Source organism: uncultured Lactobacillus sp. (assembly GCF_947367125.1).
Classification (GTDB): domain Bacteria; phylum Bacillota; class Bacilli; order Lactobacillales; family Lactobacillaceae; genus Lactobacillus.
In genome coordinates this window covers 1-54033 of record NZ_CANBCQ010000010.1, presented here as the reverse complement: position 1 = coordinate 54033, position 54033 = coordinate 1, and the positions used below count along the sequence as shown (strand labels likewise).

General features: G+C 36.4%; 59 protein-coding genes, 1 other RNA gene, 1 riboswitch and 1 other annotated feature. Of the genes, 9 read left to right on the top strand and 51 right to left on the bottom strand.

The genetic code is table 11. The features are described from left to right. Nucleotides 1-697 (top strand): transposase (locus Q0Y84_RS04315; RefSeq protein ID WP_297951294.1); only part of this gene is annotated, 697 nt, incomplete at its 5' end. A gap of 19 nt (nucleotides 698-716) precedes the next feature. Here the strand turns inward: Q0Y84_RS04315 and Q0Y84_RS04310 are convergent. The 6 genes from Q0Y84_RS04310 to Q0Y84_RS04285 form a co-directional block, all read right to left on the bottom strand. Further along, complete coding sequence (locus Q0Y84_RS04310; protein ID WP_297951293.1) at nucleotides 717-1463, bottom strand: hypothetical protein; 747 nt, start codon at nucleotides 1461-1463, stop codon at nucleotides 717-719. Next, nucleotides 1460-1918, bottom strand: a complete 459-nt coding sequence (locus tag Q0Y84_RS04305; protein ID WP_297951292.1) for a LytTR family DNA-binding domain-containing protein — start codon at nucleotides 1916-1918, stop codon at nucleotides 1460-1462. The genes Q0Y84_RS04310 and Q0Y84_RS04305 overlap by 4 nt, the downstream gene beginning before the upstream one ends. A 185-nt stretch (nucleotides 1919-2103) precedes the next feature. Next, a complete protein-coding gene (locus Q0Y84_RS04300) occupies nucleotides 2104-3678 on the bottom strand; it encodes an ABC transporter ATP-binding protein (RefSeq protein ID WP_297951291.1) in 1575 nt (524 codons plus the stop codon). After that, entirely contained in the window at nucleotides 3668-5956 is a 2289-nt protein-coding gene (locus Q0Y84_RS04295; protein ID WP_297951290.1) for a ThiF family adenylyltransferase, read from the bottom strand. The genes Q0Y84_RS04300 and Q0Y84_RS04295 overlap by 11 nt, the downstream gene beginning before the upstream one ends. A gap of 313 nt (nucleotides 5957-6269) precedes the next feature. Next, a complete protein-coding gene (locus Q0Y84_RS04290; RefSeq protein ID WP_297951288.1) occupies nucleotides 6270-7091 on the bottom strand; it encodes a helix-turn-helix transcriptional regulator in 822 nt (273 codons plus the stop codon). 91 nt (nucleotides 7092-7182) lie between these two features. Next, nucleotides 7183-7827: a redox-sensing transcriptional repressor Rex gene (locus Q0Y84_RS04285; RefSeq protein WP_144856821.1), complete on the bottom strand. Its 645-nt coding sequence runs from the start codon at nucleotides 7825-7827 to the stop codon at nucleotides 7183-7185. Nucleotides 7828-8003: 176 nt separating this feature from the next. On the opposite strand from Q0Y84_RS04285, the gene Q0Y84_RS04280 reads away from it, so the two are divergent. The 4 genes from Q0Y84_RS04280 to Q0Y84_RS04265 all read left to right on the top strand — a co-directional run bounded on the left by Q0Y84_RS04280 (nucleotide 8004) and on the right by Q0Y84_RS04265 (nucleotide 14492). Continuing rightward, the gene (locus Q0Y84_RS04280; RefSeq protein WP_297951285.1) at nucleotides 8004-9923 is read left to right on the top strand and encodes an ABC-F family ATP-binding cassette domain-containing protein; all 1920 of its coding nucleotides are present in this window, start codon (nucleotides 8004-8006) and stop codon (nucleotides 9921-9923) included. A gap of 225 nt (nucleotides 9924-10148) precedes the next feature. Then, nucleotides 10149-11858, top strand: a complete 1710-nt coding sequence (gene oxc / locus Q0Y84_RS04275) for an oxalyl-CoA decarboxylase (protein WP_297951284.1) — start codon at nucleotides 10149-10151, stop codon at nucleotides 11856-11858. A gap of 2 nt (nucleotides 11859-11860) precedes the next feature. Then, a complete protein-coding gene (frc, locus tag Q0Y84_RS04270) occupies nucleotides 11861-13195 on the top strand; it encodes a formyl-CoA transferase (RefSeq protein WP_297951282.1) in 1335 nt (444 codons plus the stop codon). Nucleotides 13196-13304: 109 nt separating this feature from the next. Continuing rightward, nucleotides 13305-14492 carry a CoA transferase gene (locus Q0Y84_RS04265; protein WP_297951280.1) on the top strand — a complete coding sequence of 396 codons (1188 nt, stop codon included), beginning with the start codon at nucleotides 13305-13307 and terminating at the stop codon, nucleotides 14490-14492. Between the two features lie 56 nt (nucleotides 14493-14548). On the opposite strand, the gene tsaD is transcribed toward Q0Y84_RS04265, so the two are convergent. The 35 genes from tsaD to rpmG form a co-directional block, all read right to left on the bottom strand. After that, the gene (gene tsaD, locus Q0Y84_RS04260; protein ID WP_297951278.1) at nucleotides 14549-15598 is read right to left on the bottom strand and encodes a tRNA (adenosine(37)-N6)-threonylcarbamoyltransferase complex transferase subunit TsaD; all 1050 of its coding nucleotides are present in this window, start codon (nucleotides 15596-15598) and stop codon (nucleotides 14549-14551) included. Continuing rightward, a complete protein-coding gene (gene rimI, locus Q0Y84_RS04255) occupies nucleotides 15595-16167 on the bottom strand; it encodes a ribosomal protein S18-alanine N-acetyltransferase (protein ID WP_297951276.1) in 573 nt (190 codons plus the stop codon). Before rimI ends, tsaD begins: the two co-directional genes overlap by 4 nt. Continuing rightward, nucleotides 16151-16885 (bottom strand): tRNA (adenosine(37)-N6)-threonylcarbamoyltransferase complex dimerization subunit type 1 TsaB, encoded by a 735-nt coding sequence (gene tsaB, locus Q0Y84_RS04250; protein WP_297951274.1) that lies wholly within the window; start codon nucleotides 16883-16885, stop codon nucleotides 16151-16153. Before tsaB ends, rimI begins: the two co-directional genes overlap by 17 nt. 26 nt (nucleotides 16886-16911) lie before the next feature. Further along, nucleotides 16912-17430, bottom strand: a complete 519-nt coding sequence (locus Q0Y84_RS04245) for a folate family ECF transporter S component (RefSeq protein ID WP_297951272.1) — start codon at nucleotides 17428-17430, stop codon at nucleotides 16912-16914. 48 nt (nucleotides 17431-17478) lie between these two features. Next, nucleotides 17479-18213, bottom strand: coding sequence for an acyl-ACP thioesterase domain-containing protein (locus tag Q0Y84_RS04240; RefSeq protein ID WP_297951270.1), 735 nt, complete (start codon nucleotides 18211-18213; stop codon nucleotides 17479-17481). 2 nt (nucleotides 18214-18215) lie between these two features. Further along, nucleotides 18216-19067, bottom strand: a complete 852-nt coding sequence (gene rsmI, locus Q0Y84_RS04235) for a 16S rRNA (cytidine(1402)-2'-O)-methyltransferase (RefSeq protein WP_297951268.1) — start codon at nucleotides 19065-19067, stop codon at nucleotides 18216-18218. Continuing rightward, on the bottom strand, nucleotides 19067-19417 hold the full coding sequence (yabA, locus tag Q0Y84_RS04230; protein WP_297951265.1) for a DNA replication initiation control protein YabA: 351 nt from the start codon (nucleotides 19415-19417) through the stop codon (nucleotides 19067-19069). The genes rsmI and yabA overlap by 1 nt, the downstream gene beginning before the upstream one ends. 9 nt (nucleotides 19418-19426) lie before the next feature. Then, complete coding sequence (locus tag Q0Y84_RS04225; protein WP_297951263.1) at nucleotides 19427-20290, bottom strand: DNA polymerase III subunit delta; 864 nt, start codon at nucleotides 20288-20290, stop codon at nucleotides 19427-19429. Next, a complete protein-coding gene (locus tag Q0Y84_RS04220) occupies nucleotides 20290-20610 on the bottom strand; it encodes a cyclic-di-AMP receptor (protein ID WP_297951261.1) in 321 nt (106 codons plus the stop codon). The genes Q0Y84_RS04225 and Q0Y84_RS04220 overlap by 1 nt, the downstream gene beginning before the upstream one ends. A gap of 12 nt (nucleotides 20611-20622) precedes the next feature. Further along, nucleotides 20623-21261, bottom strand: coding sequence for a dTMP kinase (tmk, locus tag Q0Y84_RS04215; protein ID WP_297951259.1), 639 nt, complete (start codon nucleotides 21259-21261; stop codon nucleotides 20623-20625). 103 nt (nucleotides 21262-21364) lie between these two features. After that, a complete protein-coding gene (locus tag Q0Y84_RS04210) occupies nucleotides 21365-21604 on the bottom strand; it encodes a YaaL family protein (protein ID WP_297951257.1) in 240 nt (79 codons plus the stop codon). Further along, a complete protein-coding gene (recR, locus tag Q0Y84_RS04205; protein WP_297951255.1) occupies nucleotides 21604-22203 on the bottom strand; it encodes a recombination mediator RecR in 600 nt (199 codons plus the stop codon). The genes Q0Y84_RS04210 and recR overlap by 1 nt, the downstream gene beginning before the upstream one ends. After that, nucleotides 22204-22533: a YbaB/EbfC family nucleoid-associated protein gene (locus tag Q0Y84_RS04200; protein WP_297951253.1), complete on the bottom strand. Its 330-nt coding sequence runs from the start codon at nucleotides 22531-22533 to the stop codon at nucleotides 22204-22206. A gap of 17 nt (nucleotides 22534-22550) precedes the next feature. Continuing rightward, nucleotides 22551-23381: an SP_1767 family glycosyltransferase gene (locus Q0Y84_RS04195; protein ID WP_297951251.1), complete on the bottom strand. Its 831-nt coding sequence runs from the start codon at nucleotides 23379-23381 to the stop codon at nucleotides 22551-22553. Nucleotides 23382-23386: 5 nt separating this feature from the next. Continuing rightward, complete coding sequence (gene dnaX / locus Q0Y84_RS04190) at nucleotides 23387-25195, bottom strand: DNA polymerase III subunit gamma/tau (protein WP_297951249.1); 1809 nt, start codon at nucleotides 25193-25195, stop codon at nucleotides 23387-23389. A 54-nt stretch (nucleotides 25196-25249) separates the two neighbouring features. Next, an RNA gene (gene ffs, locus Q0Y84_RS04185) (signal recognition particle sRNA small type) lies at nucleotides 25250-25345 on the bottom strand. Between the two features lie 45 nt (nucleotides 25346-25390). Then, nucleotides 25391-25900, bottom strand: a complete 510-nt coding sequence (gene tadA, locus Q0Y84_RS04180) for a tRNA adenosine(34) deaminase TadA (RefSeq protein WP_297951296.1) — start codon at nucleotides 25898-25900, stop codon at nucleotides 25391-25393. Nucleotides 25901-25981: 81 nt separating this feature from the next. Further along, nucleotides 25982-26164 (bottom strand): hypothetical protein, encoded by a 183-nt coding sequence (locus tag Q0Y84_RS04175; RefSeq protein WP_297951247.1) that lies wholly within the window; start codon nucleotides 26162-26164, stop codon nucleotides 25982-25984. Between the two features lie 127 nt (nucleotides 26165-26291). After that, the gene (locus Q0Y84_RS04170; protein WP_297951245.1) at nucleotides 26292-26912 is read right to left on the bottom strand and encodes a methyltransferase; all 621 of its coding nucleotides are present in this window, start codon (nucleotides 26910-26912) and stop codon (nucleotides 26292-26294) included. Between the two features lie 6 nt (nucleotides 26913-26918). Continuing rightward, entirely contained in the window at nucleotides 26919-27761 is an 843-nt protein-coding gene (locus tag Q0Y84_RS04165; RefSeq protein ID WP_297951295.1) for an ion channel, read from the bottom strand. Between the two features lie 73 nt (nucleotides 27762-27834). Beyond that, nucleotides 27835-28197 carry a 50S ribosomal protein L7/L12 gene (gene rplL, locus Q0Y84_RS04160; protein ID WP_297951242.1) on the bottom strand — a complete coding sequence of 121 codons (363 nt, stop codon included), beginning with the start codon at nucleotides 28195-28197 and terminating at the stop codon, nucleotides 27835-27837. A gap of 50 nt (nucleotides 28198-28247) precedes the next feature. Then, a complete protein-coding gene (rplJ, locus tag Q0Y84_RS04155) occupies nucleotides 28248-28760 on the bottom strand; it encodes a 50S ribosomal protein L10 (RefSeq protein ID WP_195922335.1) in 513 nt (170 codons plus the stop codon). 41 nt (nucleotides 28761-28801) lie between these two features. Further along, nucleotides 28802-28924, bottom strand: a sequence feature (ribosomal protein L10 leader region). Nucleotides 28925-29024: 100 nt separating this feature from the next. Continuing rightward, nucleotides 29025-30428, bottom strand: a complete 1404-nt coding sequence (locus tag Q0Y84_RS04150; protein ID WP_297951236.1) for an ISLre2 family transposase — start codon at nucleotides 30426-30428, stop codon at nucleotides 29025-29027. A gap of 237 nt (nucleotides 30429-30665) precedes the next feature. Next, nucleotides 30666-31850 (bottom strand): AEC family transporter, encoded by a 1185-nt coding sequence (locus Q0Y84_RS04145; protein WP_297951234.1) that lies wholly within the window; start codon nucleotides 31848-31850, stop codon nucleotides 30666-30668. Nucleotides 31851-32001: 151 nt separating this feature from the next. Continuing rightward, nucleotides 32002-32679, bottom strand: coding sequence for a phosphate signaling complex protein PhoU (gene phoU, locus Q0Y84_RS04140; RefSeq protein ID WP_297951232.1), 678 nt, complete (start codon nucleotides 32677-32679; stop codon nucleotides 32002-32004). A gap of 18 nt (nucleotides 32680-32697) precedes the next feature. Further along, nucleotides 32698-33453 (bottom strand): phosphate ABC transporter ATP-binding protein PstB, encoded by a 756-nt coding sequence (gene pstB, locus Q0Y84_RS04135; protein ID WP_297951231.1) that lies wholly within the window; start codon nucleotides 33451-33453, stop codon nucleotides 32698-32700. Between the two features lies 1 nt (nucleotide 33454). Further along, nucleotides 33455-34249 carry a phosphate ABC transporter ATP-binding protein PstB gene (gene pstB, locus Q0Y84_RS04130; protein WP_297951230.1) on the bottom strand — a complete coding sequence of 265 codons (795 nt, stop codon included), beginning with the start codon at nucleotides 34247-34249 and terminating at the stop codon, nucleotides 33455-33457. A gap of 8 nt (nucleotides 34250-34257) precedes the next feature. After that, nucleotides 34258-35145, bottom strand: coding sequence for a phosphate ABC transporter permease PstA (gene pstA / locus Q0Y84_RS04125; RefSeq protein ID WP_297951228.1), 888 nt, complete (start codon nucleotides 35143-35145; stop codon nucleotides 34258-34260). Next, nucleotides 35146-36141: a phosphate ABC transporter permease subunit PstC gene (gene pstC, locus Q0Y84_RS04120; protein WP_297951226.1), complete on the bottom strand. Its 996-nt coding sequence runs from the start codon at nucleotides 36139-36141 to the stop codon at nucleotides 35146-35148. It lies immediately after the preceding gene. Between the two features lie 3 nt (nucleotides 36142-36144). Further along, nucleotides 36145-37011 (bottom strand): phosphate ABC transporter substrate-binding protein, encoded by an 867-nt coding sequence (locus tag Q0Y84_RS04115; RefSeq protein ID WP_297951224.1) that lies wholly within the window; start codon nucleotides 37009-37011, stop codon nucleotides 36145-36147. 126 nt (nucleotides 37012-37137) lie between these two features. Further along, nucleotides 37138-37830 carry a 50S ribosomal protein L1 gene (gene rplA / locus Q0Y84_RS04110; protein ID WP_297951222.1) on the bottom strand — a complete coding sequence of 231 codons (693 nt, stop codon included), beginning with the start codon at nucleotides 37828-37830 and terminating at the stop codon, nucleotides 37138-37140. A gap of 77 nt (nucleotides 37831-37907) precedes the next feature. Then, nucleotides 37908-38333 (bottom strand): 50S ribosomal protein L11, encoded by a 426-nt coding sequence (gene rplK / locus Q0Y84_RS04105; RefSeq protein WP_004045505.1) that lies wholly within the window; start codon nucleotides 38331-38333, stop codon nucleotides 37908-37910. Between the two features lie 130 nt (nucleotides 38334-38463). After that, a complete protein-coding gene (gene nusG / locus Q0Y84_RS04100) occupies nucleotides 38464-39021 on the bottom strand; it encodes a transcription termination/antitermination protein NusG (RefSeq protein ID WP_297951216.1) in 558 nt (185 codons plus the stop codon). 104 nt (nucleotides 39022-39125) lie between these two features. Continuing rightward, nucleotides 39126-39296 (bottom strand): preprotein translocase subunit SecE, encoded by a 171-nt coding sequence (secE, locus tag Q0Y84_RS04095; RefSeq protein WP_297951214.1) that lies wholly within the window; start codon nucleotides 39294-39296, stop codon nucleotides 39126-39128. A 9-nt stretch (nucleotides 39297-39305) separates the two neighbouring features. Beyond that, complete coding sequence (rpmG, locus tag Q0Y84_RS04090; protein ID WP_005720427.1) at nucleotides 39306-39455, bottom strand: 50S ribosomal protein L33; 150 nt, start codon at nucleotides 39453-39455, stop codon at nucleotides 39306-39308. Between the two features lie 185 nt (nucleotides 39456-39640). Between rpmG and Q0Y84_RS04085 the strand changes: the two genes are divergently transcribed. Further along, on the top strand, nucleotides 39641-41386 hold the full coding sequence (locus tag Q0Y84_RS04085; protein WP_297951204.1) for a 1-deoxy-D-xylulose-5-phosphate synthase: 1746 nt from the start codon (nucleotides 39641-39643) through the stop codon (nucleotides 41384-41386). A gap of 44 nt (nucleotides 41387-41430) precedes the next feature. On the opposite strand, the gene Q0Y84_RS04080 is transcribed toward Q0Y84_RS04085, so the two are convergent. From Q0Y84_RS04080 to Q0Y84_RS04035, 10 genes are all read right to left on the bottom strand, one after another. Next, nucleotides 41431-42945 (bottom strand): gluconokinase, encoded by a 1515-nt coding sequence (locus Q0Y84_RS04080; protein WP_297951202.1) that lies wholly within the window; start codon nucleotides 42943-42945, stop codon nucleotides 41431-41433. After that, nucleotides 42945-43556, bottom strand: coding sequence for a hypothetical protein (locus tag Q0Y84_RS04075; protein ID WP_297951200.1), 612 nt, complete (start codon nucleotides 43554-43556; stop codon nucleotides 42945-42947). Before Q0Y84_RS04075 ends, Q0Y84_RS04080 begins: the two co-directional genes overlap by 1 nt. Nucleotides 43557-43703: 147 nt before the next feature. Continuing rightward, a complete protein-coding gene (locus Q0Y84_RS04070; RefSeq protein ID WP_003549087.1) occupies nucleotides 43704-43922 on the bottom strand; it encodes a hypothetical protein in 219 nt (72 codons plus the stop codon). A gap of 74 nt (nucleotides 43923-43996) precedes the next feature. Beyond that, nucleotides 43997-44539 (bottom strand): sigma-70 family RNA polymerase sigma factor, encoded by a 543-nt coding sequence (locus Q0Y84_RS04065; RefSeq protein ID WP_297951181.1) that lies wholly within the window; start codon nucleotides 44537-44539, stop codon nucleotides 43997-43999. Between the two features lie 130 nt (nucleotides 44540-44669). Then, on the bottom strand, nucleotides 44670-45425 hold the full coding sequence (gene rlmB, locus Q0Y84_RS04060) for a 23S rRNA (guanosine(2251)-2'-O)-methyltransferase RlmB (RefSeq protein WP_297951179.1): 756 nt from the start codon (nucleotides 45423-45425) through the stop codon (nucleotides 44670-44672). After that, on the bottom strand, nucleotides 45412-45855 hold the full coding sequence (locus Q0Y84_RS04055; protein ID WP_297951177.1) for a ribonuclease III domain-containing protein: 444 nt from the start codon (nucleotides 45853-45855) through the stop codon (nucleotides 45412-45414). The genes rlmB and Q0Y84_RS04055 overlap by 14 nt, the downstream gene beginning before the upstream one ends. Continuing rightward, nucleotides 45848-47281: a cysteine--tRNA ligase gene (gene cysS, locus Q0Y84_RS04050; protein ID WP_297951175.1), complete on the bottom strand. Its 1434-nt coding sequence runs from the start codon at nucleotides 47279-47281 to the stop codon at nucleotides 45848-45850. The genes Q0Y84_RS04055 and cysS overlap by 8 nt, the downstream gene beginning before the upstream one ends. A 90-nt stretch (nucleotides 47282-47371) precedes the next feature. After that, entirely contained in the window at nucleotides 47372-48871 is a 1500-nt protein-coding gene (gltX, locus tag Q0Y84_RS04045; RefSeq protein WP_297951173.1) for a glutamate--tRNA ligase, read from the bottom strand. Nucleotides 48872-48947: 76 nt separating this feature from the next. Further along, on the bottom strand, nucleotides 48948-50324 hold the full coding sequence (gene radA, locus Q0Y84_RS04040) for a DNA repair protein RadA (RefSeq protein WP_297951171.1): 1377 nt from the start codon (nucleotides 50322-50324) through the stop codon (nucleotides 48948-48950). Beyond that, entirely contained in the window at nucleotides 50324-50875 is a 552-nt protein-coding gene (locus Q0Y84_RS04035; RefSeq protein WP_297951169.1) for a dUTP diphosphatase, read from the bottom strand. Before Q0Y84_RS04035 ends, radA begins: the two co-directional genes overlap by 1 nt. A 134-nt stretch (nucleotides 50876-51009) precedes the next feature. Here Q0Y84_RS04035 and Q0Y84_RS04030 point away from each other — a divergent pair, with 134 nt between their 5' ends. The 3 genes from Q0Y84_RS04030 to Q0Y84_RS04020 all read left to right on the top strand — a co-directional run bounded on the left by Q0Y84_RS04030 (nucleotide 51010) and on the right by Q0Y84_RS04020 (nucleotide 53306). Further along, entirely contained in the window at nucleotides 51010-51315 is a 306-nt protein-coding gene (locus tag Q0Y84_RS04030; RefSeq protein ID WP_297951167.1) for a hypothetical protein, read from the top strand. 77 nt (nucleotides 51316-51392) lie between these two features. Further along, nucleotides 51393-52742, top strand: coding sequence for an aminopeptidase C (gene pepC, locus Q0Y84_RS04025; RefSeq protein ID WP_297951165.1), 1350 nt, complete (start codon nucleotides 51393-51395; stop codon nucleotides 52740-52742). 159 nt (nucleotides 52743-52901) lie between these two features. After that, the gene (locus tag Q0Y84_RS04020; protein ID WP_005726798.1) at nucleotides 52902-53306 is read left to right on the top strand and encodes a hypothetical protein; all 405 of its coding nucleotides are present in this window, start codon (nucleotides 52902-52904) and stop codon (nucleotides 53304-53306) included. A gap of 220 nt (nucleotides 53307-53526) precedes the next feature. After that, a riboswitch (M-box (ykoK) riboswitch) is annotated at nucleotides 53527-53694 on the bottom strand. Nucleotides 53695-54033: the final 339 nt, after the last annotated feature.

Genomic DNA, 54033 nt, shown 5'->3' with positions numbered 1-54033 from the left:
GACCGTGTTGGATAAATTCGATAAGATCGTAGCTGATGCTGGCTATGGCAGCGAATATAATTACTCAATGCTGGAAGAAAAATATCCAGACCAGAAGTATTTTATTCCCTACACCATGTATGAAAAGGAACAAAGTAGAAAGTACAAAAACGATCCGTCCAAGCTGAGCAACTGGTACTACAATGAAAAAGACGATTATTACATTGACCATCTTGGCGTTAGATTCAACTTCAAATATTATAGCCAGCGCAAGGATCGCTCGACAGGTCAGGTGCGCGATTTTAAGGTCTATGAAGCAGACGAGTTTCAGCTTACGCCAGAACTGGAACAATTAGCCAAGACGGCTAGCGGACGCCAGCGTCAAGTACGCTATAACCCAAACTGGCAATATTTAAAAGAAAAAGCAAAAGAAGTTCTTCAAAGCGAAGAAGGCAAACACATCTACGGTATGAGAAAATATGATGTGGAGCCAGTTTTTGGACATTTGAAGAACGTATTTGGCATGCGCAGAACACATCTAAGAGGCAAAAAGAAAGTTGAAACCGATATCGGAATAGCCTTCATGATGATGAATATAAGCAAATATTGGAACAGAAGATGGTCAAAAGACCATTTTTATTTAGTTTTAAAAGAAAAAAGGACGATCAAAACTCACTTAAGAATTTTGATCGTCCTATTATTATGGTCTAGGAGCTAGTTTTTTCCCAGACACTTTTTTATACATATTCAATTTTAATATCACTCATACTAGAATGACCTTGAATAATCAAAGTTGGCCCGCCACCATTTGAGGTGCCACCAATTTCTAAGTCACCGGCCATAAAACCCGAAGTCATATTACTCTCAACTTCCCATGATAGTGGTAGATATAACGTTAAATCTGTCATAGTTAAATTTAAATTTAGGGTAACATTATTGCCTGCAGCTTGTGCGTCATCTAGATATAAATTAACATCGCTCATCTTAGCGTTAACATCAATTGTCTCAAGTTCCTTTGAGTGAATATAACGCGAAGTATCTGACATTGTTTGATCAACTACTACATGTGCACCTTGTTCTTTAGTTACTGTGTCAGTAAAGATATGATCTGTAATAGCTTCTCTTTTGTCCCTAAAGTTCTTAATCTTTTTATTTGCATATACCACCGTATGAAATCGATTGTGAAAAATAATCCCCAATCCAATTGAAATTAAAACTGCAGCCAATAAGATAGTCCACGGTACTAACTTAGTAATATGAAGAGGTTGAGCGAAAATCATCAAGATAAAAGCTATCGAAAAGACGCTTTCAGTGATACGCCGATTAATCAAACCATCTAGTAAACTAATTGTAAAAATCACGCTACCAATTGCAGCCCAGAAGCCTAAACGATATGTCCAAATGCCCATCTGGTTTAATACTACAAACAATGCACAAGCAATAAAAAAGATGCCCCAAAAAGCGCGGTAGAGTCCCTTCTTCATCCCAAATTCCTTCTTTCTTCTAAACGATTCCGCAAATCACGATAATAATGTCTTGATACATATACCGTCTTATATGATTCTTCAAATTTAATTTGACAGTTTGAAATTGAGCGCGTTACTGAATATACCTTATCTAAATTTAAAATAGTTGACTTAGCCACACGCATAAAGTTGCCACCCAATAAGTCTTCTAGTTCATACAGTTTATATTTCACCTGATAGGCATTTCTTTTAGTATGAGCCATCACGACCTTGCTATCAGTCTCAAAGAAAAGGATGTCACTTAAATTCAAATAATAAGATACATTTTCCTTTTCAGCCTCAATCTGCTCTAGGTTTGACTGCCTTTCTTGCAACAGTTGATACAGCTGCTTTACTTCTGGCGTCAAATTCGGAGCATTAATAATTAATTCTGCTTCTTTTTGGCTAGGATCAATGTTTAATTTGACTTTCAAGCTCATCCCTCCTTTCAACTTATTTACATTAAACTAGGAATCGTATAAAAAAACTAGCGCTTTAAACTAAGTGGTCATTTTTGATGTCTAAGTGGTAAAAAAGCTACCCTACTTTCATCATTAGGGTAGCCTTGAATCTTAATTTTCATTATTTTTTTATTTCTCTCGTTGCACGATAGAAGTAATTAATTAAGCTTATCCAGTTTCACTACTTTATCGAACTGGTTCTTCTCATTATCAGATATCTTATGTGCAACCTCAATAATAGTTTTATCTTTAACACTAATCAATGCGTTATGAATTTCTTGAGAAAGCTTATCATCCAGTGATGAAGTTGCTTCATCTGCAATAATAATTGATCTATCAAAGTATACCGCTCTAGCAATTTCAATTCTTTGTTTCTGACCTCCAGATAACTTATCTCCATCTTGCCCTATAACGTAATCTAATCCCTTTTTTTGAATAAGTATATTGAGTCCTGAAACATTAATTGCCTTTTTTAATAGTTGCTCTGAAATTTTATTTCCTAGAGTTATATTATACAGAATTGTATCATTTAATAATTTAGGCTGTTGATTAATATAACTAAAATACAAATAAATTTTACTTTTCTTTTTTTTAATATCATTTCCATTTAATAAATATTTACCCTCTTTAATGGGAATTAAACCTAATAAAGTTTCTAATAAAGTAGTTTTACCCCAACCTGAGGGGGCCATTAATAGAACTTTTTCGCCTTGTCTAATATTCAAACTTAGATTATCAATAATTGTATGGTTCCCTAGCTCAACAAATATATTTTGTAATGATAGCTCCGCAAAATCACCGAATGGTAAGTTATTATTTTCATTTATTACAACATTTAATTTGGTAAATTTATTCCACATTGGCTTGGTTGCCTTAATATTATTTAACGAATAGAAAATTGAAATTGTTGGATTTACAAAACTATTAGATAAGGTACTAATCATCATTAATGTTCCTAAGGTAACACTATTTTCTTTTACTAAAAACACGCCAACTGCAGTAGGAATCAGCATACTAAAAGCATAAGCCAGTAATTCTACTGTTTCATTTGAAAAACCACGCAGACAGTTCAACCTAAATAATGATTTTTCCATTTGAAGAGCTGAAGCTCTAAACCTCTTCCAAATATTCTGTCGTGAATTATATAACCGAGCCGTTTCAGAAATATTTTGTGTTTCTTTCACAATTTCTGTGTAATTACTGTTTTTTTGTTCCCATCTTCTTGAACTTTTTTCAATTGAGATACCAAATAAATGCTGTGAAATTCCTGGAATGAAAGACGCAAAAAGAAATATAATAGTTAGCAAAATAGAATTGTATAATGCAAAAATTAATGCTAAAGTTAACTGAATAATATTCGTAATAATTTCCAATTCTGCAGCAATTTTATTTATCTCAATTTGCTTAAGATCATTTGTTAAAAATGAAGTATCAACCTCTTTTGCAACAACTGGATTGAAAATTAAACATAATGCTGCTCTAGATTTTATCTTCATGTTTATTTCCAATATCAACTTGGAATATACTTTTTCATACAAGAGATCGAATAGTAGAAAGAAGAATAATCCAAATGTGCTTAAAAGAACGATATTTAGTAAACCACTACTTTTACTTATAGCAAAATTAATTAGTAATTTTACTACCCAAGCAATGAAAAGCGTTTGACATGACCGAATTATTGCAAGAAAAATAAACATCAATGTGGTTATTGGTTTAGCTATTTTAATTGCCATTATCTACACCATAGTTCCTTAAAAAAGAGAGTAATGCTTTTCCACCCTTTTTAATTGCCCCTTGCACCGTTTCTCCATATACCTTACTTAATATCGTACTATATTCTAAATCATTCGATTGACTCAAATAATTTATAAACTTTTCATATAATAATGGCTTTTCTAGAAACTTTTGAACTAAAAAGAAAGCTATTAAGTACATTTCTGGATAGAGATACAATTTTCTCTCCGAAAAAAGAATTCCAAAATTTGTAACAATATTTAGGTTAGTTACATCAAAATTAGTAAACTTAATATTAGGATTTAACCTATGTGTGATGTTTCGTCTAGTAGAAATTATATTAGGCCAATCTAAGGTATTTTTGCTTGCAAAAATACCTTCTTCATATAAATCAATCGAATATGGATTAGAAATCTGTCTATATAAATATTCTAATGAATCTCTATAACTAATCTTTTTTTTCCAATTTTTACTACTATATAAAATGAGTATCTCATTTATAAAAGAAAAAAGTTCCTTTGTATAAGACGAAAGATTATCGACTATTTTTTTATCTGATACAAAGGAAGAAAAATAATTTAAGCCAATTTCATGTGCCATATTAAGAAGCCCTGAAATATCATTTTTAAAAGAAATAACTGTATTCATATCAAATTGCCTTTGATTTAATATAGTAAAAGAATTTTTATTATTTCTTGAAATATCAATAAAATTATGATCAAACAAATATTTAATATGTTGTGTCATTTCGTAACCTGGTAAAAAATTATCAAGACGGCAAATTTTTTCTATTTGATCATTTAATGACATTTTATAATTATACTTATAATTTAGATTATACTTAATAAAATCTACCTGATTGTTTTCAAAATACAATTCGTTTAAATTGATTACAATTGGATCAATGATTTTTTCAATAGAGTTAGAAATAGACTTTCTGTATTTTATTGCAATTCTTTTCTGCTTTTCTTTTAAAACATTTAGTGCATTACTTTTTACCTTATATAACTTTTGATAAAACTCTTTATACTTTTTAAAAGGCACCTGATTCTCTGCTAATATCTTATAATAAAATTCTTGTATAGAATACATCGTATCTTGGTATGAAATAGTAAGGTGGGCCAACATTTTTTCATATTGTCTTTCTTCAGTATTTTCTACAAAGCTATTTTTCTTTTTAAATTTTCTTAACAATGTACTTATCTCAAATTTATACTGATTTTGTGATGTTCTCAAATAGTCACTATATAATTCACCAATATAAGGACTTAAAATATATTTATCAAAGAATTTAGAAGTAGTATTTCTTTCTATTTTATAATAATTCAGTACATTATTATCTATTAAACTCTGCTTATTAGAAAACAAATTATACTCTAAATAATCCCAACCATAATCAGCAGAAGGAACTATACTTTGTAGCCACAATCTTATTAATAAAATGGCAGCCATATCTCCTAAATACCCTACACCGGAATTTTCTTTTATCACATCATATTGATCACTCTCAGTAATAAGATTTTTAATAGACCTAATCGAAAGTAATTGTGCTGTAACACTTTCTCGTTTATATCCTGCAATATATGGAACAATATTTTTTTCATGGCAGTAATCAAAAATATCTCTTAAAATATCTGAATTAGCATTATCAAAAGCACAAAATACAGCATTCAATTTCTTGTCAATTATTTTTGAAAATAAATTATCCTTGTCTAAATATTTATCACAAGTTACTACGTTGATGTTTTCACAAATGGCGGGAAGCTTTTCTTTTAAAACATTAACCTTAGCTTTGCCAATATCTACTAGTGAATAAAGCCTTTGATGACTAATATTCTTTTTTTCAACTTTATCACCATCTATTAATACAAAGTTTTTTATTCCTAATTGAATAAAGTACTGTAGCAATGAAGTACCAAGTGTCCCTAATCCTATAATTGCAATAGTATAATTTTCAAATTTATCTTGTATAGAATATCTATCAGGTAGCGGTGAAATATTATTAAAGAAATTTAATGCTCTAATGTTCTTTTCCTTTTGAATATCATAGTCTAAATAAAGTAAATCTTGTTGTGCCAAAAATTGATTATATGATTTTGAAATCAAATCTGTCATCTGATTTTTGTCATTAACAGATATATCCGTTAAATATTTAAAAGCTTTTTTATAATTATCTACCCGGATAGTTAAAAGATCACTGTCAATACCTGGGGCATTAACATAAATTCTATCTTTCTTATTTCCTAAAAATCCCAGATTAGCCTTTAATTTCTTCATTATTTTCTCCATTATAAGTAAAAAAAGACTGATAATATATCTCAATGTCATTAAATTAAGACATTTAACATATTTTATCAGCCTTTTGTAAATCACAGTCTAGCAAGCTGTAGTACAATTACAAGTATTTGGCTTATCGTATGGACCAAATTCAACTTCTTCAAGTCTCACTTTTTTCACCTTCTTTTTTTATAAAAAATTAATTTACGATAACAGGTAATTCCCAAATCAAATTTATCATCTCTCTTTTTTTACGATAATTTAATTATCGCTTGAGCAATTAAATTTATCACAAATGTTTCGTATTACTAAACTATATTTTCCATGAACTTACTAAATTCTTATATCCATAAGAGATCAACTGCTTTTTTATTATTTTGGCTTCATTCTTTTCATCCCTAAATAAGTGAAAATAAAACTCTTCCACAATATGATAAAAAAGAAAATGATAACTACAAGCTAAATTGCTTAAAAACTTTAGACAAGCACTAATATTCTTACCCTTGACCTTAGAATAAAAGCAATAATATAAATAATTATTACAAATAATAGCAATCCGTTCGATCATTCTTTCTGAATAGTTTCTGTTTTTAGAATAATGCCTAAGTAACTGTTTAACGATGTTATCCAATTGCTCTATCTTAAAGATGGGCATACAATTAGCAAGTAGACGTAAAGCATCTACATTTTCAAACCAATTATCGTACTTTGAAAACTGCAAAACGATTTGCTTTTTAAAATCAGAACACAACAAACTTAGTTGTCCACTAAAAATAGCTACAGAAATAATAGCTCTATATTTAAAAATGGTTTGACCCTTTAATTGCAAAATATCATGTAATTTTTCTTGTATTTTATCAGTATCAGATTCATTAAAAGCCCCCATAACCTCTTGATTTAGCTTTATTGCTTTTTTATCTTCAACTGACCTATATTCATCCTTTATTTGATCTAGAAAATTATCAATATCAATATTATGAGCAAACAGAATTTCAAATAAACTATCAGCGGAAATTCCTTCTAAATTTCGCTCGACTTTTGAATAATGACTTTTTTTAATAATTCCTTGAATCATTTCGTCTTGGGTCAATCCCATGCGTAATCTCTCTTTTTTTAAAGCGGACCCTATTTTCATTGTAAATTCACCTCATATTTTCGTTATAAAAAAATCATTCAAATACGGTCCAACCATAAATGAATGATTTCAAAGATAATTTATACCTTTGTTAATTTTCATTATTTTGTTTTTCAGAATTCAAAAAGTAAATCAATGTTTGTAATTCTGTAGCCAAATCAACGTTCTGCACTCGTACATCGGCAGGCGCAGACAATCTAATTGGCGTAAAGTTCATAATTCCCTTAACGCCAGCATCAACCATTTCATCGGTTGTCTTTTGAGCGGCTGTTGAAGGCACAGTTAAAATCGCAATTGAAATCTGTTGGTCACTCAATTGTTGCTTCAAGTCACTCATATCATAAACAGGGACACCACTTAAAATGCGACCAGTAATTTCCTTATTAATATCAAAAGCACAGGAAATTCGAATATTATTGCTGCGTTTAAAGTTGTAGTTAAGCAAAGCTCGACCTAAGTTACCTACCCCAATCAAAGCTACATTAGTTAATGTATCCTGATTCAAGATCTTTTTAAAGAAAGTAAGTAAATTCTTAACGTCATAACCATAGCCACGCTTACCTAGTGCACCAAAGTAGGAAAAATCTCTTCTAATTGAAGCACTATCTACTTGAACTGCTTCTGATAATTCAGTTGAAGAAACTTTATCCTTGCCTTCTTCATTCAAAATAATCAAATAGCGATAGTATAATGGTAATCTTTTTGCCGTTGCCTTTGGAATTTTAATTTTTTCCATAATAGGAACCTCCAAGCGTTTAAATGTTTGTGAATGTGCAATCAAGCACTTCTATCATACCTGCTATTATAGTACTTATGCAAGTGCCTTTTTCACAAATAACTATTTTTTCACATATTCAACTTAAAAACAAACAACTTGCCTGATATGGTAAAATATGGCTTAGGTGAAAAATTATGATTATTGCACAAGGACACAATTTAGAACAACAATTTGGGGCTAACACATTATTTAAGAATGTTACTTTTTCAATCGATTCAAATGCACGAATCGGATTAGTTGGTCCTAACGGGGTGGGTAAAACCACTCTGTTGAAGATAATGACTGGTGAGCAAGAACCAACTCACGGTGAATTTACCGTCAACAAAGGCATTGATGTTGGTTATATCGCTCAGGAAAATGCATTAGATGAAGATAAGACTATTTGGGATGAAATGGAGACTGTTTTCGCTCCTTTAATAAAGGAAGGAAAAAGCTTAGTCCAATTACAAGAAAAAATTGCAGATCATCCTGAAGATCAAGAGCTATTAAAGCAATATGATCAAAAGCAATTCAACTTTGAGCAAAAAGGCGGTTATACTTATCAATCTGATATTAAGAGCGTCTTAAATGGCTTTAAGTTTCCTGAAAATACTTGGCAAAAAAAGATTGGTAGTTTATCTGGTGGTGAAAAAACACGACTAGCTTTTGTCAAATTGCTTTTACGTAAACCTGCCCTGCTGTTATTGGACGAACCGACTAACTACTTAGACTTAGATACCTTGGATTGGTTAGAAGGATTTTTAAAGAATTACAGTGGCGCAATCATCGTAGTTTCCCATGATCAATACTTTTTAGATCATTTAGCAACCCAAATCTTTGAACTAGAATTTGGTAAATTAACCGCTTTTAAAGGCAACTATTCCGCCTACGTTATGCAGCGTGAACAACGGGACAAAGACCAAGAAGCAGCCTATGAAAAGCAACAAGTTGAAATTAAAAAGGATGAGGAATTCATCCAGAAAAACCTGGTTCGGGCTACGACCACTAAACGTGCGCAAAGTCGTCGTAAAAAACTTGAAAAAATTGATCGGATTACCCCGCCTAAACATAAAAATAAGGTAAGAATTCATTTTTCAAGCGATCATCCATCAGGCAAGGAAGTATTAATCTTCAATGATTTAACAATTGGCTACTCTGATAAAACCATGGTTAAAGATATTTCTTTCCAGATTAACAAGGGTGACCGCGTCGCAATCATCGGACCTAATGGGATTGGTAAGTCAACTTTACTCAAAACCATTATGAAACAGTTGCCCCCTAAGAGCGGTTCAATCAAATATGGCGCTTCCCTTGAGATCGGCTATTATGACCAAGAATTACAAGGACTAGACCCATCTAAAACCGTCTTAGATACTGTTTGGGACCGTCATAAGACGATGCCTGAGCGTGATGTTCGTTCCATTTTGGCTAGTTTCCTATTCACGGCCAAGGATATTGATAAAACTGTCGGACAATTATCTGGTGGTCAAAAGGCAAGATTAACATTAACTGTTTTATCACTTGAACACGATAATTTCTTATTAATGGATGAACCGACTAACCACTTAGATATCGAGGCTAAGGAGGTACTTGAAAGAGCCTTAAAAGATTTCGATGGTACTCTGCTCTTTGTTTCCCACGACCGTTACTTCATTAACCAATTAGCTAATAAGATTGTTTCTGTTCGCGATGGCAAAGCTAAGATTTACGAAGGTAATTACTCATATTACCTTGATGAAAAAGCCAAGCAAGCTACCATAACTGAAAATAACACTTCCTCTGAAAATGTTGAACCCGTCAAGCAAGTTAGCCAACAAAAACTTTCTTATCAAGAGCAAAAACAACGTGATTCGCAAAAGAGAAAATTGCAGCGTGCAATTGATAATGCCGAAAAACAAATTGAACAATTAGAAGAACAAGAACAACAAATCCAAACCGAAATGGCTAACCCTGAGATCGCTTCTAACTTTGATAAATTAGGACCATTACAAGAGCAACTTTCTGAAGTTCAAAAGCAATTGGATGAAGCAAATTCTGCCTGGGAAAAAGCAATCGAAGAAATGGATAATTTTTAAATAACGATAAAAGCAAGTTTCTTTAATATTTGAAACCTGCTTTTTATTTTGCACTGAATACTCAAAATAGTGTTTGTTTTTATTTATATACGTGTCCTAAAAATAACACATTTTATTAGTACAAGTTAGTATAATATGCTTGTATACACAAGTGAAGTGGTGTATCTTAATCATGAAATGCATAAACATAAGCATTTGGGGATTTTTTGAAAGAAGGTTTTTTTCGTGACACAAGATGTATCACTTACTGGTGCTGCACTTTTAATCGATGCTTTACAAGCAAACGGTTTAAACAACATGTATGGTGTTGTCGGCATCCCAGTTACTGACTTTGCCCGTTTAGCTGAATTAAAGGGTATGAAGTTTTATGGATTTAGAAGAGAAGATGCTGCTGTCAATGCTGCCGCTGCTGCTGGCTTTCTTACTGGTAAGCCTGGTGTAGCATTAACTGTTTCTGCTCCTGGTTTCTTAAATGGTTTAACTGCTTTAGCAGAAGCTACTAAGAACTGCTTCCCAATGATTATGATCTCAGGTTCATCAGATCGTCATATCATCGACCTCGACCGTGGAGACTATGAAGGACTTGATCAATACAATGTTGCTAAGCCTTTATGTAAGGCAGCTTACCGTGTTGACCGTGCTGAAGACATGGGATTAGCAGTTGCTCGTGCCGTTAGAACTGCAATGAGCGGTCGTCCTGGTGGTGTTTACCTTGACCTCCCTGCTGCAACAGTTGCTGACACAGTTGCCCAAAAGTCAGACGCTCATATTTATGAAGTAGTTGATCCAGCTCCAAAGCAATTGCCATCAGATGACGCAATTGACCGTGCTGTTGAATTATTAAAGAATGCTAAGCACCCTGCTATTATCCTTGGTAAAGGTTCAGCTTATGCTAGAAGTGAAGCAGAAGTTAGAGAACTAGTTACTAAGACTGGTATTCCGTTCTTGCCAATGTCAATGGCTAAAGGTGTTGTTCCAGATGATTCACCATCATCAGCTGCTTCAGCTCGTTCATTCACTTTAGGCCAAGCCGATGTAGTCTTATTAATCGGTGCTCGTCTTAACTGGATGCTTTCAAACGGTGAAGCTCCATTGTTTAGCGAAGACGCTAAGTTTGTTCAAGTTGATATTGATGCTACTGAATTTGACTCAAACAGAAAGATCGATGCCCCATTACAAGGTGACATTACCTCTGTTTTGCAAAAATTAAACGCAGCCCTTGAAAAAGCTAACGTTAAGGCTCCTCAAGACTGGCTTGATTCAATTAAGAACGCTTGTGAAGCTAACAATGAAAAATTTGCTAAGAGAATCGCTGCTTCAGAAGCTAAGCCAACTTTAGGCTTCTACAGTGCAATTGAACCAATCAATGACTTAATGCAAAAGCACCCAGATACTTACATTGTAAGTGAAGGTGCCAACACCTTGGACATTGGTCGTAACTTAATTGGCATGCAAAAACCTCGTCACCGTCTTGACACCGGTACTTGGGGCGTAATGGGTGTTGGCTTAGGTTATGCTATTGCCGCAGCTGTTGAAACTGGTAAGAAAGTCATCTCACTTCATGGTGATTCAGCCTTTGGTTTTGACGGTATGGAAATGGAAACTATCTGCCGTTACCACTTACCTGTTACTGTTGTCATCGTTAACAACGGTGGTATCTACAATGGTGACCGTAACCCAGTTAAGGACCAATTAGGACCTACTGTTTTAAGCCACAACGCTCACTATGCTGAAATCGCTAAGGCCTTTGGCGGTGACAGCTACCGTGTAAATAACTACGCTGAAATGAAGGACGCCCTTGAAAAAGCTTATGAATCAGGCAACCCTTCAATTATTGATGCTCAAATTCCTGAATCAATGGGTAAGGAATCTGGTCACATTGGTAACTTAAACCCAGAATTAGACTTAGATCAACTTAAAGATAAGGACAATTAATCATGGCTGAAGAAAATAATTACGCACCTTTAAAAGGTATTAAAGTTGTTGACTGGACTCAAGTCCAATCAGGTCCATCATGTACTCAACTTTTAGCATGGCTCGGTGCTGAAGTTATTAAGATTGAACGTACTAACACTGGTGACCCTACTAGAAATGAATTGCTTGATATTCAAGACTCATGGAGCCTTTACTACCTGCAATTGAACGCCAACAAGAAGTCTTTGACTTTGAACATCAAGACTGATGAAGGTAAGAAGATTATGTACGACTTGGCTAAGAAGGCTGATGTCTTTGTTGAAAACATTGCACCAGGTTCAGCTGATCGTAACGGTTTTGGCTGGGAAAAGCTTCACGCTTTGAACCCAAGATTGATTTACGCATCATTAAAGGGCTTCAACGAAGGTTCACGTTTTGAAGACGTTAAGGCCTTTGAACCAGTTGCTCAATCTGCTGGTGGTGCTGCTTCTGCTACTGGTTGGAACCATGGTGAAAACAATGTTCCTACTCAATCAGCAGCTGCTTTGGGTGACTCAAACTCAGGGATGCACCTTGCTATTGGTATTTTAGCTGCCCTTCTTCAACGTGAACACACTGGTGAAGGTACTTTTGTTTACCAATCAATGCAAGACGCTGTTTTGAACCTTTGCCGGATCAAGTTGCGTGATCAAATTATGTTAGACAACTTGGGTGCTCTTCCTCACTACGCTGTTTACCCTAACTGGAAATGGGGCAAGGCTATTCCTCGTGCTGAGAACACTGAAGGTGGTCAAGTTATCGGTTGGACTTACAAGGCTAAAGGCTGGGAAACCGATCCTAATGCTTATGTTTACATCGTTATTCAAAACAGTGACAAGAGCTGGGCAGCAATTGCCAACACTATGGGCCACCCAGAATGGATTACTGATCCTCGCTTTGATGGCTGGCAAAACCGTCAATTACACAAGGAAGAAATTTATCCATTAATCGAAAGCTACACCAAACAATACGACAAGTATGAATTAACCAAGACTTTAGGTGCTGCTGGTGTTCCTGTAGGTCCTGTTCTTGACTGGCACGAAATTGAAAATGACCCAGACTTGAACAAGGATGGTACTATTGTAACCATTGACCAAGGTGGTAACCGTGGTAAGTTCAAGACCATCGGTTTACCATTCTCACTTGCAAACTACAAGCCTGACTACAAGCGTGCTCCAGACCTTGGTGAAAACAACAAGGAAATCTTGACTTCACTTGGTTATGATGCTGATCAAATTGAAAAATTAACTGAAGAAGGCGTAATTTCTAAGAAACAAGGTCCTAAGAACCCACGTGTTCAAGTAATCAAAGGTGAATAATTAATTTTATTAACCGATCAAAAAGTCGTTCCAAGCGAACGGCTTTTTCTTTAGCTAAAATACTACTAAAATAAAATTAAGACTTAATTTATTAGAAAGTGTACTCAAGATGACAGAACCTAATTACGCAGATTTAGAAAATAAAAATTCGCATTTGGATAAAAATAAGCCCTACCCTTTGGCTGGGTTATTAGTAGTTGACTTTACTCATGTTTTGTCTGGTCCTACCTGTACTCGAATGCTTGCCGATGCTGGTGCTAGAGTAATTCATATTGAAAGAAAAACCGGTGATGACACCCGGCACATGGGGCCATATATCGCAGATGGTTCTAGTGAATACTTTAGGATCTGCAACGCTGGCAAAGAATCAATCGCCTTAGATCTGAAAGATCTTAAGGATCACGCCCTAGTCGAAAAAATGATCGCTAAAGCTGACGTCGTTGTCGAAAACTTCCGCCCTGGTGTCATGACCCGTTTAGGTTTTGATCCAGACGAAATGGTAAAAAAATATCCTAAACTAATTTTTGCTTCTGTTTCTGGCTTTGGTCAATATGGTCCTTGGTCTCAGCAGGCTGCATACGACACCATTATCCAAGCAATTTCTGGCTTAATGGATGCAACAGGTACACCAGATGGTAAACCTACTAGAGTCGGGACATCTGTATCTGATGTCGTTGCCGGTATCATGGGTTACAGCGCTATTATGACCGCATTAGTTGCCCGTGAACGAACTGGTAAAGGGACAACAGTTGATGTTTCAATGCTTGACTCAACCTTCTCATTAATGGTCCAGGACTTAATGCTGGCATTAGGACCACATGAAGTACCACATCGGATCGGCAATCGTCACCCTGACATGTACCCATTTGATACCTTTGACTGTCAAGACCAACCTATTGCTATCTGCTGCGGTAATGACCATTTATGGGGCTTGTTGTCTAACGCCTTAGGCCACCCTGAATGGATTGAACAAGCTAACTTCAAGACCAATGACTTGCGTGAACAAAACTGGCAAGACGTTAAGAATGCTATGGAAGGCATATTAAAAACTAAAGATGCAGCTGAATGGGACAAGATTTTGCATGATGCAGGTGTTCCAGCTGGGTTAGTACTCAACGTTGATAAGACTCGCCGGCTTGATCAGATTATCGCACGTGGTATGGTTAAAACCTTGCCTAATGGTAACGAAGTTTTGGGTTCACCAATGAAATATGGTACTTGGAACTCATACGGCTTACAAAAAGATGCACCAAAACTTGATGAAGATGGTGACAAGATTCGCAAGGAATTTGAATAAATCCTAATAAAAAATGAGATGACTAAATTTTGAAATAGTCATCTCATTTTTCAATTTTAATTCAACATACTCTTAGCATATGGCAATTCAAGCGATGGATCAGCATTCAACGTCAAATCCGCAAATTGACCATCATTATAAAGGTTATATGCAGCAGCACCAATCATCGCTGCATTATCACCACACAATTTAATATCTGGCAAGATTACCTTAGGTTGATCTGCTTTAGGCAACTTAGCAATTTCTTCACTCATGCGGTCACGCAAGCCATGGTTAGCAGCAACTCCGCCACCCATAATAAAGGTCTTTGGTTTATATTCTTTAATTGCTCTAATTGTCTTATGTGCCAAGACATCAATTACAGCTGCTTGGAAACTAGCGGCTAAATCATACTTGTTTAATTTTTCATGAATTTGATCAGCATGGTGACAAGTATTGATAAAGGCTGACTTTAAGCCAGAGAATGAAAAGTCATAGTCGTCGTCTTCCAACATTGCTCGTGGAAAATCAAAAGTATCTTTTCCTTCATGAGCCCAGGCATCAATGGTCTTACCAGCTGGATAATTTACGCCAAGCACGCGACCAATCTTGTCATATGCTTCTCCAGCTGCGTCGTCACGCGTATCTCCAATAATTTCAAAATGAACTGGATCTTTTAAAAGCACAATTTCAGTATGTCCACCAGAAACTTGCAAAGCCAAAGCAGGATATTCAATCTTGTCCTTTAATTGAGCAGCCATAATATGGCCCATAATGTGATCTACCCCAATTAATGGAATGCCTGTTGCCATTGACGCTGCCTTAGCAGCACTAACGCCAATTAAAAGCGCACCAACAAGTCCAGGACCATAAGTAACTGCAATTGCATCAATGTCCTTCCAACTGCAGTTAGCTTCGGCCAAGGCTTCTTTAGTAATTTGACTAACTACTTCAATATGATGCCGACTAGCAACTTCAGGTACCACCCCACCAAAACGTTGGTGACTCTTAATCTGCGTTGCTACAATTAAACTTTCAATTTCACGACCGTTTTTAATGACAGCAGTGGATGTTTCATCACAGGAACTTTCGTAAGCTAAAATACGAACATCTTTCTTTTCACTCAAAACGTAAACTTCTTTCTTTTAATTTGATGTGGCTTCAACCATAAAACCATATTCATCGCATCGGTATGAGTATCTTGGTAATAATTTTTTCGAATAAACGTCCCTTTAAATCCTAAAGAACGATACAAATTCTGGGCAATTAAGTTATCAACCCGTACTTCCAAACTGACACAATCACTATCATTTTTACGAGCACGGTCAATAATCATTTGCATCAAATAGCGTCCGATATGCATATTCTGAAAAGCCGGTGCGACTGCGATATTAGTAATATGCGTTTCTTCAGGACTAAACCGTGCACCAATAAAAGCAACTAGCATTGACTCATAATATACTACTAAATAAAGGCAATTATGCCGCTTTTCTAATTCTCGTTCAAATGAAAATTTATTCCATGGCGTATGACCTGAATAAACTTGTCTTTCTAACACTAGCAAATCAGGAATATTATCGTCACTTGCTTGCATTATTTGCAATCTTTTACCATTTATATTGGCAATAAATGGCGTAAAACTCATATCAATTTGATTTAATTGTTGGTGGAAAAATTGATTAAACTTCTTCAACATAATGACTATCAGGCTCGAATGGTTTACCTGTCTTCTTATGCCAATCTACTTCAGCTTGAGTTCTGCGCAAGTAGCGTGGCAATAACTTATCTGGATCAACTGGAGTTGCATTTTCTGCTAATTGACCAATTAATCCAGCATGAATAACATTTTGCTGGTCAGTACCATATTCATATGGTACATTTAATGCCTTAAATTTATCATCTTGCTTTTCAAGACCTGATCCAACCAAAATTATCTTCTTAACTTTATTGTTAGCTGTGTATTCTTGAATAGCCTTAAGCAAAACATCAATATTGTAGTGACCATCTGGAATTACATTTTCTGGTACAGCACCACTTAAATAGCCGGCTGCAAAGTAATTATCATTTCTTGCATCTAAAGCGGTAATGACCAAGGCATCTTCTTTAACTCCTTTAGCTAAAGCTTGCAAAGTTGAGATACCTACTCCTTCTTTATTCAAAATGCTAGCAAACATCTTAACCGTAGTAATCCCGATTCTTAATCCGGTATAAGAACCTGGTCCAATGGCTACGGCAAAACGATCAATATCTTTTAAGCTTAAATTATTTTCCTTTAAAATTTCCGCAATTAAAGGATCTAGATGTTCGCTATGATTGCGTTCATCTCGTTCATTTTTTTCAACAATAATTTGTTGATCATCATTCAAAGCTACACTTAAATGATTGGTAGCTGTTGAAACACTTAAGATTTTCATTCTTTATCTTCTCTTTTCGCTTTAAATCACTTTTTTATTTTAACACGAGAAACGGCTTGCAAAACAAAGTAGATAATAACCATTTGAATCCAAGGTACAATTATTTCCTTAGGTAAGCGCTGAATCAAGGCAGCGTTAAAGTTTAGGCCATATATCAAATGTAGCCACAAAGTGTTTAGCCCAATATTAACAATTATCGTAACCAAAATAGTCGAAGCGATAATTCGCCAAATTTTGACTGGCTTATTATACAAAAATAAAGCATAAATTAGTGGTCCTGCCATAGCAGTAATGGTGAAACCGATAAAAAAACCACCTTGATTGCCAAATAAAGCTGATGAAATTAAATCACTGATCCCCCCACCGATAGTGCCCCAGACAGGACCAAAAAAGTAACCTAATAATACACTGCCAATAAAGCCTAAGCCTACTTTAACCATTACTGGACCAAAAGAAAATTGACTTAAAATAATTTTCATTGCAATAACAATGCCTAAAAAAACTAATTGTTGTAAATCTGTTTGTAAAACCTTTTTTGCATTCATCTGGCCACCCCTTCTCATAAAAAAAGCATGACTACAGCGCCATGTTTTTTATAATTTACGCCATTTTAATTCACAGACCGCTTTAACGGTACCGTCTTCTGCTTCAATTGCATGATATGTAGTAACATTATCATCTTCAACTAGTTTCATGCAAGAATTTATACTTTCACCATAATGAACCTCTTGATCAAATTTAATATCAATCGTGGTCACCATGTTTTCACTAAGAAAATCACGGTCTAACATATCAATAAACCAACTAAAGTAATGACTATTAGTAACATGGTGATTGGTGTCCAAATCATCATATCGCGCACGATATGGACGGATCTTGGGATAATCTGCTTGCGCGCGCAAACGAGGAAAACGTGGCATTTTCTTAAGTAGCGGTACGCCCCAATTTTCCATCATTTCAGCATCAGCCGGTACTAAATGACGCTTTTTAAGATCTAGCATTACCCATTGGCTTTTAACTGTTACCAAGGGCTCACCAGCTTCAGTACTAATGCCAAAATCACGATATTCAAAAAAGCGATTATAGCCACTTGCTTCTGTGCTCAAGATGACTTGATTCCCTGGCTTTGGCAAGTCATTAATTTCAAAATGATATTGCGTAACTACCCAACCGAGACCACGCTTGATTAGATCATCAGTCCCTGCACCGCCTTGACTTAATTGGTGCTCAGAAACTTGCATCATTAGCTCAACTAGTGCTGGTAATTTTAAACGTCGATTTTCATCACAATCTTTAAATTCAATTTGATAATTTTCAGTATATTTCATAGTTAATCCTGATGATATTGATCATACAATTCATTCTTAGAAACATGATGCTCTTTAGCAACTTGCTTAATCGCATCTTTTTTAGATTCGCCTTTTTCAACCAACCCATTAACTAAATTAATTAATTCAGCCCAGGATAGTTGCTTAGGTGCTTCTGTATTAGGTGAAACTAAGATAACAAACTCACCACGTGGAGCAGTTTTATTAAAGTAATTAGTAACTTCCTCTACACTGCCACGAATAAATTCTTCATGAATCTTAGTTAATTCACGCGCTGCCACAATTTGACGATCTTTGGGCAAAACACTAGCCAAAGTCTTAAGTGTTTTAGCTAAACGGTGTGGTGCCTCATAAAAAATTGAAGTTGCTTTAGCATCCCGCATTTGGGCAAAATATGTTTTTTGTTCTGATGATTTTCTAGGCAAAAAGCCATAATAGGTAAATGGCTGATTAAAACCAGAAGCAATCAAAGCAGTTGAAAAAGCATTGGGACCAGGAAGCGGTACGACTGGAATATCATGCTTAATACATTCTTGCACTAAAACATAACCTGGATCAGAAATTACTGGCATCCCTGCATCACTAATTTCTGCAATCACAGCACCTTCCTGCATTATTTTAATCAACTCTGGTGCTCGCTCTTTGGAATTATACTTATGAAAAGAGATCATCTTATTATGAACACCGATCTTCTCTAGTAGAATTCCACTAGTTCTAGTATCTTCTGCAGCCACATAATCTGCATCAGTTAAAACTTTTTTAGCGCGAAGCGTAATGTCCTCTAAATTGCCAATTGGAGTTGGTACTAAATAAAGTTTTCCTTCATCTTTTGCATAACTGCTTTGACGTTTCATTATCTACCGTCCTTTTTCTTGCCCTTTTTTTCACCAAAATTATCTAAAATATCAAGACAAAACATGCAATCTGCACTAGGATCACGATGGGAACCATAGTACATATTACAAATATGATAGCCAGAATCATAAATCTTCTTCAATGATTCCAAACCACTTTGCGTTTTAGCCTCAGGCGCAGGCTGATCTGCCGTTAACTTATCGAGTTTTTCATGGAGTAGTTGATTTTCCACTTTTAACTCTGTATTTTCTTTTAATGTTTCTAAAATATCATTTTCCAAACTGGCAATCGTCTTGGACATATTTTCCGTTGTTTCTTCAATTTTCTTCAGTTTTGAATATGGATCCAATCTTAACACCTACTTCCACTTCAAGGCGAGATAATCTAATGCATTTTGTAAATTCACATTACTCAACCGCATCTTGTCGATTTCAATCAAATTTTTTAACATTGTCGCTGCTGCTATTCTTTTAGCCGGATCCTTTAAATCTTGCTCTGCTAGTAGCTTAAGCTGAACAAAAATATAGCGTTGCTCTGACACCAATTTAGCATCAGCAGCTAGTTTATGAGCACTAACAATGGCTAGACTGTTGTGTTCTAACATTTCCTGATAGAAGTACTTAATCGTCTGATCCCATTTATCAATATTTCCTAGCTCTTCAATTTCAGCTTTTGAAAAACCATTTTCAAGCAAAATCGCCGTTCTACCGCTAGCCTTTTCACCATTATCAAAATTAATAATTTGCGTTCGTGAACGCACTGTCGGTAGAATTTGATCACTATTATTAGTAATTAAAATTGTAACTACTGGTGCTACCGGTTCTTCTAATAAGTTAAGCAACCCATTGGCTGCCGCTAAGGTCAGCTTTTGTGCTTCATTGATAAAGAAGAAACGCCGATTGCTTTCAACGGGACTTTTGACTAATTCTTCTTTTAAAGGGCGAATCTGGTCAATACCTAACGTCTGCTTGCCTTCTGGCGCAACTAGCAACACATCTGGATGATTACCGGATAAAATTTGGCGACAATTTTGGCAAGTTCCATCTGGCTTATTCTCACCATCACCAGTACAATTAAACAAACAAGCCAGCCAATAAGCTGTATTTAAAGCCCGCGCCTCATCACTATCAACAAACAAGTAACTATGGGTTAATTTCTTTTGTTCATATGCTCTTTGTAAAAACTGGGTTTGCTTTATCCCAACATTATTAAGATCAATCATTAGAAACGTTTAAACTCATCAACTGGAACAACAAAACAAGTTGCCCCACCTACTATCACCTTTAATGGCTGCGTTATTTCATAACCAGTTGAAACCATGTGCGGCGTGGCAATTTCTTCTCTTGCTTGTGACTGCTCTTTAATAATTTTCAACACATCGTCTACTTTATCATCGTCACAACCTACCAAAAAGGTGGTATTTCCTTGACTTAAAAAACCACCCGAAGTTGCCAACTTAGTTGCACGAAAATCATTTTGCACAAAGGCTCTTTGTAAATCATTAGAGTCTTCTTTTTGCACAATTGCAATTACTAATTTCATCTAAATCAGTCCTTAAAATAATTCTGGCATTTTTTGCTTTAATGTCGCAATAACTTGAGCAACTACCTGATCAATTGGCTGCGTTGCATCAATTGTTACAACACGTTCAGGATACATTTTTTTTACTTTGAGAAAACCGGCATAAACCTTTTTATGAAAGGCTAAAGTTTCTTGTTCTAAACGATCTTCTTGACCAGGACGCAGCTTTTCAATTCGCTTTAATCCTACTTCAGGAGCAACGTCTAAGAAAAAAGTAAGATCCGGATCTAGCTTAGCTGTAGCAAAATCATTAATTTGCTTAACTTCCTGAATTCCTAAATCACGACCTGCACCTTGATAAGCTAAAGAGCTGTCAACATAACGGTCAGAAAAGACTACTTTTCCAGCAGCTAAAGCTGGGCGAATAATCTTTTCAACATGTTGACTCCGTGATGCTGCATACAAAAGAGCTTCCGTTTTAGCTTCCATCTGATCGTTAGCTGGATCCAAAATAATCTCACGAATCTTTTCTGCAATTTTAGAACCACCAGGTTCGCGCGTCACAAGATATTGTGTCTTAAGCTCTGGGCTAATTTGGTCTAATACTTCTTTTAAAACTGTACTTTTTCCGGCGCCATCCGGACCTTCAAAACTAACAAAATAACCTTTCATAAAATCCTCCATATGTCTATTCTACAGAACTTGCACAAAGATTAACAGTCCTACTAATTTTAATTTATATAAAATAAAAAAGACCCACATTTTGGGTCTTTTTTTACTGCGTAATGGCATTAGTAATACCACTAAATCTTGTGCCTCGATGACGAGCTTCATCATACAAAAAAGCATATTTTGCTTTTAAAATTCGACTTTGGACATAATTATCTTCTGACAAATCCAGGGTCGTTTGATCTAAATCTTGTTCTAACGCGATCTGATTTTGTAATTTTTCAATCTCAGCTACTAACTTTTGATCGCCCATTGCCTTGATCTTTGCTTGCTTTTTATTAGCCATTATAATGCCGTTCTTCCTTGCACTGCGCGCTTCAAAGTAATGGAATTGGCATATTCAATGTCACTACCAACTGACAACCCTGCAGCCAATCTCGTAACCTTAATACCAGCTGGCTTAATCAATTTGCTGATATACATTGAAGTTGATTCACCTTCTGGCGTTGAATTTAGAGCCAAAATCACCTCTTTAACTGCATCATTTTTTTGCAAACGGGTAATTAAAGACTTGATATTAATCTCTTCTGGACCAATTCCATCCATTGGTGAAAGAACACCATGAAGCACATGATAAAGTCCATCATATTCGCCCATTTCCTCAAAAGCCATCAAATCTTTAGGCTGTTCAACCACCATAATTGTAGTTTGATCGCGATTAGGATTAGAACAAACATCACAGACATCTTTTTCAGTAATATTGCCACAGATAGGACATTGGTGAATATCTTTTTTTACCTGAGTCAATGACTTAGCAAAATCATCAACATCCTGATCGGGCATATCCATCGTGTAAAAAGCCAACCGGGTAGCAGTCTTCTCACCAATTCCCGGCAACTTCATATAAGCATCAATTAAATGAGCTATTGGTAATGGATATTGCAATTACATCAAACCTTTCGTATATTTACCCAAACTTGCTTGCGTAGCTTCGTCAATTTGGGCTAATCCTTTATTAACTGCATCAATTACTAAGTCTTGCAACATATCTGGGTCATCTGGATCGATTGCTTCCTTATCAATCTTGATATCCTTCAACTTGCGATCACCAGTAAAGGTAGCAACTACTAAATCATCAGCAGACTTACCCGTAAATTCTTGGGCGGTAATATTTTCTTGTTCTTCTGCCATTTGTGCTTGCAATTTCTTAGCTTGCTTCATCATTTGTTGCATGTTCATGCCGCCCATGCCACCAAAGTTAGGTCTTCTACTCATTTTTATTTTTCTCCTTTTTATTCTATCGTACTTATGATTTGATTATCAAAATCACTATCTTTTTCTAGTTTAACTTGTTTATCGTCAAAATTAAACTCAGCAGTATGCTTATGAGGAATTTTTACCTTACTAGTAGCCCCCATCTTCATCCATTCATACTCTGAATCAATGTGACCAATATCAATCATTTGATTAGTTAACTGCGCTACTAAATCTGCAACAATTACTTTTGCCGTAGGTCCTAGCATCAATAGAATTAACCTATTGTCAGCATTTTTAATGATTTCAGTTTCAATCACTTTTTTTCGGCTATACGCATTGTTAGGGGGACAAATAATCCGCTTGATCGACTTAGCATTAACAAACAAATCGTTACCTTCACCAGAACGACTGTATTTACCTTCAACAATCAGTAGATCTCGATCCTGCCAAAGCTCTCTTAATTTAGCAAAATATTCTTGAGCATGACTTTTATCCACTAAATCAATATATGGCCGTGAGAAAAAGGTTGAAACATAAACATTATATTGCAATTCAACTTCTCTTAATAGCTCTTTATTATTTTTGAAAAAACTATTCTGATAAAAATTCTGACAATATCCATTGTAGCGATCGATTTTTTCAAAAACATCAGACAATCCGACCAGTAGTCGCCGATTGCTACCCTCTAAAAGCAGTTCTTTTAATGCTCCTGCTAGTTCTGGCTGATAATCCTGATACGGGATACTTTCGCCCCTAATCAAATCTAATTCACCATCACCAAACCGGATCAGAGAACTATGATCTCTTAATAAAATCTGTAATGTTGTTTCTTTATCTAAAACCTTAATATTGTAGTCACTATTCATTTGCTTCAGTCTTTTACATTAACTACATCGCCAAATAGGTCCTTCGCTTTATTGATTACTTCCGGATCAACTTTTGGTTCATCTGACTTTTCTGTTTGTATTTCAATCTGTTGCTTCTTTTTAGCAAGGAGTTCATCTTTGTGACTTTCAACAAATTCTTTTCTAACTGCTAGCCAATCACCATCTGGCACCAATACGATCTCATAGGAATGTTTTGCAAATTTTTCAATATAATCTGTCAAGCGTCCTAATAAATCATTGTCTGCACTAGCATTTTCAAACCATAAAGTATATTTGCACTTCATGACTACTTGATCCGGACTAGCAGCAACCGGTTCTAAGACATCAAGCACAGCTTTCTCCGAAACAGCCAAAACTGATTGTAAATCTGGCCAAACGTTCTTAATTGTCTCCAAATCTTTTCGCGTAGCGTTTTCCAAAACATGGTAAACTTGCTTGCGATTTTCGGCAGTTGTTTTCTTAACTTTTCTAACTGGCTTTTTAGTTTGTTTTTCTAATGGTTTAATCGCGGGCTTAGACGCAACTTTAGGGACTGCCGTATCTAAGTGGAACACTTGGTTAGTTGATAAACTTGGCTTATTAGCCAATTCACTCATTTTTTGTGTTAAGTCAACCACTTGCTTCTTAAGTGCGGCTAATTCTGCTTGTAAATCCGTATTTGTAGATGCAGGTTGAGCAGAAACAACTGGCTGCGCCAGACTTTCATTATTTTGCTCTTTTACCGGACTACTTGCTACTATTAAAAATACTTCCAATGGGATTTGTTGCTGATTAGTATAGCGCAAGTCATTCAAAGCCTTATTAGCCAAATCAATTAATCGATAATAAGTATCAGTAGGGATATCTTTTATTTGCGTAATAAAATCTGCAGTTAAAAAAGTTTCCTGTTTATCCTCACCGGTTTTAATAATCATCAAACTCTTAGTAGCCAAATCAATCAGCTCATCCAAGATATTCTTAGAACTAGCACCTTGATCCAATTCATTCTGTGTCAATGCTAAAGCTTGACCTGCATCTTGATTAAGTAAAGCTAATAAGATCTTTTCAATATTTTCACGGTCGGCAAAGCCAGTAATTTGCAAAGCATCATCATAATTGACACTTTCTTTTTCATAGCTTAATAGTTGATCCAAAATACTCAAAGCATCCCGCATCCCACCATCGGCTACTTGGGCAATTACTGCTAAAGCCTTATCCTCATACTTAATATTTTCTTGATCAAGAATGTACTTCATTCTCTTTTCAAGATCTGCTTTAGAAATTCGTTTGAAGTTATAGCGCTGCGTTCTTGAAATGATTGTCGCTGGCACTTTTTGCAATTCAGTCGTTGCTAAAATAAATACTACATGCTCTGGCGGCTCTTCTAGCGTTTTAAGCAAAGCATTAAAAGCCCCCATTGAAAGCATATGAACTTCGTCAATGATGTAAACTTTATATTTACCTTCTGTTGGAGCGTATTTTACTTTATCGCGAATTTCACGAATTTCATCAACCCCATTATTTGAAGCGGCATCAATTTCCATGATATCTGGCATTGACCCTTGATCAGCAGCAAGACAGTTAGCACACTCATTACATGGTTCACCATCCTGCAAATTGGTACAATTTAATGCCTTGGCAAAAATCTTAGCACAAGATGTTTTACCAGTTCCGCGGGGTCCTGCGAAAAGAAACGCATGGGAAACCTTACCACGTTTAATCGCATTTTTTAAGGTATCGGTTATCGCTTCTTGACAAATTACACTGTCAAAAGTTCGCGGCCGCCATTTACGATATAGCGCTTGATAAGCCATAAATTCTCTTTCCTAAGTAAAAAACTCTTAGCCCTATAAGAGCTAAGAGCTATTAATATTCTAACAAAAAAGGCACATGCCTGAACAACCTTAGTGCTGCTACCTTCCGGTCCTGACACAATTCAGAGGTCAAACATTGCCCATCAATTATAGTAACGTATTTCATGCAATTTTACCAGTGTCTTGCTTAAAAAATTATTGACTTTCAGTTTCTTTTTGCGCTTGTTTAGCAGCTTTTTGCTTTTCGCGAATGGCTCTAAAAAAGTCCTTTAACATTTGGGCACATTGATCATGATAAAGACCACGGACAGCATGAGGATGATGATTAAATTTTTCTACACTAAATAAATCCACAACTGATCCACAAGCTCCAGCTTTATGATCAAGCGCGCCAAAATAAACATCTTTAATCCGGGAATTAATAATCGCGCCAGCACACATTGGACATGGTTCTAAAGTGACAAACAAACTGCAATCGATTAAGCGCCACATCCCCAAATTATCGCAGGCCTCTTTAATCGCAATCATCTCTGCATGTTGCGTGGCATCTTCATCAAGCTCGCGTCGATTGTAGCCTGTTCCAATTACTTTACCAGCTGGATCAACCACAACTGCCCCAATTGGCACTTCTCCTTGACTCTTAGCCTCTTTGGCCTGATCAATGGCTAATTGCATGTATTTCTTTTTCTCTTCGTTAGACAGCATTCTATCACTTCTCAATTCATCGTTTTTATTCATTGTATCAAAAAAGAAGTTAGTCATTACGACTAACTTCAAATTTGAATTCTATAAATTGCTAATATGACGATTTCTAAAGTTGTGGTAGAAAAAGATACCTGACAAAATTAGGTATACTGCTGCAATTCCAGCTGGAGCTGCAGTTTCATTATCGCCAGAAATTAAACCAAAAACAAACACGCCTACAATTACAATCAAAATTACACCAAGATATTTCCAAGCTTTTTTCATAATAATTATCCTCTTCACATACTTTTGTTTTATACAAGTCTATTATAAGAAGATAGCCTTTGTTTTGAAAGCATTTTTATAAACTCTAATGCTTATTTCATCGTACTTTTAAGCATTTTTTATTTAGTTAATTCTTAGTTGATTTTAAGATATAATAGCCTTTATCTCTTGTTAAAATTTCACACTTGCCATATATCTTGGTCATCAGCTTACGTGCACTAGGCTCACCCTGTTTTTTCTGGATAACCACTAATAGGACTCCGCCGTTAACTAAATGCTCATTTGCTCCCACCAAAATCTCATTAACTACTTTTTTACCTGCTCTAATTGGTGGATTTGTTAAGATTAAGCCAAACTTTTTCTCATTATCCACTTGTACATAACAATCTGAAGCATAGATATTTACATTTTTGATGTGATTAACTTGAGCATTCTGTTTAGCTAACTTTAACCCACGTTCATTGACATCGACCATTTCAACTGTCTGTTCTGGCCAAAACTTAGCCGCAAATAAGCCAATCGGACCATAGCCTGTCCCAACATCTAGGATATTCTCCTTAGGAAAAGCAACATCTTTCATTGCTTTAATTAACACGCCTGAGCCATAATCAACGCGCATTTTTGAAAAAACACCTGCATCGGTAGTGAATTTTAGATCAACATTATCCACATGATAATCCACAACATGTTCATCATGTTTAGCTGTCGGGTCCGTAGCAAAATACATCTGGTTCTTTTCTTCGCTCATTCTGATTTACCCCTTCTTTTTATCAAGCCATTCTCTTATCTTATGTAGCTCTGTTGTACTCTTGGCATTTTTCAGTTCATTAATTTGTGCCTGCATTTGCTTATTTTGTTCGGCAAGATCTTGATTTTGCTTTTCCAAATCATCAAGTTTTTTCAAAATTAATTGAATATTATCCTGCGTTCTTAATGTATTTGCGCCATTAGTTTTTCTCATCAAATATGAAGTGATTGATGAGGTTAACATCCCGACAACTCCAATTCCTAACAGCATCATTACCAGCGTAACAAATTTACCGACAATGCTATGTGGCGGAATTGTTTTACCAAAAATTGCATCATATCCTACAGTCGAGGCTGTCGAAAGCACCCACCAAAAAGCCGTGTCTAAACTTACATGCTCAGTAATGGCAAACGCTTCTGCACCTAACAATAAAAAAGTAATCGTAAAAAAGATCACATAAAGCAGGCCATTAGTATGAAAAATGTTACGCAACATTCCCATTAAACCAGCTAAACGAATTAAACGTAATAAGCGTAAATCTGATACTAAGCCAGATAAGTTAAAAACATTTAAACCAACAAATAATAACCCGATTGGAATGATACTCAGTAAATCATAAATATGCGTCTTAAAATAAATTTTTTTATCCTGAGCAGAATGCAGCCCACGGAAATAATTAATTGCAAAATAGACTACAATTGCACTATTGATCCAAAACCATTTGCTTGTTGGCTCATCGATATTAATAACTGCTGCAAAATCTAAAATAATTAAAAAAATCGAAACAATGGCTAAAATCGCCATTACCCATTGCGATGGCGTTAATTTTCTATTTATAACTTTCATCATAAAATCATTATACAAAAAATAAGCTCTTCGCACATGGCAAAGAGCTTATTTTTAACGCCCAGTTGGGCTGTAATTATTTAAGGGTTACAGTTGCGCCAACTTCTTCAAGCTTAGCCTTGATGTCGTTAGCTTCGTCTTCTGAAACGCCTTCCTTAACGTTCTTAGGAGCACCGTCAACAAGGTCCTTTGAGTCCTTAAGGCCAAGACCAGTGATGTCACGGATAGCCTTAATAACCTTAACCTTTTCTTGACCTGCTTCAGTCAATTCAACGTCGAATTCTGACTTAGCAGCACCTGCGTCTGCAGCACCTGCAGCAGCAACTGGAGCAGCAGCAGTAACGTCAAATTCATCTTCGATAGCCTTTACAAGGTCGTTCAATTCAAGAATTGTAGCGCCCTTTAATTCTTCAATAATCTTATCAGTATCTAAAGCCATTTAAGTATCCTCCGAAAAATTAGAATTTAGATATTAAATATATTCTTTAATTATTCAGCTGAGTCTTCATCCTTAGATTCAGCAACAGCCTTAACAGCATAAGCGAAGTCGCGTACAGGAGCTTGTAATACAGAAACAAGCATTGAAAGTAAACCTTCGCGACCTGGGATAGCAGCAAGTTCCTTGATTTCATCCTTAGAAGTCAACTTACCTTCAAGCATACCACCCTTGATTTCGATAACGTCGAAATCATCTTCGTACTTAGAAACAATACGTGCAGGTTCAGTAACGTCATCAGCGTTATCAGTGTAGATAACAGCAGTAGGACCAACGAAAGTATCGTCAAGACCTTCGATACCAGCCTTAGCAGCAGCACGTCTCAAGTAGGTGTTCTTGATAACCTTCATTTTAACGTCGTTATCACGAAGTTCCTTACGCATGTTAGTAACTTCTTCAACAGTTAAACCAAGGTAGTTAATTACCAAGATAGCCTTAGCAGCTTTAAGTTCTTCAGCAAATGCATCAACAAGCTTTTCCTTTTCAGCAATAGCAGCTTTACTCAAATTATTTCACCTCCATGATTACATTGATAAATTCTATAAGGCCTTAAAAAGCAAAATCTCCATGCCGAAAGACATGGAGCATAAAAACCTTCATTATCTTCTGGCCTCGGCGGGATTTTGAGGCGTCATGCCACCCGAGTCTTAGGTAGAATTTACAATTAAGTATTATAGCAACATATTCAACAAAATGCAAAATAATTTGTTAATTAGTAAGTGTCAATGTTTTTGCGGTAACCTAAAAACCATTAGTCTGACCTTAATTTCTTAATAATTTATGTGGTTTAGCATCCGATTGAATTTGCTTAAATAGTTGCTTCCAGCCGTTTGCGTTGTTAAAGCTCCGCGCTGTATGCCTAAATGACTTTCATGTCGCTTCTTTAGGCTATCACGGGCTGCCGCTTTTAATTCTTGCTCAGTCATTGCATTTATTTCTGAGCCTGCAAACTCGCTGCTTAGCCAATATTCCAGTTCATTGTTTTTGATGCAAGTCAGCACACGCAGAATCCCTTCGGCGCCATCCTCTGACCAATATTTTCCTTGTCCTTTAACCCGATAGGTATACTTGCGGTGATTGCTTTCGCAGCAGCCTATTGCTTTAATTACTGGCAATTTGCGCATCTTAAACGGCTCAATATCAGCCCAGTGCCGATGAAGATAGCCGCGCAGACGCCTTAGGTTTTCATGATTTTCTGGCGTATTCAGTTCGTCAATCAGATTGCTTTCAATTGTATCTAAAATCACATCAGTCAAGCGACGGTTGTACTTAAACTCAACTGCACTAATTAATTTGCCTTGCATAGCCGGCATAAAGCCCAGACGATCTTTAATCTTTTTATTCAAATGAAAGACATCCAAGAAGTGTTCATGCTGCTTGCAGCGACCGACTATTTCATCAAAATCTTTTTTGGCATAGCCAGCGCCGCCATCGGCATTACTGATGATCAAAGTATCGCTTAAGTCATAGGTATTAGCTAAATAAGCTTTGATTTCTTGCAAGGCATTCAAGCGGCTTAAAGAAACGAACTCTTTGGCTTGAACTCTCTTTCTGCGTGTCTTGCTCACATTAATAATATCTTCACAGACTTGATAGCGGTGAAACTCCAGCCGCTTTTTGGTCCCTTTAATTACAACGCCATCGCCTTCAAGATAAAGCACTGGTACTTTTTTCTTTTGGGTAATGCCATCGTACCTTTCTTCAGACTGTTGCTGTGCCTTGATTTGCTTGCCCGCTTGAACAATCAGCTTACCAACTTGACTATGACTAATGTTAAAGCTAGACAGGGTATTAACAGCTAGGGCAGTATTGCGGTAAGTTGATACAGCACTAACCTGTAAAATATTTTTAACTGCTAAAACACTATAGCGCTTATACTTGTCATAGCCCATCAATTGATCCAACGGGTATTTTGCCTTCCTGCCTGGACAGACATATCTTCTGCGCCAGTGATTGATTTCGCCAAAAACTGTCACCACTGAACGCTTATTTTTTTCAATCTGATAGCCTTGCTTTTTAGTTTCATCAACTAAATCAACATCAACTTCCTCTAGTGCCAGCTTCATCAACTCTCTAATCAGATCCAAGAAATAGCACATTAATGCCTTTTCACGGGCAAGAACATTATTTTCAGACTTAATAATTTTCACGATATCAGTTATAATAGATTCCATAAAAGTCCAGCTTCTAATGTGTTTCTTTGGTTAACATCAGACTACTGGTCTTTTTGTTTTAGCTCAAGTCCAAATTCAACAGACTTGAGCTTTTTTAATCCTTTATTCAGCTTACCGCAAAAAATTATACACTTAGGCGATAATTATAAACGCTTTATAATAGGTGAACCCGTATTCATCCCTAATAAAGGGCAAAAAAATAAGATCGAACTTAATCGACCTTATTTTTGAACTTAATTAATGAAACATTCCTGCTAAAACAGGCAAAGCCCAAATCCAGAAAATACAACTTACTGCAAAGAAGACAGTTGAAACAGCAACGGAACTTGCTCCCTCCTTAACATAAATGTTGTAACGACTAGAAATAATAATACCTGAAAATGCAGGTGGCAAACCTGTTGCCAAGCAAAGCATTGAAATTTTAGTTGGATCTGAGCCCATACCACAAAGATATGCGGCAGCAACAATAATTGCAGGGGTTAAGAACAAACGGAAGAAAGTATTCCAAATAACTTCTTTATCAATTGAAAACTTAACTGTTGATAAAGCTAAACCGGCAGCCAAAACGGCAACCCCAGAATTAGCTTTGGCAATCAAATCAAATGTAGGTGCCCATGAAGTAGGAATTCTAATTCCAATTAAAACAAAGATTACAGCAAGAAGTGGAGCTGCAGCAACTGGCTTCTTAACTGCATCAATGATTGACTTCAATGTTGGATTTATCTTCTTGGCGTCTTTTTCACCTGCATGGTCATCAAATTCAGCATGAACCAAGTCAATTTCACGCTGAATTCCTTTTTCTTTCAAAGCTTTTGCTTCTTCATCACTAACAGGTACGCCATCTGGAACTGCGACACTCTTAACAACTGGCTTTGTTTCACCTTTTTTAGGAGCAAGCTTAACTTGTACTTGAGTAGAGCCGTTATCCTTTTTAGCAGCAGCCTTTTGTTTTAACTTAGCTTGTCCTTTATTAATCAGCATTAATCCTAATGGAATGGTAACTGCATTAACTACAATTGAAACAATCCCAATAACCAAATTAGTAGTTGCGTTGTTACCATAAATTGGATCAAGAACCGCAAAACCTAAGAATCCGATAGTTGGTGAACCAGCAATCAAGGCACAAACAGCGGCTTCTTGAGTTGACCGATGAAACATTACCTTATCCAAGTAATAGCTGACCATAAATAAGCCAGTAACACCAACAATAGAAATTAATGTTAAAACTATATCCTGTGCAAACATTTTTCTTGTTGCTTTAACAATTGAAATAAATAATGCAGCAGGTAAAGCAATATTCAACACTAACTTGTTCAATCCTTGACGTTGATCATCATCAAAGAATGTGAACTTACCACACACATATCCCAACAACATAATGACCAAAATTGGCACAATGTCGTTTACTAAAATTGTAACCATATTTCCCCCTTATAGATTTAGATAATACACCTATTTTCACACAAGTATCTCTGCAATATTCTCCTTTTTATTATGGACATGTATAAGCAAAAAGTAAAATGATATCATGTGTTTTTTTACACAAAAAGCATCGCTTTTAGCGATGCTTATTTTAGATTGTTTCACTTTCAGTGGGATTAGATAATTCTTCCAATTCACCAGTTGTCTTATAAACTACCCAACTAGCCAAATTTACGATATGATCACCAATTCGCTCTAGCAACCGTGTAACTACAAAATAGCTTGATGAAGCCATTGCACGAGAAGGATCATCTTCAATCCCATCAACAATTAATTTGCGTGCTCTAACGTAGTCATGATCAATCATTCCATCTCGACTGGCTACTTCACGCGCCATTTTTTCATCGTCTTGCACATAAGCCGTTAAAACTTGAATTAACATATGCCGCACGTTGTGTGTCATATTGGAGATGATTTCTTCAACTTCTGGAATACGAGGATTGCCCTTTACTCTGATCGTTTCCAGAGCAATACTCATTGCATTTTCCCCAATTCGTTCCAAATCAGTTGTTGCCTTTAAAATGCTAATGACAACTCTAAAATCAGTTGCCACTGGCTGCTGCAAAGCCATCAATTTTAAAGCTTGTTTTTGAATGTCGATTGATTCTGCGGGGATTTTTTCTTCATCATCAACCATTGATTGGGCAGTCTTTTTATCATGATCAACAAAAGCTCGCGTGGCATGATCAATTTCATCATTAACAAAGACACCCATTTCCATAAATTGCGTGTTTAATTTTTTTAACTCATCTAAAAATATTTCGTGCATCTTTTTTACCTCAAAATTTTAACCAAAACGACCGTTAAGGTAATCACTTGTAATTTGCTTCTTAGGTGCAATAAACACTTCTTCAGTCGGACCAGCTTCAATCAAATCACCATTCATTAAAAAGGCAGTTTGATCAGAAATTCGCCCTGCTTGCTGCAGGTTATGGGTAACCATAATAAAAGTATACTGATGCTTCAAATCTATCAGTGTTTCTTCAATTTCACTACTCGAAATTGGATCCAAAGCACTAGTTGGCTCATCAAGCAAAACAACTTTTGGTCGAACCGCTAAAGCACGGGCAATACAAATTCTCTGTTGCTGTCCACCTGAAAAAGCCTGAGCATTTCTATTTAAATTATTTTTAGTTTCTTTCCAAATTGCAGCTTGCTTAAGACTTTCCTCAACGCGCTGGTCAATCAACGCTTTATCTTTAACACCCGCAATTTTTAACCCATAAGCCACATTATCATAAACCGAAAATGGAAATGGCGTTGGTTGTTGAAAAACCATGCCAACTTCTTTACGCAGATTAACTAAATCAGTCTTAGGATCATAAATATCTTGTCCTTCAAATTTGATTTCACCAGCAATTTTGATATTTTCAATATCATCATTCATTCGGTTTAAGCAGCGCAAAAAAGTAGATTTACCACAACCACTAGGACCGATTAAAGCAGTTAATTCTTTTTCCTTAAAATTAAGATTAATACCATGCAGCGCTTCATAATCGCCGTAACTTAGATGTACATCTTTTGCTGAAATTATTGTTGTCATTTTATCCAAAACTTCCCTGAATATAGTCTTCAGTAATCTGGCCTTTAGGATTAGTAAAGATCTCCGCCGTTGAATTATATTCAATTACATGTCCCAAATGGAAAAATGCTGTATAATCACTAATCCGTGAGGCTTGCTGCATATTATGCGTAACCACAACCATCGTATATTTGCTTCTCAGTTGCTTAAGTGTGTCTTCAAGCTTAGAAGTAGAAACAGGATCCAAAGCACTAGCCGGCTCATCGAGTAACAAAATTTCTGGCTTAACTGCTAAAGCACGTGCAATACATAAACGTTGTTGTTGCCCACCTGACAAAGCTAAGGCACTTTTATCCAACTTATCTTTAACTTCATCCCACAAAGCTGCTGCACGCAAGCTTTCTTCCACAATCCGATCAAGCTCTTTTTGATCTTTTTGTCCATCTGCTTTTAAAGCATAAACAATATTTTCTCTAATTGATTTAGGAAACGGATTAGGACGCTGAAAGACCATGCCAATATTTTTTCTTAATTCATAAACGTTAATATTAGGCTTATTCACATCTAACCCATGGAACCAAATTTCTCCATTAACAGTAGCCACGCGATCATTCATCCGATTCAATGATCGTAGAAAAGTGGATTTTCCAGAGCCAGAAGCGCCAATCAAAGCAGTAATCGTATTCTTTTTAAATTGGAGGCTAGCGTCAAAAAGCTTTTGTACTTTTCCACCATATAGAACACTCAAGTCCTTAGTTGATAGCGCTAATTCATCCTTAGCAAACGTCTTAACGTAACTAGGTTTTAATTCTTGCATCATTTCACCTACTTGGCTGCAGTTAACTTACGGTACAATTTATTACCCAGATAACGCGCACCTAAATTAAATACAATTACAACAATAACCAATAATGCCGAAGTAGCCGCTGAAACAATCGTCGCATCAGGAATAATACCTTCAGTATTGACCTTCCAAATATGCACAGCTAATGTTTCAGCTGGACGCATGACATTAAGTGGACTAGTCGGACTAAATGGATTCCAATCTGCATAATTAATTGTTGAACCACTTTGCCCAGCAGTATAAATCAAAGCTGCAGCTTCACCAAAGATCCGTCCAGCACTCAAAATAATTCCTGTTAAAATTCCTGGAAGAGCCGCTGGCAAAACAATACCGCGAATAGTTTTCCAATTAGATAAGCCCAAGGCAAGACCTGCTTCACGTTGATCTTGCGGCACTCCCTTAATTGCTTCTTCGATATTACTAGTTAAAATTGGTAAATTAAAGAATGTTAAAGCTAAAGCCCCAGAAATAATTGAAAAGCCAAATCCAAATTGAACTACAAATAATAGATAGCCAAACAAACCAACCACAATTGATGGCAATGAACTAAGAATTTGAATCGTAGTTCTAATTAAATTGGTTATCCAGTTGTCTTTAGCATATTCGGCTAAATAAATGGCTGCACCTAGAGCAATAGGTAAAGAAATAATAGTAGTTAATACTAGCAAATAAATTGAATTAAATAATTGATCGCGTACTCCACCACCAGCTTGGTATGATGAAGCTCCTGAACTTAAAAAGTGCCAGGATAAATGTGGAATACCTGTAATTAAAATATTCCCTAAGATGCCAGCTAAAATTAGTACAACAAATCCTACTAAAATATAGATAATTACTGTAGCTAACTTATCTCTCTTTTTTGCATCCATCTATTTTTGTCCCTTCTTTCCAATCAACTTAACTAGGAAGTTAAATACCAAAGACATAATTAAAAGAAGCAATGCTAATGACCACAAGGCATTATTGGGCAACGTACCCATTACAGTGTTTCCCATCTGACTTGTTAATTGACTAGTCAAGGTTGCTGATGGACTAACTAGATTGTATGGCATCAAGACTGCATTACCGATAACCATTTGCACAGCTAAAGCTTCACCAAAGGCTCTAGCCATCCCAAAGATTACAGCTGTTAAAATTCTAGGCGTAGCTACTCGCAGCACTACATGATAAATTGTTTGCCAGTGTGTAGCTCCTAAGGCCATTGAAGCTTTTCTAAAATGACCTGGTACTGCCTTTAAACTATCGACTGTTAACGAGGTAATTGTTGGCAAAACCATTACAAATAAAACTAGAGTAGCTGCCAAAATACCAAAACCAGTACCACCAAATAGTTTTCTAATTACCGGCACAATAATTGTTAAACCTAGGAAACCATAAACTACAGATGGAATTCCCACTAACAATTCAGTAACAGATTGTAAGAAATTGGCACCTTTTTTAGAAGAGTATTCCGTCATATAAAGAGCGATGGCAATTGCAAAAGGTGTAGCTACAAGCGCTGCTAAAAGAGTTACTAAGAATGAGGTAACAATCATGACAGCAGCACCCACATGATTTTTCCCTTCACCTGGATCCCAATCAGTTGAAGTTAAAAAATGAAAGACATTAACATGATCATTAATAAATGTAGCTAGACCATGATAGCCTACAAAACCAATAATTGAGACAACTAGCACAATAATTAAGGCAATTGCAAAATAAGTTAAGCCTTTGCCCCAATATTCTTGATGAGTTTCTTTTGAAGGTTTAGTTAACTTATCAATGTCAACACTACTCGGACCCATCCTTTTTAATTTAACGTGCGGAACATGTTGATTGGCAATTGCCTGATCAACAACTTCTTTTAATTTATCCTTATTATCCATGAACTACTTTCCTATTTGTGTAACCTGATTTTGACTATTACGAGACACTTTCATTTCATTAATACTTAAATATCCAATTTTAGGTACAAGATCTTTTTGGACCTTTTCTCCCAACATATAGGTGATAAAAGCTTTAGTTCGCTTATTAGGCTTACCCTTTGTGTACATATGCTCGTAACACCAAAGTTTCCACTTATTAGTAGTAATATTTTGATTAGTTGGTTTTACACCATCGATACTAAGTTTTTGAATGTTTGTATCATGAGCATACGGAAATGATAAATAACTAATTGTACCAGGAGTTGAATTAACAATTTTCTTTACCGTACCGTTAGAATCCTGCTCTTGTGCCTTAATTGGCTTAGACTTCTGTAAAATAATATTTTCAAAAGCAGATCTGGTACCACTACCCTTAGAGCGGTTAATGACCGTGATGGCTTCATTTTTGCCACCTAATTGCTTCCAATTCGTAAGTTTCCCAGTGAAAATTTGTTTCAATTGTTTTTGCGAAACGTTTTTTATGCCAACACCCTTATTCACAATTGGAACAATTCCTACTACCGCAATCTTATAATCCCGGAGTTTTTTAGCGTCAATTCCCTTTTGTGTTTCGGCAAAAACATCAGAGGTACCAATCTGAACCGCACCAGCTTGAACTTGGCTTAATCCTGTACCTGATCCTCCACCTTGCACAACAATATTACTGTCGTGATGACTTAAGCGATAATCATTGCCAGCTTGTTCTGCCAAGAGCTGCATCGCACTTGATCCGACAATGGTAATTTTGGAGCCGTTATTAGCACAGCCAGTGACAAAAGTTAGCATAAGCACTAACATAACGACTAATTTTCCAATAGAATGCTTTTTCATGACATTTTCCTTAATATATAGATTTGTAAGTTCAATTTATGATACCATGCTTGAAAATATTAGGTCAATGCATAACAAAAAAGCCTCGCTAATCGCGAGACTCTTTGATAACTTCTTTATTTTAAATTAGTCCAAGTTTAATGGATCAAGCTTGATCCCTGGGCCAAAGGTTGCTGAAACAGCAACGCTCTTAATATATTGACCCTTAGCTGAAGCTGGACGAGCACGCAAGATAACGTCACGCAATGCGTCAAAGTTTTCAACTAATTGGTCTTCAGTGAATGATACCTTACCAATAGGAGTGTGAATAGCTGCTTGACGGTCAACACGGTATTCAACTTGACCAGCCTTAACGTTCTTAACAGCCTTTTCGATATCCATAGTAACAGTACCAGTCTTAGGGTTTGGCATTAAGCCCTTAGGCCCAAGAATACGACCTAAACGACCTACCTTAGCCATCATCATTGGAGTAGCAACTACAACGTCGAAGTCTAACCAGCCGCCTTGGATCTTTTCTACCAAGTCATCTGAGCCTACAAAGTCTGCACCTGCAGCCTTAGCTTGTTCAGCTTGTGGGCCTTCAGCAAATACCACAACAGTTTGGGTCTTACCGGTACCATTTGGTAAAACGATAGAACCACGAATTTGTTGGTCAGCTTGCTTAGGATCTACGCTTAAGTTGTAAGCTACATCAACAGTAGCGTCAAAGTTTGCGTATGAAGTTTCCTTAACAAGTTTCATAGCTTCTGCTACTGAGTATAATTTATTTGAGTCTACCTTCTTGGCAGCATCTAAATATTTCTTACCATGCTTTGGCATGTGATTTCCTCCTTGTATATGTGGTCAAACGAGCTTCTCTTAACTCTCCCACCTAATTTGTTACCTAAATAACAGGATTAGTCTTCGACTTCGATACCCATACTTCTAGCGGTACCTTCAACCATGCGCATAGCAGCTTCAATATCAGCAGCGTTAAGGTCTTTCATCTTAGTCTCAGCAATTTCCTTGACTTGGTCCTTGGTTACCTTACCAACCTTCTTAGTATTAGGTTCACCTGAAGCCTTTTGGATCTTAGCAGCTTGCTTTAAAAGAACTGGTGCTGGTGGTGTCTTAGTAATGAATTCGAATGAACGATCTTCATATACAGTAATAACTACAGGGATAATCATGCCCTTTTGGTCAGCAGTTCTAGCATTGAAGTCCTTAGTAAAACCAACAATGTTAATACCAGCTTGACCCAATGCAGGACCAACTGGAGGTGCTGGAGTAGCAGCACCAGCTGGGATTTGTAACTTAACTACGTTAATAACTTTCTTTGCCACGGTCAAAACCTCCTTGATTCCGTGATGTGGTTAAAATGGAGAATTTTCCTTTTTTCCCCTCCCACAATAATAAACGTACCGTACTAGAATACCATCGTTTAGGTACAATTACAACTAAAACTTGTAAATATTATTCGTTTTCATCAAGCTTCTTAACTTGATCATAATCAAGCTCAGCAGTAGTTGCACGACCAAACATGTCAACTGATACATATAACTTGTATTTATCAGGTTGAATATCGGTAATCTTACCTACCATGCCATTAAATGCACCTTCAGTAATCGTTACTGATTCGCCAATATCAAAGTTAGCAGTTGGCTTCTTAGCAGGTTGCCCTTGATTCTTAAGTAAACGTGTTACTTCTTCATCAAGAAGTGGTGATGGCTTAGACCCACCACCGTGTGAACCAACAAAGCCAGTTACGTTAGGGGTGTTTCTAACCACAAACCAGCTTTCATCAGTCATTACCATTTCTACTAACACATAGCCTGGAAAAATCTTTTCTTCAATTTCTTGTTTTTTACCGCGAACAGTTTCAACTTTTTCTTCTTCTGGAACCATTACGCGGAAAATGTAGTCTTGCATCCCCATACTTTGAGCACGTGATAACAGGTCTGACTTAACCTTATCTTCATAGCCTGAATAAGTATGCAAAACGTACCATTTCTTTTGTGCTGTTTCGACCATCTTTTTTCTCCTTTTTTAGGTAAACAAAAAAACCTCCCACAGAGGTTTTCCTAGCTGTCAATATTATAGCATGAATTGCTTGTATTTCCTAATACTAAGAGCAATTACATTAATCTTTGAGTTAGCCAAGTGAAGAGCCAGTCAAGTGCACCCAAATATGCTGCAAACAAAACAGAACTAGTAATAACAGTTACTGTATCATGTCTATTTTGCTTTGCTGATGGCCACTTAACCAATTTCATTTCATGGCCAACGCTCTTAAAAAACTTAATCATGAGCTTTCTTTACCTCGTTTCCTTATGCAATGTCTTTTTGCCGCAATGCTTGCAGAACTTTTGCAGTTCAAGTCGCTGAGTGCGATTCTTACTTGCGGTGATTGAGTAGTTGCGTGACCCACAAACGCTGCAGGCTAAGGCTGCTTTTTTCACTGCCATAATCTCACTTCCAAACTTTTATAAAAACACATACTTACTCAGTATTTTATACTGTTAAACCTTCATCCGTCAACAATCGGATTTGCATTACCAAAAGTAATTAAAATCTATTACTATTAAATATTTCTATTTTTCTTTTCACTTATCTATAATAAGCATAACTAATTCTTGGAAAGGACATAAAAATGAATAAACATCCTGAATATCTATTAAATAAAATTTCTGGTCCAGCTGACTTAAAAAAGTTGTCTCTTCCAGAAATGGAACAATTGGCTAGTGAAATTAGAACCTTAATTTTGGAAAAAGATGCTGCTGAAGGTGGTCACCTCGGACCGGACTTAGGTATTGTTGAAGCTACAATTGTTTATCACTACGTTTTTGATGCTCCTAAAGATAAAATTGTCTGGGACGTTTCCCACCAAACTTATCCACATAAAATGTTAACTGGCCGTGCTCTAGCATGGCTTGATCCCGACCACTATGAAGACGTCACTCCATACAGTAACCCAGATGAAAGTCCATATGATTACTACGCTGTTGGTCACACCTCTACTTCAATTGGATTAGCAACCGGTATGGCTAAAGCTAGAGACTTAATGGGTAATCACGAAAACATTATGGCGTTAATTGGTGATGGCTCAATGACTGGTGGACTTGCTTATGAAGGTCTAAACAATGCCGCGATCGAAAAGCATAATTTAGTTGTAGTAGTAAACGACAATCAAATGTCAATTGACGATAACGTTGGTGGCTTGGTTACCGCTTTAAAGAAATTGCGCGATTCAAATGGTGAAACTAAGGAAAATCCATTTACTGCAATGGGCTTTGACTATCGCTACGTTGCTGATGGTAATGATATCAAATCAATGATTGAAGCTTTTAAAGCAGTCAAAGATGTTGACCACCCTATTTTGCTTCACATTAACACCTTAAAAGGTAAAGGTTACCAACCTGCAATCGACAATGAAGAAGCTCACCACTGGGTCATGCCATTTGATCTTAATACTGACAAAACTACTGTACCAGAAGCTGACGGTCCAACTGCTAATTCTGTTGCGCTTGACACACTTGAAGATCATATTAATCAAGGCGAAAAAATTATGGCAATTAATGCCGCCATCCCTGGTGTCTTTGGTCTTGATCGGATTAAAAACAAATACCCTGAAAATTACCACGATGTAGGTATTGCCGAGCAAGAGTCTGTTGCCTTTGCGGCAGGAATGGCTAAAGAAGGCGCAATTCCAGTCTTATTTGAAAATTCAACTTTCTTGCAACGTGCCTTTGACCAATTATCACATGATGTCGCTGCTAACGACTTACCAGTCGTTATGATGGTTGCCGGTGGCGGTATTTCTGGCACCAGTAAGACCCACCTAGGCATTTTTGATCAAGTAATGATTTCTAACTTGCCTAACTGGATTTACTTAGCACCAACTACTCTTAATGAAGAAAAAGCAATGATGAACTGGGCCATCAAGCAAAGAAAGCATCCTGTCGCAATTAAGATGCCAACTAAGCAAGTTCCCGTAGGTGAAGAAATCCAAGAGGATGACTACTCAAGCATCAAGTACGAAATTAAGCCAGGTCAAGATGTTGCTATCTTAGCCTTAGGTGATATGTACGATATGCTGGGTAAAAAGGTAGCTGAAAAGATCGGTGCCAGTTTGGTAAATCCAGTTTCAGCTAATATTTTAGATACAGCTGCTTTAGACAAATTAGCTAAGGAAAATAAAGTTATTGTCACGATCGAAGATAACACTTTGGACGGCGGGTTTGGTGAAAAGATTGCCTCTTACCTTGGTGACAAAGATATTAAAATTTTGAACTACGGTCAAAAGCGAGTTTACACTGATCAAGTACCTTTGAAAGAAATCCTGAAGGATAATCGAATGACAGTTGATCAAATTGTTGAAGATGTAAAGAATGCTTAACGACCATAAAAAATAAGACGCGGATCGCGTCTTATTTTTTGCGTTCATTTCTGTTCAAATGTTTGAGGGTGTTTTGCTTGAAAACTAGCCAATTTGCCATAACTATTCTCAAGTTCATGCTCAATCTCCCGATAAATAGGAATCAGTTCCTGATAAACTGCCACACTTTGTGGATTTGGAAAATAAACTTTACTTTCGCTTGTCTTTTCTTTAGCTTGCATAAAATCCACATTATCTCTCAAAGCTTTTTGTGCCAAAAACATCGCAGCTAGGGTACCACTTTGTTCATTTTTAATTACAATTACTGGTAAATTAAAAATGTCTGCAATCATTTGTCTAACAAAATCACTTTTTACAAAACCACCAGTAACTCGCAATGCTTGAGGTTTACCCATTTGATCGAGCAATCCTTGGGCTGCACCAAGCAAGTTAAAAACAATTCCTTCTAAAACACTTCGCGCCATTTGTGGCTTAGTATGAATGCGCATCAAGCCTACAAAAGAGCCACGTGCTTGTGCATCCCAAATTGGTGCTCGTTCGCCGCCAAGATAAGGATGAAAAAGCAGTCCGTTACTTCCTGCTGGTACAGTTTGTGCAGCATTAAGAAAATCTGTTGCCGTTTCAGCTGGGTCAAAAATTGTTTTTCTAGCCCATTCAAATACAATTCCGCCATTATTCACGGGGCCGCCCAGCAAATAGTGTGTTTGATCAATTGGGTAACAGAAAAAGCGATTATTTTGATCAGTAATTGCTTCATGGGCAATCACTCTAACTGCACCAGAAGTACCGACATTTAAAGCAAAATAGTTTTCATCAAATACACCCACGCCAATTGTCGATAAATAGCCATCACTGGCGCCCAAGACAATTTTTGTTTCATCACTTAAGTCAAATTTATCTCGATATTCTTTAACAACCTTGCCTACAACACAATGGGGTTTAGTAATCTTTGGTAAAGATGACTCATTTATTCCAATATAATTTAGTATCTTTTCATCCCAATTTAGTGTCTCTAAATTCATCATCCCGCTACCGGCTGCCATTGTTGTATCGGTGAGTATTTTTCCGGTTAAACGCAAAATAATATATTCTTTGATACTAATCCACTTTTTAACTTGGGCAAAAATATCTGGTGCTTCTTCTTTTAACCACAACAATTTATATACCGGTGCCATTGGATGAGGTGGCATCCCTGTTCGCTCATAAATTGTTTGTGCCAATTTTGATTCTTTTGCTTCTTGAACAATCTCACTACTGCGGTTATCAGCCCAAGTAATGCTGTTCGTCAGTAATTCCCCATCTTTACCTAATCCAATCAAACTGTGCATTTGACTAGACCAAGAAATCGCCGCAATCTTGCCAGCAGCTTTTTGACTTAATTGATAAATTATTTTTTGTACCGTATCAAAAATTAGGCGCGGGTCTTCTTCTGCTTGACCACTTTTTTCTTGAATCAATGGATATGCAATTTCAGCTTGCGCTATTTCTTTTCCACTTTTTTCATACAGAATGCCTTTAGTTGCTGTAGTACCAATATCTATGCCAATTATGTATTTCATTATTTTTTATAAAACTTTTTCCATCTCTTATAATTTTTATCCTGCCATGATTTTTCTAAATCTTTCCAATAATCCAGATCATTTTCAATTTTGGGTAAAAATAAGCCCTTGCTCTTAACTAGCTGCCTAACAAGTTCCAAATTATGGCCGCGCAAATTCAAGAAAGTCGTTTCCCATTCATCACGAATGTCCATGTAAAATTCCTGATGATTCTGGTCGGTGAACACAATAATCATCTTACCCTGCCATTTCAAAATAATGTGTTTAATAATTTCTTCTAACGTTGGATAATCTAATTTTCTGATATTCCATCCAACGTATTTATGAAATTTTCCTTTATTTTTCGGCCATCTAGACACAGGGAGATAGATTTCCGCGTAGTCATAGTTTATTAATGCAAAAGTAATTTCGACTATTTTATCTGCAAAATCTGGTAAATTTTTTTCATCATCCCAGTCAAAATACCCATCTTTGAATATTCTCTCAGAGGAGAAAGTTTTAGGAACAGAATCTACGCAATAATACGGTGTATTTTCGTAAAGAAAATCTATATTGCGCTCTATTTCTTTAATTCGGTGCTTATCTCGTTTTCGTTTAAGTTTTGCTTTCAAAGATATATCCTCACTTTTTTGCACAAAATTATACCAAACTCTTGATAATTTTAGGAACAAAAAAACAGTTACCGGAGAAGGTAACTGTCTTGGTGGTCAAAACTATTGCGTGACCACGGTGCGTAGAACATTGTTTTTTAGTCGGATTTACTTCTTAAGATTTTCGTTAACGAAGGCTTCGATTTTTTCATCTGAGTCTTTCAAAAATGGAAGCATATCTTCTTCCGTCTTCATGGTATCTCTACCATTCTTTTCCATAAAGTAGTCCCAAAGGGCATCTCTAACTGGCATATCTGAATCACTCCAGTCAAAAGCTTCCTTCATGTGACGGTCTAACAATGCAGTCTTAATAATTTCGTCTGCCATCTTAAATTACCTCCTAAAATATTCTACATTATTATTATACCGCACTTTTATTTGATCAGCTAAAAAATAGAATATTAAAAGAGAATATTCCGCATTTTTTGTAAGGTACGCGACCGAGCCCGTACTAGTTTCATTGCTTCAATATTCATGTGATCAATCGCATATTCCGTACTTATTTCACCAATAATTGTTAACAAGGCTATTAATTCCACATGTGACAAGCTATTAACAAAATTATTGTAAATTTCATCAACTGGAATTGCCAGCTCCGATCGCCGCGGCTCATTAACTCCCTGAATATTTGCCTGATTCCAAGGAATTGATTGACTGTAGACCTGTCTACGTCGGGCCATATTATAGCGAACCAAAGTACGAGCATGATTAGTCAGCTTAGTCTTATATAAGCTGCTAAATTTTCCTTTTTCGGGTGAAAAAACTAGCGCTGCTTCGTAACACATGATCATTGCTTCTTGATCCCAGTCTTTACGATCATAATGATGCAAATAAAACTGGTTCACAATTGAATTTACTAACGGCTCGTATAAATGAAACAATTTCTCTAAAGCTTCGTCATCCCCTGCTTGTACTCTTTTGATCAACTTTTCTTCCTTAATCATCATCTGTCCTCCATCTCATAGAATACAAGGAGATAGCTAATTCTAGGAAGAAAACACACGTTTAATGGACATAAACGAAGTTTTTGTATTAAAAAAAGTAGACAAAATCTTAGTTTTGTCTACTTTGAGTTTATTTACTTAATGGATTTCTACTGTTATAAGCCTGATAAAGCAAAACCCCAGTTGCCACACTGGCATTTAATGATTGCACATGTCCTATCATTGGCAAAGTAATTGTTTGATCCATTTGCTTTTTTAATAAAGGTGCAATGCCTTTACCTTCATTACCAATTACTAGCACAGTTTTGCCTTGGGCATTCCATTCGCGATAATCAGTACCAGCCATATCAGTACCAAAGACCCAATAGCCACGCTTTTTTAATTCTTTAGTTATTTGAACCAAATTATTAACCCGCGCTACAGGTACATAATCGATAGCACCGGTAGAGGTTTTAGCTACAACTGAAGTTAAACCAGTAGCATGGCGTTTAGGAATAATAATGCCATCAACACCAGTTGCATCAGCTGAACGCAAGATTGACCCAAGGTTATGAGGATCTTCAATTGAATCAAGCATTAATAAAAATGGTTCTTTGCCTTCTGCATCAAATTTATCTAACAATTGATCTAAATCAGCATATTCAAAACTAGAAATTGCCAAAACTAAACCCTGATGATTTCCACCAGCAACTAAACGATCCAACTTATTTTTAGGTACATCTTGAACAACTAATCGTTTTTTCTTGGCAATACCATAAATTTGATTAGCAAAATCTTCCTGTACACCATGTTGCAAAAAGACTTTATTAATCTTGTCAGCCGGTTGCGTTTTTAAATAATCCAGCCCTGCATGACGACCAAAAACGAAATCTTTATTCGAAGTCATAATCTTTTAGTCCATCCTCTTCTACTGTATTGATACACCACTTAGTTAATTCCTTTACCCGATCATCTTTGCCTAGTAAGTCAAGATAGCCCATAATTGCTTCAAAACCAGTCGATAATTGGTAAGTTTTTAGACTAGTATTCTTAGCTTTAGTATGACTCTTAGCATTACGACCACGACGAAAAGCAGCTAACTCATCATCGGTTAACATTTCTTCATCTTGCATCTTAGTTAAAAGTGCGGCTTGAGCTTTAGCTGAAACATAATGTGTTGCTTCACGCTGCAAAATTTGCGGTTTTACAATGCCACCTTTAACCAAATGTCGACGAATAATTACTTCATATACTGCATCCCCTAAATAGGCTAAAGTTTGGCCATTTAAAGTATCTGGATTAACTTCTGTTTCAGTTAATTTTTTTATTTTAGTCACGAGTCCACCTAGTTCCTTGCGGTGTATCTTGGATAGTAATACCCATTTCCTTTAATTGATCACGTATTTTATCACTAGTTGCCCAGTCTTTATTTGCTCGTGCTTCATCACGCTTTTTAACTAAGGCATTAATCTCGTCATCGTTAGAGCCAGTATTCTTAGCGCAGAGCTTAGCTGTATCCACACCAAAAACAAGTAACCAACTACGAAATTTTTCTACAAAACGCTGCAATTCTGCCTTGTCTGCTTGTTCACTATTGGCATTGGCATTTACTACCGGCAATAAATCATAAATAGCCGTCAAAGCATTTTGAACATTAAAGTCATCATCCATTGCAGCTACAAATTTCTGCTCAGTCGCATCAATTGCTTGCTTCAGTTCTTCAGAAGCTTCACTTACAGTTTCATCTGCAAGACGGTAATTAATATCAGTCAAAGTATTTTTAAAGCGATCTAAAATTGTCGCTGCTTGCTTTAAGTTTTTTTCAGAATAGTTAATTTGCCGACGATATTGCACGCTAGCCATAAAGAAACGCAATACTTGTGGATCTACTTTTTTTAAGATGTCATGGACTGTTACAAAATTGTGCAATGACTTAGACATTTTTTCTTGATCCTTGCCGACAGTCACAAAACCATTATGTAACCAGTAATTAACAAATTTTTGGCCGGTTTTGGCTTCACTTTGGGCAATTTCATTTTCATGGTGTGGAAATTCCAGATCTTGTCCGCCGCCGTGAATATCAATTGTCTCGCCCAAATACTTGGTACTCATGACAGAACATTCAATATGCCAACCTGGACGTCCTTTACCCCATGGTGAGTCCCAAGCAATTTCATCTGGCTCCTTTTGTGCTTTCCACAAGGCAAAATCAATTGGATCTTCCTTGCGGCTTTGTTCTGCATCGTTAATGTGCTCTGAAGCTCCTTCTTCAAGCTGGGCAATATTTTGGTCACTTAATTGGCCATAGTGCCTAAACTTTTTAGCCCGGTAATAAACATCACCATCTACTTCATAAGCGTAGCCCTTATCAATTAAAACTTGAATAAATTTAATAATCTCGTTGATTTCATGAGTTGCACGAGGATGCAGTGTTGCAGGCTCAATATTTAAGGCAGTTGTATCTTCCAAAAAGGCATTGATAAACTTTTCTGCCAATTTAGGAACAGTCGTACCTTCAGCGCGAGCTTCATTAATCATTTTGTCATCCACATCGGTAAAGTTAGAGACATATTTTACCTGATAGCCCTTATATTCAAAGTAACGTCTAATGGTATCAAACGCAATTGAACTACGAGCATTGCCAATGTGGATATAGTTATACACAGTTGGTCCACAGACGTACATACTAATCTGCCCCGGAACTAGTGGTTTAAATTCTTCTTTTTTGCGCGTCAGTGTATTATAGACTTTCACAGCTAACACTCATCCCTTCTGTAAAAATAGCTATTTTTTATTTTAGCAGAAACAAAAAGAAGTTGCAGTTTCCTGCAGCTTCTTCTTAATTATTTTGCTTTAAAGATTATTAGCGCTCATTTGCTTTAAGGTTAAGTCGATGTGTTCTAAGACACGTTCTTTACCTAAAAGTTCCATTGCTTCGCCAATACCAGGGCCCACCATTGAACGAGTAGTAGCAATTCTAATTGGCATAAAGAGCTTTCTACCCTTAATACCAGTTTCCTTACGAGTTGCTTGAATAGCATTCATAATTTGAACTGAAGTAAATCTTGGAATAAGGTCTAATTGCTTCTTGAATTCTTCAATTACGCCGCGACCATCATCATTCTTGATTTCTTCGATTTCTTCATCTGAAAGGTCCTTAGCTTCTTCAAAGAAGATCTTAGCCATATCAACGATTTGCTTAGTATATGACATTTGAACTGAGTAAATGTTAACTAATTGACGAACCCATTCCATCTTTTCTGGAGTTGGATGCTCATCAACTAAGCCAGCTTCTTGCAAGTTGTTCAAAGCAAGGTCAAGCAAGGTATCACGATCTGCCTTCTTGATGTATTGGTTGTTAATCCACTCAAGCTTCTTTTGGTCAAAAGCAGCTGGTGATTTAGACAAACGAGCAGGATCAAATTGCTTGATGAATTCACGTTTAGTGAAAATTTCGTTTTCACCCTTTGGTGACCAGCCAAGAAGGGTAATGAAGTTAAACATTGCTTCTGGTAAGTAGCCAAGGTCACGATATTGTTCAATAAATTGCAAAACTGATTCGTCACGCTTAGACAACTTCTTACCAGTTTCTGAATTAATGATCAAAGTCATGTGACCAAACTTAGGTGGCTGCCAGCCAAGTGCTTCATAAACTACTAATTGCTTAGGAGTGTTTGAAACGTGGTCATCACCACGAAGTACGTGCGTAATCTTCATCAAGTGGTCATCAACTACAACGGCAAAGTTGTAAGTTGGCATACCATCACGCTTTTGGATAACAAAGTCACCACCGATGGTGTCTGATTCAAATTCAAGATGTCCCTTAACGATGTCATCCCATGAATAAGTTTCCATTTCTGGAATGTGAATCCGGACAACTGGCTTTAATCCCTTAGCCTTAGCTTCATCTTGAGCTTGCTTGATTTCATCAGCAGTCATGCCTTCATATTCATAAGTATAGTGAGGGGCAACTCCTGCAGCGCGTTGTTCTTCACGTTGCTCTTCAAGTTCTTCCTCAGTCTTGTATGAGTAGTATGCTTTGCCTTCGTCAATCAATTGATCAATGTACTTTTGGTAGATTTCTTTTCTTTCTGATTGACGGTATGGACCGTAGTCGCCGCCCTTATCAGGACCTTCATCCCAGTCAATTCCTAACCAGTGAAGGTTCTCCATTTGAGACTTAGAACCGCCCTTAACGTTACGTTTTTGGTCGGTATCTTCAATTCTCAAGACCATCGTACCCTTGTTATGACGGGCGAATAAATAGTTAAAAAGTGCAGTACGTGCGTTACCAATGTGCAAGTGACCAGTTGGACTTGGTGCATATCTTACACGGATTTTTTCTTTAGCCAAAATTCATGCCTCTTTCAAAAATAGTAGATTCAAACAATCTTAGTTTACTCGTTATATAGGAAGAATTCAATTAGTGCTAGCCAAAAACTAATTTTAAAGCTTGGGGAATGCTAGAAACTGGAATCACTTCAATCCCATTGTCCTTTAAGCCAGCATACATATTGTGTCTGGGAATAAAAATTCGTTTAAAACCAACCTTAGCTGCTTCTTTTACGCGGGCATCGATTTTATCAACGCGCCGCACTTCACCAGTTAAACCTACTTCACCAACAAAACAATCTGTTGGCGAAATTTCTTTATCTGTATAACTAGATGCGACTGCCATTGCAATGGCCAAGTCAATTGCCGGTTCATTTAACCTAATGCCACCAGTAGCTGTTAGATACACGTCCTGATTTTGCAGCATTAAATTGCCCCGCTTTTCAAGAACAGCTAATAATAATGATGCCTTATTAAAGCTAATCCCCGAAGTCGTTCTTTTAGCATAGCCAAAAGCTGTCGGTGTAACTAAAGCCTGAATTTCTGCCAAAAGTGGCCTAGTACCTTCAAGCGACACTACAACTGCCGATCCGGTAGAATTAGGCAATCTTTGATCAAGGAAAATTGAGGAAGGATTAGTTACTTCTTTTAACCCTTCGTTAACCATTTCAAACATGCCGATTTCATTAGCAGCTCCAAACCGATTTTTAACCGAATGCAAAATCCGGTAGGTGTGGTGTTCATCCCCTTCAAAATAAAGCACCGTATCTACCATATGCTCTAAAATCTTTGGTCCAGCAATTGCACCTTCCTTAGTTACGTGACCAATAACAAAAATAGTGATGGCATCCATCTTGGCGATTTTCATTAATTCACTAGTTACCTCACGCACTTGAGAAGCCGATCCGGTCATTGAATCAAGGCTAGGCTCATTCATCGTTTGAATCGAGTCAATCACAACAAAATCTGGCTTAACATCATTGATTTGTTCACGAATATCATGCATATCTGTTTCTGGGTATAAAAGCATATTGCTTTGACCCACACCAAGACGATCTGCTCTCAATTTAATTTGGTTAGCTGACTCTTCCCCAGAAACATAAAGCACCTTATATTTTTCTGACAAATCGCTCATAATTTGCAACATCAAGGTTGACTTGCCGATTCCGGGATCTCCACCAATCAAAACTAATGAACCTGGCACAATGCCACCACCTAAGACACGGTTTAATTCTTCAGACTTAGTAGCAATTCTGTCTTCTTTTTCGGCTTTGATCTTATCCAACTTTACTGGTTCGTTTAATCCGGTCTTTTGAATTAAACGACTGGCAGTTGCTTTAGTGGACCGCTTTTGTACTTCTTCTGTTTCTTTTTCAAATTGATTCCAGGCACCACAATTAGGACATCTTCCTAAGTAGCTCGCCGAAATATAGCCACAGGAACGGCATTTATACTGTGTTTTTACTCTTGCCATTAATCATCCTTCTTTTCATTAGTTGAACCAAAACCACTTAAACGAGTACGGCTAATCGGATCATCATCGTCAGTTTTTAGATATTTCATAAAAATACCTTGGGCGATGCGCTCACCCTTTTTAATATGCAAAGGACGCACACCATAATTAATCATTTGTACAAAAATTTCGCCTTCATTGTTGGGATTGTCATAATAGTCTGCGTCAATAACCCCAATTCCATTAGGTAAAGCTAAATTTCTTTTAAAGGTATTAGAAGAACGATTAGCTAAAATCAACACCTCATCTTCTGGCATATATGTTTTAAGGCCAGTTGGCACCAAAAAAGGCTTTAGGATTTGGTCGGCCATTTCATAATCACGCTCATATAATTGGTGACCATTTCTAATTAATCTAAAAATTCTAACAAAATCCAGTCGCCAAATACTAGGAATAATAACATCTTCTGCTGCTTCGATATCATAACCCGCACTGGCTAGAGTTTGCCGGCGAGGCAAGTTAATTTCTTGATCTTGATACTTTTTTACTACTTCAAATCCGCGTATTTTCATCGTTTAACCCCATTTACTACTTTTCTTTTAACAGATATATATTCTACAATGTTTTCTATAAACAAAAAATATTTAGCTCTCTATTATCTATTACGCAAAAAAGAGCGTTTTTTCTTTTAAAAGGTGAAAATTTTATGTTTAATCTTGAAGACTCACACCAATGTTTTGAAAAACACGATGATCATGGCACTTTAATTAGCCGCTGGACAATGGACAAAATAAAGAGAAATGATAGCACTGTTTGGGTGATGAATCATTTCTTTGTTAATCCAAATTCTAATTTAGAAGAGATATTAGAAAAAGAAATGCCAACGGTTCTATTGCTTGCTCAAAAATCTGGCTATCCTATCTGGCCATTAGATCCAACAGTGATTGACTACTTTGAAAAACATCCCGAATTTCACAAAATTTGGTATCATCGTCCATATTCCAAAAAGTAGTTCTATCATTGAATAGACGCCTTTCTTTTAATAAGTTAAAATAGAAAAAAAGAAGATATAAAGGGAGGAATTTTTTAATGGCAAAAGAAATTAATAATAATACCATCGATAAATTCGAACAAGATTTAGCTAAGCATCCTGTTTTTAACGTTGCTAGCCACGCTGCTCAAGAAAACGGCATTTATAAAGCAAGCCAAAACTTACAAACCAAGATTGACTTAGACCCAACTTTCTCAATTGAAATTGAGACTGGTAAGCCAGCTGACCAAAAACAATCAGGCCGTTGCTGGATGTTTAGTGCATTAAACACTATGCGTCATCCATTACAAAAGAAATTTAAGTTAAAGGACTTCGAATTGTCTCAAAACTACACTAACTTCTGGGACAAATTTGAAAAGTCTAACTGGTTCTTTGAAAATGTTATCTCTACTGCAGATAAAGACTTAGGCGATCGCAAAGTCTCATTCTTATTCACTACCCCACAACAAGATGGCGGTCAATGGGACATGCTCTGCGGTATTATCGAAAAATACGGTATCGTTCCTAAGAGCGTTTACCCAGAAACGGCTAATGCTACTAACTCTAGTGCATTAAACGATACTTTAAATACTTTACTTCGTAAAGATGGTCTTGAATTACGTAGACTTGTTAATGCTGGTAAATCAGAAGCTGAAGTACAAGCTCGCAAAGAAGAAATGTTAAACGATGTCTTCCGTGTTCTTGCAATTTCACTTGGTGTTCCACCAAAGAAGTTTAACTTTGAATATCGTGATGACGACCACAATTATCATATTGACGAAGATATTACTCCTAAGGAATTCTTTGATAAATATGTTGGCATGGATTTGGCTAACTACATTTCCACAATCAATGCCCCAACTAACGACAAGCCTTTCCACAAGGTCTTCTCAGTTGAGTATTTAGGTAATGTTGAAGGCGGCCGTCAAGTTCGTCACTTGAACTTAAAGGTTGATGAAATGAAAGACCTCATCATCAAGCAATTGAAGAGCGGCGAAGTTGTTTGGTTTGGTTCAAACGTTGTTAAAGATTCTGAACGTCGTGCAGGACTTCTTGACACTAACCTTTACCGTCGTGATCAACTATTCGATGTTGACTTCTCAATGTCTAAGGCTGACAAACTTGATTCAGGCGAAAGTATGATGGACCATGCTATGGTTATTACAGGTGTTGATATTGTTAACGGTAAGCCAACCAAATGGAAGATTGAAAACTCATGGGGCGAAAAGCCTGGCTTCAATGGTTACTTCGTAATGAGTGATTCATGGTTTGATTCATTTGTTTACCAAGCAGTTATCAACAAGGACATTTTGCCAGAAGATCTTAAGAAGGCTTACGACGAAGGCAAGAACAATCCTATTCAATTATTGCCATGGGACCCAATGGGTGCTTTAGCATTTAAGTATTAATAGCTATAATCAAATAGTTAAGTGTCGGAAAGAAATTTCTGACACTTTTTTTACAACTTCAAGTGTACTTTCTTGCATCCCAAAAATATTAGGCCTACAATGAAGGCGAATTCGGTAGAGAGGATTCAAATGGTAAAGTTTATGTAGGAGGAAAAAAACATGACAGACTATTCAAAAAGACAATTAAAAGCATTAGATAGAATTTCAAAGAAAATTAGTGATGCTGAAAGCCACTTAGCTAGAATTGAAGATTCCGTACCTGACCGTCGTCACCGTACTGCACAACATGAAACTATCAAGGATATTAAGTCTATTTTGAAGCATGCTAGAAAAGTCGGCGAATATGACGCTAAGATCGATGCTAAGGCTGACGAAAGTGAATATGTTTATGTTGAAGATGAAGAAAATGTTATTAAAGACCTTGAAAAAGAATTCAAGGACTTGGATGACAGACTTGATAAATTAAGTGACACTGATGGCTACGACATTAAGCGTTACCGTGAAGAACATCACTCACTTGAAAAAGCTAAGGAAGTATTGGCTAAGGCCGGTAAGTTAAATTAATAAGTTAAAAATAATAAAAAAGCGCAAGCAGATAAAATCAATTATCTACTTGCGCTCTTTTTGTATTGTTTCTAGATTAAGTATTTTTCTGATTTCATATACCATTTCTTTACTACAGTAGTTAAAGCAATATATAAGATTAACAGAATAAGGACAATTGCTAAAAAGTAAACTGGTATTGATCCAAATTTCATTATTTTAGCAATTGGAGTAATCAAGCGATTTATACTCGTCGTTCAGTTTTAACACTACGTAACGTGAAGTTTGTTCAACTAGCTGACTGGGAAAAGCCTTAAGTCGACAGTTCCTGTTTAACCCGTTGGCATCTCTGGATGTTGCTGGGCGTCAGCGTATATTTACGTAGGAGTCTCACCTAACAGTTTATTTGCTTTACTTATTCAATTGACATTTTTAGAGTAAAAGCTTCAGTATAAAATATCAATTACTTTAACTCTATCTTAATATTCTTAACCATATCACAAGAAGTAAAAAGGCTCTATAATTTTTCCTGTTGATGACTTATCTATATGATAAGCTGTTAACAAGTTTTTTATTGCATTAAAAAAGGAGGACATAGTCCTCTTTAATAAAAAATCTATTCCACTAAACATTTTATAAATAAAGGTGTGTTTCTATGTCCTCTTTTAATAATTGTATTAAATTCGAGCTTGATGTTAAAGACGAAAATATTGTTTTTAAAGATTATTTCTATAAATCGATCAAACTG

Coding starts and splice junctions, on each gene's coding strand:
- Q0Y84_RS04035 (WP_297951169.1), bottom strand. CDS start 50,875: ATGAAAATACGCGGATTTGAAGTAGTAAAAAAGTATCAAGATCAAGAA.
- Q0Y84_RS04085 (WP_297951204.1), top strand. CDS start 39,641: ATGAATAAACATCCTGAATATCTATTAAATAAAATTTCTGGTCCAGCT.
- Q0Y84_RS04290 (WP_297951288.1), bottom strand. CDS start 7,091: ATGAAAATAGGGTCCGCTTTAAAAAAAGAGAGATTACGCATGGGATTG.
- Q0Y84_RS04065 (WP_297951181.1), bottom strand. CDS start 44,539: ATGATTAAGGAAGAAAAGTTGATCAAAAGAGTACAAGCAGGGGATGAC.
- Q0Y84_RS04240 (WP_297951270.1), bottom strand. CDS start 18,213: ATGAAATATACTGAAAATTATCAAATTGAATTTAAAGATTGTGATGAA.
- Q0Y84_RS04170 (WP_297951245.1), bottom strand. CDS start 26,912: ATGAGCGAAGAAAAGAACCAGATGTATTTTGCTACGGACCCGACAGCT.
- phoU (WP_297951232.1), bottom strand. CDS start 32,679: ATGCACGAAATATTTTTAGATGAGTTAAAAAAATTAAACACGCAATTT.
- tmk (WP_297951259.1), bottom strand. CDS start 21,261: ATGAAAGGTTATTTTGTTAGTTTTGAAGGTCCGGATGGCGCCGGAAAA.
- tsaB (WP_297951274.1), bottom strand. CDS start 16,885: ATGAAAATCTTAAGTGTTTCAACAGCTACCAATCATTTAAGTGTAGCT.
- pstC (WP_297951226.1), bottom strand. CDS start 36,141: ATGGATAATAAGGATAAATTAAAAGAAGTTGTTGATCAGGCAATTGCC.
- rsmI (WP_297951268.1), bottom strand. CDS start 19,067: ATGAAACGTCAAAGCAGTTATGCAAAAGATGAAGGAAAACTTTATTTA.
- rplL (WP_297951242.1), bottom strand. CDS start 28,197: ATGGCTTTAGATACTGATAAGATTATTGAAGAATTAAAGGGCGCTACA.
- secE (WP_297951214.1), bottom strand. CDS start 39,296: ATGATTAAGTTTTTTAAGAGCGTTGGCCATGAAATGAAATTGGTTAAG.
- Q0Y84_RS04265 (WP_297951280.1), top strand. CDS start 13,305: ATGACAGAACCTAATTACGCAGATTTAGAAAATAAAAATTCGCATTTG.
- Q0Y84_RS04020 (WP_005726798.1), top strand. CDS start 52,902: ATGACAGACTATTCAAAAAGACAATTAAAAGCATTAGATAGAATTTCA.
- Q0Y84_RS04165 (WP_297951295.1), bottom strand. CDS start 27,761: ATGATGAAAGTTATAAATAGAAAATTAACGCCATCGCAATGGGTAATG.
- pstB (WP_297951230.1), bottom strand. CDS start 34,249: ATGCAAGAATTAAAACCTAGTTACGTTAAGACGTTTGCTAAGGATGAA.
- Q0Y84_RS04310 (WP_297951293.1), bottom strand. CDS start 1,463: ATGAAGAAGGGACTCTACCGCGCTTTTTGGGGCATCTTTTTTATTGCT.
- Q0Y84_RS04300 (WP_297951291.1), bottom strand. CDS start 3,678: ATGGCAATTAAAATAGCTAAACCAATAACCACATTGATGTTTATTTTT.
- Q0Y84_RS04150 (WP_297951236.1), bottom strand. CDS start 30,428: ATGGAATCTATTATAACTGATATCGTGAAAATTATTAAGTCTGAAAAT.
- Q0Y84_RS04080 (WP_297951202.1), bottom strand. CDS start 42,945: ATGAAATACATAATTGGCATAGATATTGGTACTACAGCAACTAAAGGC.
- Q0Y84_RS04175 (WP_297951247.1), bottom strand. CDS start 26,164: ATGAAAAAAGCTTGGAAATATCTTGGTGTAATTTTGATTGTAATTGTA.
- rimI (WP_297951276.1), bottom strand. CDS start 16,167: ATGTTGAAGAAGTTTAATCAATTTTTCCACCAACAATTAAATCAAATT.
- Q0Y84_RS04195 (WP_297951251.1), bottom strand. CDS start 23,381: ATGAATAGTGACTACAATATTAAGGTTTTAGATAAAGAAACAACATTA.
- Q0Y84_RS04295 (WP_297951290.1), bottom strand. CDS start 5,956: ATGAAGAAATTAAAGGCTAATCTGGGATTTTTAGGAAATAAGAAAGAT.
- Q0Y84_RS04245 (WP_297951272.1), bottom strand. CDS start 17,430: ATGAATGCAAAAAAGGTTTTACAAACAGATTTACAACAATTAGTTTTT.
- pepC (WP_297951165.1), top strand. CDS start 51,393: ATGGCAAAAGAAATTAATAATAATACCATCGATAAATTCGAACAAGAT.
- Q0Y84_RS04145 (WP_297951234.1), bottom strand. CDS start 31,850: ATGGTTACAATTTTAGTAAACGACATTGTGCCAATTTTGGTCATTATG.
- radA (WP_297951171.1), bottom strand. CDS start 50,324: ATGGCAAGAGTAAAAACACAGTATAAATGCCGTTCCTGTGGCTATATT.
- nusG (WP_297951216.1), bottom strand. CDS start 39,021: ATGGTCGAAACAGCACAAAAGAAATGGTACGTTTTGCATACTTATTCA.
- tadA (WP_297951296.1), bottom strand. CDS start 25,900: ATGCTGTCTAACGAAGAGAAAAAGAAATACATGCAATTAGCCATTGAT.
- Q0Y84_RS04285 (WP_144856821.1), bottom strand. CDS start 7,827: ATGGAAAAAATTAAAATTCCAAAGGCAACGGCAAAAAGATTACCATTA.
- dnaX (WP_297951249.1), bottom strand. CDS start 25,195: ATGGCTTATCAAGCGCTATATCGTAAATGGCGGCCGCGAACTTTTGAC.
- rpmG (WP_005720427.1), bottom strand. CDS start 39,455: ATGGCAGTGAAAAAAGCAGCCTTAGCCTGCAGCGTTTGTGGGTCACGC.
- Q0Y84_RS04070 (WP_003549087.1), bottom strand. CDS start 43,922: ATGGCAGACGAAATTATTAAGACTGCATTGTTAGACCGTCACATGAAG.
- Q0Y84_RS04225 (WP_297951263.1), bottom strand. CDS start 20,290: ATGATTGATCTTAATAATGTTGGGATAAAGCAAACCCAGTTTTTACAA.
- frc (WP_297951282.1), top strand. CDS start 11,861: ATGGCTGAAGAAAATAATTACGCACCTTTAAAAGGTATTAAAGTTGTT.
- pstA (WP_297951228.1), bottom strand. CDS start 35,145: ATGGATGCAAAAAAGAGAGATAAGTTAGCTACAGTAATTATCTATATT.
- Q0Y84_RS04210 (WP_297951257.1), bottom strand. CDS start 21,604: ATGGCTAATAAAAAGCAAGCAAAGATCAAGGCAATGGGCGATCAAAAG.
- Q0Y84_RS04200 (WP_297951253.1), bottom strand. CDS start 22,533: ATGAGTAGAAGACCTAACTTTGGTGGCATGGGCGGCATGAACATGCAA.
- Q0Y84_RS04280 (WP_297951285.1), top strand. CDS start 8,004: ATGATTATTGCACAAGGACACAATTTAGAACAACAATTTGGGGCTAAC.
- rlmB (WP_297951179.1), bottom strand. CDS start 45,425: ATGACTTCGAATAAAGATTTCGTTTTTGGTCGTCATGCAGGGCTGGAT.
- Q0Y84_RS04115 (WP_297951224.1), bottom strand. CDS start 37,011: ATGAAAAAGCATTCTATTGGAAAATTAGTCGTTATGTTAGTGCTTATG.
- Q0Y84_RS04030 (WP_297951167.1), top strand. CDS start 51,010: ATGTTTAATCTTGAAGACTCACACCAATGTTTTGAAAAACACGATGAT.
- rplA (WP_297951222.1), bottom strand. CDS start 37,830: ATGCCAAAGCATGGTAAGAAATATTTAGATGCTGCCAAGAAGGTAGAC.
- pstB (WP_297951231.1), bottom strand. CDS start 33,453: ATGACAACAATAATTTCAGCAAAAGATGTACATCTAAGTTACGGCGAT.
- Q0Y84_RS04220 (WP_297951261.1), bottom strand. CDS start 20,610: ATGAAATTAGTAATTGCAATTGTGCAAAAAGAAGACTCTAATGATTTA.